The following is a 57,380-nucleotide window of genomic DNA, read 5'->3' as shown; positions in this document are numbered from 1 at the left end:
TGATCTACTTCTCGTTCGCGTTGTCGGCTCTCGGATTCGCTCGTGGTGCGGGGAAATCGAGTAGCGAGCAGAGCGCGGGCATCACCGGGCGGTTGATGCAGAACTCCGCGGGCAAGGCCGCCCTGGTGGTGGCCGGGTTGATCATCATCGGCGTCGGCGGATATCACCTCTACAAGGGCGTCAGCCAGAAGTTCGTCAAGGATCTCGAGGGCAATCCGAGCACTCTCGTGCGCCGGCTCGGCACGACCGGATACCTCGCGAAGGGGCTCGCGGTCGCGGCCATCGGGCTGCTGGTCATCCTCGCGGTGGGCAAGGCCGAGCCGGGCAAGGCCACCGGGCTCGACGGGGCGCTGAAAACCCTTGGTGCGCAACCGTATGGCGTGATCCTGCTCGTCGTGGCTGGCCTGGGCATCATCACCTACGGTCTCTACAGCTTCGTCATGGCCCGCTACGCCAAGATGTAGCGCCCGGCCCGTGGGGCAAGATCGAGGCATGAGCTCCACCACCGGACCGCTGGTACCCGCGACCGTGGACGAATTCCGCGACCTCGCGCGCACCAGGTTGCGCGAATTCCCGCATACCGAAGTCCCGGACGCGCCGGACCTTCGCCGGGCCGCGGTGCTGCTGTGCGTCGTCGCGGGGGACGACGGCACGCCGTCGGTCGTGGTCATCCGGCGGGCCTACCGTGGCCGCAATGCCGGCCAGTGGGGATTGCCCGGCGGCAGGCTGGACCCGGGCGAGACCGCGGAACAGGCCGTAGTACGCGAACTACACGAGGAACTCGGCCTGACCGCCGCGCCCGCCGACCTGCTCGGCCGGCTCGACGACTTCCCGGCCGCATCGGGTTTCGTGATCACCCCGTTCGTGGCGGCGCTCCCCGACACCGCCGAGCTGACGCCGAGCCCCGCCGAAGTGCACTCCGTGCACCTGGTGCCGCTCGCCCGGCTGGCCGCCGACGAGGTGCCGCACTGGGTCGCCCCGCAGGCGGCCGTCAAACAACCCGAGCTACGCGGCCAGGCGGCGTCCGTGCCGGAAAGCGTTGGCCTGCTTCAGATGCGCCTCGGCGAGGGGATGACCATCCACGCCCCCACCGGCGCGCTGCTCTGGCAGTTCCGCGCGGTCGTGCTCCTCGGGCGAGACCACGCGGACGCTCGGGTGGCCCACTTCACCCAGCCCGACTGGACTCAACACTAGGGCAGGGGCTTTCAGCGGATCAATCCTCCAGGAAAGTCGCCGGGATCCGGCGACGACGGTCCACGGTCACCGTGAACACGTCCGGGCGAGCGTAATGCCCCGTCGGGTCGAAATTCTGCCGCTCCCTTGCCACTTCGCCCGGATCGATATCGGCGATGACGAGCCGCTCCTCGCCGGCGACGGGTTCGATCAGCCAATCACCGTTGGGGCCCGCGAGTGCGGAGCCGCCGTCATAGCCCGCCGGCTTACCGACCGCGAGGAGTTCCGCGCGCAGCGGAAAGTCGGTGGGCACGTCCGCGTAGTCGAGCACGGCCCCGGCCGCGAGGGAATACACCCGCCCCTCCATGGCCACGAAACGCGTTATGTCCCTGGTGTTTCGGACCGAACCCGGCCAGGTGGACACGTGCAGCGTCGCGCCGTCCGCGTACAGCGCGTGCCGCGCCTGCGGCATCCAGTTCTCCCAGCAGGACAGACCGCCGACGCGGAACTCGCCGACGTCGTGGGCCCGCAGCCCGTTCCCGTCCCCGATCCCCCAGACCATCCGTTCCTCGTGTGTGGGCATCAACTTGCGATGCGCGCTCACCACGCCGCGCACCGGATCGATCGCGACCAGCGTGCAGTACACGGTGCCGCGAACCCGCTCGGTGATGCCGAGATAACAGAACACCCCCAGATCGGCGACCGCCTCCCGCACCGTGGCGATGTGCGGACCGTCGAGCGTGACCGCCGCGTCCAGATAGTAAGCGTAAGCGGCCTTTTGGATCGGATTGTCGAACCGCGCCCCACCGGTGCGCGCCAGCCAGATCGGATAGCCGGACAGAAACGTCTCCGGAAAGGCGACGAGTTCCACCCCCGCCGCCGCGGCCTGGGTCAGGTAATCGACAACAATCTTGGTCCCCGCCGTTGGGTCGAGCCAGGCAGGCCGTGCCTGCGCCGCAGCAATCCGCATGCCCGACCCTAACGCCGTCCTCAATGGGCCTGCCCGATTTGGCCGTTCATCCAGTCGCCGAGCCACTGGATGGCGTTGCGACCGGAATCGTCCACAATGAGGGCACCGTAGTTGATGTGCGCGTTGGAGGAGAAAAACGTTGCGGCGCTGAGGCCGTCGCGAATGAGCGCGAGCAGATTGATGCCCACCTTGGGCGGCGCGGTTTTGGCGAGGGCGTCGCTCAGCTCGTCGAGGTCGAGGTGCTGGCTGTTGTTGCTGGTGAGCAGGCCGCCGGCGACGGTGGCCAGCTCGAGGCCGACCGGCAGCAGGCCGGACAGCACGGCGGCCGCGCCGGCCGGGTCCGGCGCCTGGCCGGGTGGCGGGACCAGCTTCTCCACCACCGACCAGGCTATTTCCTGGATCTGGCCGACCAGGGTGGCCATCCGGATGACATCGACGTTCGACAGGATCGCGGTCATGGACGCGGCGATCTGCACGTAACCCTGTGCGTTCGGGACGGCGGAGAGCACCTGCGCGACCGATTTCAGATCCGCGCTCGCGACCAGGTCGACCAGCGGTTTGAACTGATTGTTCAGCGCGCCGGCGACCTGATGGGCGCCCTGGGCGTCCATCGCCGCGACCTTCTGCGGCAAGAGCGCGAGGTTGGCCATGATCGCGCCGAAGTCGAGCGCGGTGACATTGGCGACCACATCGAGGGTCTGATCGACCAGCATGGTGGGCTTCAGCATCGCGAGGATCTTCGTGGCCGAGCCAAGGATGGCCGCGGGCAGATCGGCCAGCGGCGCGATCTGATCGACCATGGCCTCGACCTTGACGGTCAGCGTGGCCGCGTCGGGCGAATTCACCTGGAGGGTGCGCACACCCCGGTTCAACAGGCCGGTCGCGGTGTCGGTGATCGTGCTGACCGCAGTGGTCGCGCCGGTCAGGTCGGACTCGCCCGCCTTGATCAGCACCTGTCCCGCACTGTGCTCGGCCGACCCGGCGGGGGCATCGGCGAGCCGGGCGGCGGTGGTGGAATCTTGGAGTCCGGCAAGCACTTTGAGGCTGCCCTCCAGCTTCGCGGCGGTGTCGCGGAGGTGGGTGAGGTTGATCCCGCCCGGCGCGCTGAGGCTCCCGGACAGCTCGTCGACGGCGCCGGCCAGACCAGGGAGGTCGGCCTTGGCGGCGTTCGCGGTCAGGGTCTTGGCCAGGGTGGAGTTGCTGAGCACCTTGCTCAGCAGCGAGCCGAGTTTCCCGAGTAATGGGTTGTCGCCCTTCTTGATCGAGCAGTACAGGTCCCCTGGATCGCAGATCGAGCTGACCCGCCCGGTGAGCTTGCCCATGCCGAGCGGGCGCGGATCGGCGATCCCGGAACCCACGGTGTGCGGGCCGACGGCGGTCTCGCCCTTGGTGCCCGCGGCCGGGTCGGCGATCAGTCCGACCGCGATCACCCGCTCGGCGGGCACCGGACCGCGGTCGTTGCCGATCTCGGCGGCGACGTCACCCGCGGCGTCCGCGCCCTGGCTGTAGCCGGCAATGGTGAATTTCGCTCCGGGACAACGGTTGTCGTAGTCACGCAGCGCCTTGCGCGCGTTGACCAGCGCGGTGTTCTTGCTGTCGGCATAGGTGTAGCCGTTGTCGAAGGCGCGGGCCATATACGGCGTGAAGTAGATATCGGAACTCGGGCCGTGCTGGCGCTGGATGGCCTCGGCGATCGGCCGGAGCATGCCGATCGGCTGCGCGGGATCGGCCTTCTCGTTGGTCTCCCAGGTGCCGGGAATGAACAGGTTGAAGGTCTCCGCGCAGTCGGCGGGCGCCGCGTGTACGACGGCCGGGGCGGCGACGGTTGCGGAGGCGACGGCCATCCCGAGCGCCACCATCGTCGCCACCACGTAGCGATTGGACGAATGCGTGACTGACATCTGAACCTCACTGCGCGCGAAGTGCCGATACGATGCGCATGCGTATTCAGCGCGGCAGCCGAATGCGCCGCGCTGAATATCGGGTTCCGGGTCAGGACAAATGACCGACCAGCAAGCTGAGCAGTTTCAAGGCCACCTTGGCCAAATCCAATCCGGTACCGAGCGATCCGGTCGACGATCCGCCGCCGCTGAGGGAATCGCCGGCGTCACTGGAGCCGGCGTCACTGGACCCGGAGCTCGCGGCGATGTAGTGAACGGTATCCATAACGCTGAGGAAGGTCGACATGTCTCAAACCGCCTGTCTGGTAACGGTATTGAACCGAGCAGCACCTGAGCGCAGGTGCTTGGATCATTGGGTGTTGGCAGCAACCAGATTCCACTGGGATCCACGTCGCGTCCAGACACTCAACTGGGGAAGTTGTGCCGCGGTTGCCCATTCGAGGCGAATGCCGGTGGCAGACCGGCAGGTTTTCTGATCTCCCCAGTCCCACTGGGGATCTGCGCCCAAGGAAATTCTCAGATGCGTGCGACATTCTGACCCGCACGCGGAGAGATCTGCCGCGGGACGGAAGGAGAAATCGGTGCGCAATGGTGAGCTCGGACGGCGAGGATTCCTCGGAGTACTGGGTGGCGCGATGGGCATCGCGGTCACGGCCGCGGCGGTGCGGCCCGCGGTCGCGGACCCGGCGATCGGAACTCGCGCATTCCTCGGTTCCTATACCTCCGGTGGCGCAGGCGGTTTCGGCATCGGTGTCGCCGCGGTCGACCCCGGTGACGGCAGGCTCACCGTGAAAAGCACCGTGCAGGTGGCCGATCCGTCGTTCCTGGCATTGTCTCCCGATCGGCGCTACCTGTACGCGGTGAACGAAGGGTCCGGCCCGGGTACGGCCACCGCGCTCGAGCTCCGGGGGCAACAGCCAACCGTATTGAATACTGTTGCGGTACAGGGCGATGCGCCCACCCACCTGTGCGTCACCCCGGACGGGCGGTACGTGCTGACCGCGAACTACACCTCCGGCAGCGTCAGCGTGCTCGCCGTGGGCAAGGACGGACGCCTCGGCGCGGTGCTCGACGTGGCCGAGCACACCGGCCGCGGACCGGATCCGGACCGGCAGACCGGACCGCACGCCCATCAGGTCTCGATCGATCCGTCCGGCCGCTGGGTGCTGGCGGTGGACCTGGGCGTCGACTCGATCTACGTCTATCGACTGGCCGGCGGCAAGCTGAACCAGCACGCGCGGGTCGCGCTGGCGCCGGGCAGCGGACCACGACACCTGACCTTCCATCCCGACGGTCGTACCGCCTTTCTGGCCAACGAGCTGAATTCCACGGTGACCGTGCTGGATTGGCGGGCCGACCGCGGGGAACTACGGGCCGGGCAGTCGCTGCCCGCGGACCTGAACGCCGGCGGCGACCGGAACTACCCGTCCGCGCCGGTGGTCGCGAAAGACGGCCGATTCCTCTACCTCGCCAACCGGGGCCACGACAATGTCGCGACCTTCGCGGTGGTCGGCGCGATGCTGATGCCGATGGGCAGCACACCCTGCGGCGGAAAGTTCCCCCGCCATCTGACCCTGAGCCCCGACGGCAGGCGCCTGTACGCGGCCAATCAGAAGTCGAATTCGGTGGCCCTGCTCGACCTCGATCCGGTCACCGGGCGGCCCGCCGCACCGTCGGCGGTGCTGGCCGCGCCCGCGGCCACCTGCGTGCTGTTCGAGTAGCGAGTCAGGTTCTCGCACAACAGATTCCGGGCCGCCGCCGCAGGTGGACCGGTCCCCAGTTGCGCGCCAGTCGAGATGGCGGGCCAGGTGCGGTTCTACTTGGTTCTAGATCATCCATGCTCGTTCACGCGTGAAAGGGTTTCTGAATGCGCAGAATCACGCATATCACGCTAGGTCTGCTGGTGGTAGCCGGCAGCCTGGTGGCCACGCCCGACGCCTGGGCCGACGCGGACAACGGCCGGCTCGGCAATCTCGGTCGCATCGTCGACGACGGCACGACGACCACCATGTACTCCGGCTCGGCCGCGGTCCGGGTCACCTTCCCCACCGCCGGTGCGGTGCGGGTGCAGCTGGCACCGGACGGCAAGTTCACCGATCCGGCCCGCGACAAGATCGTCCTGCCGACCAAGGTCCCACCGGCCAGGACGAAGAAGACGGACAAGGGCGACTACTGGGCGATCACCAGCACCGATCTCACCCTGCGCGCCTACAAGTCTCCCCTGCGCTTCGCCCTGTACGACGGCACCAACCGGCGGCAGATCTGGGCCGAGTCGGCGCCGCTGTCCTGGACCAAGAACGCCACCACGCAGAGCCTCGGCCGGGGCAAGGACGAGCAGTTCTTCGGCGGCGGCGAGCAGAACGGCCGGTTCAGCCACCGCGATCAGACGATCAAGATCTTCGCCGACGACAACTGGAACGACGGCGGCGCGCCGAACTCCCAGCCGTTCTACCTGTCCAGCAACGGATACGGGGTGCTGCGCAACACCTTCGCGCCGGGCAATTACGCCTTCACCGATCCGGCCCGCACCACCCACGAGGAACGCCGCTTCGACGCGATCTACGTCGTCGGCGACGGCCCCAAGGGGGTGATCTCCGCCTACACCGCGCTGGTCGGCAGGCCGTTCCTGCCGCCGATCTACGGCCTGGAGATGGGCGACTCCGATTGCTACCTGCACAATGCCAACCGCGGTGAGCGGCACACCCTCGACGCGGTGGGCATCGCCGACGGGTACGTGCGCAATCAGATGCCCAACGGCTGGATGCTGGTGAACGACGGCTACGGCTGCGGTTATGAGAATCTGCCGCAGGTCGGCGAGGGGCTGCGCGAGCACAACATGCAGCTCGGCTTGTGGACCGAGAACGGGCTGCCGAATCAGGCCGAGGAGGTCAAAGCCGGTGTGCGCGTGCGCAAGCTGGACGTGGCGTGGGTGGGTCCCGGCTATCAATTCGCCCTGGACGCCTGCGACAGCGCGCACCGCGGCATCGAAGACAACAGCGACGCACGGGGTTTCGTCTGGACGCCGGTGAGCTGGGCCGGGGCGCAACGATGTGCGGTGCTGTGGAGCGGGGACCAATCCGGCACCTACGACTACATCCGCTGGCAGATTCCCACCTACGCGGGCTCGACCATGTCCGGCATCGCCTACAACACCGGTGACGTCGACGGCATCTTCGGCGGCAGTCCCCGGACCTACACCCGCGACCTGCAGTGGAAGGCGTTCCTGCCCACCATCATGTCGATGGACGGCTGGGCGCCCAACGACAAGCAGCCGTGGCGCTACGGCGAGCCCTACACCTCGATCAACCGAAAGTACCTGCAGCTCAAGGAGAGACTGCTGCCGTACACCTATTCGCACGCGGTCGAGGCGAATCGCACCGGGGTCGGCCAGGTCCGGCCACTCGCCCTGGAGTACCCGCACGACAAGGCGACCTGGGGCGAGCAGGCCCGTTACGAATTCCTGTCCGGGAAGGACTTTCTCGTCGCACCGGTCTACACCGACGCCGAAACGCGGGACGGCATCTACCTGCCCGAAGGCACCTGGATCGACTACTGGAGCGGCCGCACCTGGACCGGTCCGACCACGGTGAACGGCTACCACGCGCCGCTGGACACGCTGCCGCTGTTCGTGCGGGCGGGCGCGGTGGTGCCGATGTGGGCCGAGGGCACCCAGTCCTGGCGGACCCGCGATCAGAGCGTGCTCGATCTGGATGTCTACCCGCAGGCCGCGGGCAACTTCACCCTGGTCGAGGACGACGGGGTGACCCGGGGCTATCAGCGCGGCGAACAGGCGTCGCAGAAATTCGCCGTGCGCTCGCCGGAGGCCGGTGCGATCGAGGTGAGCATCGGCGCCAGTTCGGGATCGTATCCGGGCAAACCGGCCGCGCGCCGCTACGAAATCGCGGTGCACACCGCCGCGGCGCCGAAGCTGGTGCAGACCGCCGCGGGTCCGTTGACCCAGCGGGCCGATCGGGCGGATTTCGACCGCGCGCCCAACGGCTGGTGGTTCGATCCGAACGATCGCGGCGGCATCGTGCACGTCAAAACCGATCCGGTCGACGCGGCACAGGGTCAGTCGGTGGTTCTGCGGTGAGGATTTCCCGGTCCCGGGCCGAGGTGGCAGATTGGGAGGGTGCGGGTTATGGGTGAGGGTGGTTAACTCCTCTCGGATTGTCAGCTCGGAGGGAGTAGGGGTAGACGTGGTGCAGCTCGGAGTGAACGAGTCGTTCGCGGACTACCTCATCGAGGGCGTGCTCGGTCGCGGCGGGATGGGCACCGTGTATTCGGCGCAGCATCCGCGGTTGCCGCGCCGAGTCGCGCTCAAGCTGCTGAACCGCGAGGTCTCCGCGGATCCGGAGTTGCGGCGGCGGTTCGAGCAGGAGGCCAATGTCGTTGCCCGGCTGGATCATCCGGGCATCGTCGGCATCCACGACCGCGGCACCCAGGACGGGCACCTGTGGATCGCCATGCAGTACATCCACGGCACCGACGCCTCCCGGTTGAATCCGCGGGACGTGCCGGTCGATCGCGCGTTGCGCATCGTCACCGAGACCGGGGCCGCGCTCGATCACGCGCACAGCCGTGGCGTGCTGCACCGCGATATCAAACCGGCGAACATTCTGTTGTCCTCGCCGGACACCGGTCGCGCGGAGCGAGCGGTGCTGACCGATTTCGGGATCGCCCGGCTGCTCGACTCGAATACCCAGCTGACCTCGAGCGGGACGTTCAACGCCACGCTCGCCTATGCCTCGCCGGAGCAGCTCTCCGGCGAGCGGGTCGATCACCGTTCGGATCAGTACTCGCTGGCCTGCACGCTGTTCACGCTGCTGGCGGGGCATCCGCCGTTCGCGGCGACCAACCCGGGACAGGTCGTCGCCGGGCACATCAGCAAACCGGTGCCGCGGCTCAGTTCCGTTCGCCCCGACGCACCGCAGGCGCTGGACGAGGTCATCGCCCGGGCGATGGCGAAGCGGCCGGACGAACGATTCGACAGCTGCCGCGAGTTCACCACGGCCGCCTGGGCGTCGCTGCACGGTCGTCCACCCGCACCGTCGACCACAGCGCCGGGCCGGATCGCCCCGACCGCGGTCAATCGCACGGCCCAAGGCCGGTCGGCGACACCGGCGCCGACTCCGGTCGCTCAGCCGACACGCACGCCCCAGCCGACACCGGCGCCCACCCCCGTCAGCGAGCCGGCGCCGTCGAGCGGTTTCCGCGACGCGCTCGGCGCCTGCGTACTCGCCGTTCTGCTCGGTTGCCTGGTCGCCTACGCGGTGGTTTCGCCCAGGGAACACGTCATCCGCGCTTTCCTCGCCGAGGGCGACCCGGGCCTGGCCCCCTACGCCGCCTCCGGTGTCGCCGGCGGCGGTGCGGTGGTGGCGCTCCTCTGCGGTGCGGTCCTGCTGCTGGCCCGCAAGCGCCTGGGTCGCGCACTGGTGATCCTGGGGTGCGCGGGCTACCTGGCGAGCCTGGCACCGGTCCGGTTCGGCTACGACAGTCCGGTCGGCACCACCGGGTGGACGATGGCCGCGGGAGTCGGATTGCTCTTGCTGACTGTGGTATTCGCCATGTCCAAGCCGACGGCTCGCTGGCTGCGGGGCGCAGGCCGGGCACGGCGATAGCGCCAATTCCGCCAGCCGGTCGGCCAATTCGAGCCGCCGATATATTTCGTCGCTTCCAGGTAAAATTATCCGCGTGTCTAAAATCAGTCGCCGCAACTCGCTCATTTCGATGGCCGCATGGGGACTTATCGCGGCGCTTACCGCAACCGCCTGCGACTCAGCGGGCTCGAAGAACGATTCGAGTCCGCCGCCGAGCTCGTCGAGCGCGCAGGCCGAGGACAATACGAAACTTTTCCACGATATCTACAAGCAATTGGTGGAAACCGATACCTCGCATTCGACCGGCAGCACCACGGTCGCCGCGAACGCGGTCAGGCAGCGCCTGCTCGACGCGGGGTTCGCCGAAGCCGATATCCAGATCTTCGAGCCGGTGCAGCGCAAGGGCGATCTGGTGCTCCGGTTCACCGGGTCCGGGCAGCGTAAACCGTTGCTGCTCTTGGGCCATCTCGATGTGGTCGAGGCCAAACGCGAGGACGGGTGGAACACCGACCCGTACAAGCTGACCGAAACCGACGGCTTCTATGCCGCCCGTGGTTCGATCGATGACAAGGCCATGGTGTCCGCGCTGGTTTCCGGCCTGATCCAATTGAAGCGCGAGGGATTCAAGCCGAACCGCGACATCGTGCTCGCCCTGACCGCCGACGAGGAGGCCGGGCCGGACAACGGGGCGAAATGGTTGATGGACAACAAAGCCGACCTGATGAGCGCCGAGTACGGCCTCAACGAGGGCGGCAGGGCGCTGCTGGTCGACGGGAAGCCCTCGCTGCAGGGCGTGCAGGTGGCCGAGAAGACCTACACCACCTACCAGGTGGAGGCCAAGGCGAGCGGCGGGCACAGCTCGGTGCCGACGCCGGACAATGCCATCTATACCCTCACGGCCGCGCTCAATCGGCTTGCCGCGTACCGCTTCCCGACCTCACTCAGCGATCCGGCCAGGGACAACTTCGCCGCGCTGGCCGCGACGCGCACCGGCCAGGAGGCCGATGACATGCGGGCGGTGGCGGCGGGCAACCCGAGCCAGGAAGCGCTGGAACGGCTTTCGGCGACACCCGAGTACAACGCCCAGCTCCGGACCACCTGTGTGAGCACCATGCTCAAAGCCGGCGAGGCCGAGAACGCGCTACCGCAAACGGCGACGGCGACGGTGAACTGCCGAATCCTCCCGCAGGACAACCCCGACGACATCGACAAGCAGTTCAAGGCCGCGCTCGCCGACAGCAAGCTGACCGTCACCCGCAAGCTCGATCCGGCCGGCGGGATCTCGCCGACCAACGGCGATGTCATGGCGGCGGTCACCGCGCTGACCAAGGAGCTGTTCCCCACCGCCGCGGTGAGCTCGTTCATGTCCACCGGCGCCACGGACAGCAAATACGCGCGCAGCAAAGGGATTCCGATGTACGGGGTGAGCGGATTGTTCATGGTGTCCGCCGACGCGGGCCGCATTCACGGCGTGAACGAACGCGCGCCGATCGCGGGTCTCGATGCCAGCCGCGAATTCCTCTACCGGCTGATCAAGCAACTGTCCCAATAGCTTTCGGCCCGCCGCGACTCGCCGCACCCCGGGTGCGGCGAGTCACTTTGCCTGGTCGAGGGATTCGAGTTCAGTGCGCAGCTGTATCACCTCGCTGGCGAGTTCGTCGCGCAGCTGTTCGCGTTCCAGCAGGCTGGCGCGCATGCTGTCGATGGTGTCGTTCATCGCGGCCAGTTTCTGGTCGGCGCCGCTGAGGCGCCATTCGATGACGCCGCGGCGATCCACATCCTCGCTCGCGTTGCGCACCCACTCCACGACGTAGTCCAGCCACTCCGGCTGCTTGGGCATCTCCTCGTCGGCGTCCCAGCCGCGCCGGGTCGCGGTCTTCGGCGAGAGCACCCGCTCGCCCGCAGGCCCGGCGACCGGCGCGTTCAGCTGCACGTGGCTGAGCTTGCCCGCCGTCGTCACGATGGCGGTGATCCGGTAGCGCCCGGCCAGGTGCATCTTCAACTCCGCCGCGCCACGCCCGTCGGCATCCATCGCGCCGAGCCACGGGCCGTCGGCCGCGCTGATGATCGACTCGAGCACGCCTAGCTGGCCGGCCGCGCGCCGAACCCGGTTCGCGCGCTCGCGTAGTTCGTCCGGTGTGGCGGTCATCTGGTCCCAGTGCATCGCACCTACCTCCTCGTCGACCGGCTCCCAGGGATTAGGAACTGCTACGAACGTACATTCGCCGCGAGCTCGAGCGTCGCAGACGTGCGGCGGCGAAGATACTTGACTTGGAGTGCACTCCAGGTCGTAGCGTGAACGAATCTGGGTTACCGACACATAAGGGGAAGCTCGATGGAGCTCGGTTTTCACGTTCCGATTTTCGACATCGCCGGTGGTACCACCGCTATCGCGGGTGAACTGGCCAGGGTGGGCGCCGCGGCCGAGGCGGCCGGCGCGACCTGGCTGTCGTTCATGGACCACTACTTTCAGATCGAGCCGACCGGGCTGCCCGCCGAGGCGAACATGCTCGAGGGCTACACCACGCTCGGCTTCCTGGCCGCGCACACCTCGACCATCGAACTCGGCCTGCTCGTCACCGGCGTGACCTACCGGCACCCCGGCCTGCTCGCCAAGATCGTCACCACGCTCGACGTGCTCTCCGGCGGGCGGGCCACGCTCGGCATCGGCGCCGCGTGGTTCGAGCGCGAACACCTCGGACTCGGCGTGCCGTACCCGCCGATCGCGGAGCGGTTCGAGCGGCTGGAAGAGGCGTTGCGGATCTGCGGGCAGATGTGGGATCCGGCGAACAACGGGCCGTTCGAGGGCAAGCACTATCAGCTCGCCGAGACGCTCTGCTCGCCGCAACCGATCAACCGGCCGAAGATCCTCATCGGCGGCAGCGGCGAGCGCAAGACGCTGCGCCTGGTCGCGCAGTACGGCGACGCGTGCAACCTGTTCGGCAGCTCGCCCGCGGAGGTCGAGCACAAGCTGGATGTGCTGCGCAGGCATTGCGACGACGTCGGGCGGAATTACGCCGACATCCGGGTGACCATCATGGCCAACAATCCCCGGCCGAGCCCGGAGACCCGCGACGAATTCGTCCGGACGATGGCCGATTACGCCAAGCTCGGCGTGCACACGGTGATCATCACGCCGACCACCGGGACACCGGCCGCGTGGATCGACGAGATGGCGCCTGCGGTTGCGCAGCTGGCCGAACTCGGCTGACCGGCTCGACGTCTACGACGTAGATGATCGCCGAACAAGGTGGGAGTCAACCTTGTTCGGCGATCGCTACCGCCAGCGTTCACAGCCCGCCGGCCAGGGCGCCGAGGCCTTCGCCCAGGCCCCCGAGTCCACCCAGGGCATCTCCGGCTTCGCCGAGCCCGCCCAACGCATCGCCGGCACCGCCGAGTCCGCCCAGCAGGTCGCCGAGGCCGCCGAAGTCGTCACCGCCGCCGGTGAGCGCGCCTAGGCCGTCATCGGAGGGCGCGTTGAACCAATCGAAGGCGTCGGCGGACGCGTCGCCCGCGTCACCGTAGGCGGATGAATCGCCGGCCTCGTCGGAGAAGAGGTCGCTCCAGGAGTCCTCGAGCGAACCGCCGGTGTCGTCGGCAGATTCGTCCGCACCGTCGCCCGCGTCCTCGGACCAATCCCCGCCGTCGGACCAATCCCCGTCGGACGACTCGTCACCCGACGATTCCTCGGGCGCATCGCCTCCGTCTTCCGCGGAATCGCCGGCACCCTCATCCCCGGGGTCCTCGGACGAATCATCCTCGCCTGCCGAGGATTCGTCCGCATCGTCGCCCGCCGTGTCCTCCGCCGGATCGCCTGCGCCATCGGAGGATTCGTCGGAACCGTCCCCCGACGGATCCTCGGCCGAGTCGTCGCCATCCGAAGGCTTGTCGCCACCGGGCTTGTCCTTGTCACCGCCGGAAGGCTTGTCGCCGCCGGGCTTGTCCTTGTCACCGCCCGAGGGCTTGTCGCCACCGGGCTTGTCCTTGTCGCCACCCGAGGGCTTGTCGCCACCGGGCTTGTCCTTGTCACCACCAGAGGGCTTGTCCTTGTCTCCCCCGGACGGCTTGTCTTTGTCCTTCTCCTTGCCCTTGTCTTTGTCTTTGTCCTTATCCTTGTCGGAGCCGCTGGTCGCGCCGAAATCCTGGGTCCAGTAGGGGGTTCCGTCACCGGCCTTGGCATAGCCGACGCCGATGTCCTTCAGCCCGCAGTTCAGGATGTTCGCGCGGTGGCCTTCGCTGTTCATCCACGCGTCGACCACCTCGGACGCACTGGTCTGACCCTGGGCGATGTTCTCGGCCCAGGTCTGGGCCTTGTAGCCCGCCGCGCTGATCCGGTCGCCCGGGTCGCCCTTCGACGAGTTGTGGTCCAGGTTGCCGGTCGCGGCCATATCTTTGGTGTGGGCCTGCGCGGCCTGGGTGAGATGCTCGTCGGACTTCAACGCGGAGCAGCCCGCTTTGGTGCGCGCGGCGTTGGTGAGGCTGATCACCTCATCGGCGGGAGAATCGGGACCCGCCGCGGCCGTGGGAGTTCCAGCAAAAGTGACAGCGAGCGCGGATACTCCGAAAGCGGTGGACAATGTGCGCATTGTTGCCGGCGAAACTTTTCGCGGTGCACTGTGCTTACCCATGACATGCCTTCTGGTTGCTGGTCGGCGGCCTCGAATCGCTCGAATCAGGCGCTGCCGGTGAGCAATCCGAGCAGCGGCGCGAGTCCGCCCGCGGCCTTGCTGCCGGTCGCGGCGCTGCCGGAGACCGCCGTGCTGCCGGTGCTGAACGCCTTGGCCAGCGGGGTGATCGCGGCGCTGCCGGTGTTCAGGCTCTTCGCCAATCCGCCGAGCGCGGCACTGCCGCTGTTCAGCAGCTCGAACGGGTCGGCGGGCTTGTCCGCGGCCGGCTTGGCCTTCGGCTTGGCGCCGGGCTTCTTCTTCTTGGGCTGCACCGCGTTTCGGCTGTGGTGGCCCTGCCCGTTCGCGGCCAGTACCCGCTTCGCCTTGGCCGGCGCCGGTGCGACCTGGTCGCCCGCCGCGGTGCTGGTGGTCGTCGTTTCCGCGACGGCCTGGCCCGCGCCGCTGTGCGCGGAGACGCCGAGGCCGATCAATGTGGCCGTCGACAGAATTGCCAATCGGGCCGGAATCTGACTTTTACTAGGTGCGCTGTGCTTACCCATTAGACGCTTCTTTCGCCAGTGGTCGATCACGTGCCGGATCGCCTGTCCGCCAAAGGCACAGGCGCTGCTTCGAGGTTAGGACTCGGCGGGCGAACCCACGACCTGGGCGCCGAATTCTAAAATCGAGTTGAGAGCTGATTAACAGCGACACAGGCGATCACGAGCAGATCACGTACCGATCACATCCGATCACGAGCGACCCACCGCCGCCGACCTGGGCAGCGGACCAAGCCGCGCGCGGAGCCGGTGTGCATCCTGCCGCGCGGCGCACCCCACGCGGCCGGATCCCGGACCCCGCCGCTACCGGAACGGCGGCTCGTTGAACGTGCGCAGCTTGCGCGAGTGCAGCCGATCCCCTTCGGCGCGAAGCAACTCCACGGCTCGGATACCGATCTGCAGATGCTCGGAAATCGCGCCCTCGTAGAAGCGATTCGCCTGGCCCGGCAGTTTGATCTCGCCGTGCAATGGCTTATCCGAGACGCACAGCAAAGTGCCGTAGGGCACCCGGAAGCGATACCCCTGCGCCGCGATGGTGGCGCTCTCCATATCGATGGCCACCGCGCGGCTCAGATTGAACCGCAACGCCGACGCGGAATAGCGCAGTTCCCAGTTCCGGTCATCGGTGGTGACCACGGTGCCGGTGCGCAGCCGCTGCTTGACCGCCTCGCCCGGCATTCCGCTGACGATCTTGGTGGCGTCGTAGAGCGCGCGCTGCACCTCGGCGATGCTGGGAATCGGAATGTCCGGCGGCAGTACCGAATCCAGCACGTGGTCGTCGCGCAGGTAGGCGTGGGCGAGCACGTAGTCGCCGATCGCCTGGCTCTCCCGCAGGCCGCCGCAGTGACCGATCATCAGCCAGGCGTGCGGGCGCAGCACGGCCAGGTGGTCGCAGATGGTCTTCGCGTTCGACGGGCCGACGCCGATGTTCACCAGGGTGATGCCGCGCCGATCGGCGGAGGTCAGGTGCCAGGCCGGCATCTGATGCTTCTTCCACGCGAGATCGGAAGTGGTTGCCGCACCGATGGTTTCGGCGGTGATCAGGGCTCCGCCCGGACAGGAGAGGCCGTCGTAGGGGCTGTCCGGGTCGGCGATCCGCTCGCACGCCCAGCGCACGAATTCGTCGACATAGCGGGTGTAGTTGGTGAACAGCACGAACGGCTGGAAATGATCGACCGGCGTGCCGGTGTAATGCTGCAATCGGGCCAGCGAGAAATCGGTGCGCAGCGCGTCGAAATGGCTGAGCGGGAAGGTGTCGATGGCGTTGAAGATGCCGTCGGCGGTTTCGTCGCCGATGCTGGCCAGGTCGGTGGTCGGGAAGTACCTGGCCATCACCGCGGCCATCGAGCTGTCCAGGGCGAGGTCGGCGCGATCGATCACATAGGGGAACGGGATCTCCTGGCGCGACGGCGACACCTCGATGCGCACCTCGTAGTCGCGCTCGATCATCTCCAGCTGTTCGGCCAGATAGTGGCGCAGCAGGTCCGGGCGGGTGATGGTGGTGGCGTAGCTGCCCGGCCGGGTGAACCGGCCCCACGAGCGGGAGCGATCCTTCGACGGGGCGGCGCCGTTCCAGCTGATCCGGAGTTCGGGATAAACGAACAGGCCCGCCGCGCGGGTGGCCTCGTCGGGCACCGATCCGTTCTCGACGAAGGCCCGGATCGCGTCGCGCAAGGCGGCGACGGACTGCTCGTACAGCTTCTCCAGCTGGTCCAGGGCCTCGGCACTGGTCAACGAATTCGCTGGTGACCGATTCGGCATGTGTCTCCCTGCGTCGCGTGCGTACGTTCCCAGCACACCGTATTTCACGCGGGCTACGGGCCGGCGAACCGGCAGTGACCACCGTCTCGCCCGGCCGTGGGGATCGACCGGAACTCAGCCCGGCGCATGCAGTCGCCGAGCCGCCGAGCGCACCAATTCCAGCATCCGAGGCCATTTCTCGGACTCGGGATCGATCAGGTCGAAGTGATGGGCGTGCGGTAGCACCAGCGCCTCGGCTGGGCTGTCCTGGCTGAGGGCGACCGGGACCGTCTGGTCGTCGGCGCCGTGCACCAGGAGGACATCGGGTCGATCGGGCGGCAACTGGAGCTGCGGGTCCAGGTCCGCGTATCGGCTCGGGTGCTGCTCGGGAGTTCCGCCCATCCACGCGGTCACCGCGCCGGCGCCGAGGCCCAACCGGGAGGCGCGGGCGAGGTCGGCCACCGGCGCGAGGGCGATGACCGCGGCCTGCCGGTGGTGCGCCCTGGTCAGTGCCAGCATCCCGCCTGCGGAGTGGCCGGCCCAGAGGACCGGCTCGGTCAGCTGCTTTTCGAACAGGTCCAGGTCGTCGATCGTCGCCTGGGGCGCACCCGGTATCCGCCGGTATTCGAGCAGCACGACCCGCACCCCTTCGCGGGCCAGCGCGCGGGCGAGGGGCCGGGCATGGGTCCGGTCGGTGGCGGGCCGGAAGTAGCCGCCGTGGATGAAGACCACCGTCGGCCCGGCGTCGCCGAAGGCCTCGAGCACCTGGTCCGGGTGCGGACCGTAGGACGTGACGGCGCCCGGGTCCGCACCTTGGCGAAGCAAACGCTCGACCACCGCGCGTTCCTCGCGCTCGATGCGCCGCTGATCTCGATCGGTCACCGGATACTCCCTTCCCGTCCAGGCAAATTAGCAAAGTTCCGGTGTTCGTCGTCGCGGACCGCGTGCGGTGCGGCGACCTCGAAGAACGGCACCGGCTCGAGCGCGCTCGTGTCCTGCCGGTTGGCCGATGAAGCAGAGGTACGCAGGCGCATCGAGGGTCGCGCCGCATGTCCAGAGCGCCGTGGCGGGCCCGGAGCATCGGCACTTCGGTTGCGAAGCAGGCGAATTCGCTTCGCTGAACCCGCCGGTCCCCCGCTGGGTCAGATCGAGCGGGCCGACTTCGTCAGCCGGTCGGCGAAGGCGAGGACGAGGGGACGGAGTTCGGCTGGTTGTTCGATGACGAAAGGTAGGTCGAGGGAGGCGAGTACGGCGGGGAGCCAGTCGAGGCGTTCGGCGCGGAGTTCGACGCGTGACCACGGCTGTGCGTCGCTCGCGGACGGCGACTCGGTGACGATCGCGAGGCCGGCCGGGAGGCGTGTGCGGATCTGCTCGGCAGTTCCTTGGACTCGAAGGGCCACCTCGTATCGGTAGCGGGCGGTGGCGAGGCCGGTGAGGAGGCTTTGCGCCGGATCGAATCCGGTTGGTGCGTCGAAGGAACCGGGCAGGGTCCGCGCCTCGGTGATGCGGTCCACTCGCAAAGTGCGATCCTCGCCGATCGCCGGGTCCGCACCCGTCACATACCACCTGCCGGAGTGAGCGACGAGACCGTACGGGTGCAGGGTGCGTTCGCTGCGGCGACCGTCGGCGGCGGTGTATCGGACGGAGATCGGCCAGTGCCTGCGCACGGCGTCGGCGATCGTGAGCAGGACCGTCGTCTCCGGCGCCGCCGACGCAGCGGGCGGCGCGGTGAAGGCGAGCGTGCCGAGGACCGCGTCGAGCTTGCGGCCGAGCCGGTCCGGCAGCACCCGGCGAATCTTCGCGGCCGCGGTCTCGCTCGCCGCGTCCGTGGCGGTGAGCAACCCGGCTCGCCGGCCCGCGACCAAGCCGAGCAGAACGGCCAGCGCTTCGTCATCGCTCAGCATGAGCGGCGGCATCCGGTAACCGGGGGCGAGCCGGTAGCCGCCGTAGCGTCCGCGCACCGATTCGACGGGCACGTCGAGGTCGAGCAGGTGATCGACGTATCGGCGCACGGTGCGCTCGTCGACCTCGAGCCGGCCGGCCAGCTCGGCGACGGTTCGGGTGCCGCCGGCCTGAAGGAGTTCCAGCAGGGTGAGCACGCGGGCGATCGGTCGGGGCATGGGAAAAGTCTCGCGCGAATACCGGGCGGTTTCTGTCCGGTATCAACCGTAGCGTGCGGTCAGTAACCCCAGACCGACCAGGAGAGAATCATGAACTTCGTCTCGATCCGCATCATCACCGCCGATGTCGCCCGCCTCACCGGCTTCTACGAGCGCGTCACCGGACTGCGGGCGACGTGGGCAACCGAGGACTTCGCCGAGCTCGAAACCGACTCGGGCACCCTCGCGATCGCGGGCACCCGCACGCTCGCGCTGTTCGCGCCCGACCTGGCGCACCCGGCCGAGAACCGCAGCGTCATCATCGAATTCCTGGTCGACAACGTGGACCGCGTGCACCGAAACCTGACCGACCTCGTGGCGGACGTCGTCCAGGAACCCACCACGATGCCCTGGGGCAACCGCTCACTCCTGTTCCGCGACCCGGACAACAACCTGGTGAACTTCTTCACCCCGGTCACCGCCGCGGCGATCGAGAAATTCGCTCGCTGAACGGCGCCGGGGCGGCAGGATCACACTTGCCGGACCTGTTCGTCCGTGGCCGGATGCTTCGTCGGCGCTGCGTCCGGCTTCGAGCTCGATCGGAGGGCTATGGTTGCGGCCGCGAGCAGCACAATGGTCAGCCAGAGGTAGGCATTGCGGTAGAGCACGCTCGGCCAGGCTCGGTCGGCGTAGTCGAAGATGCTGACCACTGCCGGATCGTAGAAGGTCAGCAGGCCGCTGGAGACGACGAGCGCGGTCAGCAGGAAACCCAGCGGCGCGATGAGGCCGCGGCGGCGCAGCGCGAGATCACCCAGGTAAATGAGCAACGGCGCGAGCCACACCCAGTGATGCACCCAGCTGAACGGCGATACCGCGGTCATGGTGACGCCCACGCAGACCACCGCGGCGAGTTCGCGTCCGGTCTGCGCGAACCGCCGCGCCAGGTACAGGCACAGTGCCGCCATCGCGGCCGCGCCGACCAACCAGAGCAGCTGATGCGCGCCCTCGACCCCGATCCGGCGCGCGATCAGGCCGCGCAACGATTCGTTGGACAGGTTTCCCGGCACGCCGACCCGCTGCGGGTCCAGGAACGCGCCACCCCAGAAGGTCAGCGAATCCTTCGGCAGCACAGCGAATCCGACGACCATCGTCGCGACGAACGCGCCCGCGGCCGTCGCCGCGGCCCGGTAACGCCGCGTGACCAGCAGGTAGAGCACGAAGAACGCCGGAGTCAGCTTGATGCCGGCGGCGATACCCGTCAGCGCGCCCTTCCACCGCGAGGTATCCGGCAGCGCCATATCCACGATGACGATCAGCAGCAGCAGGATATTCACCTGCCCGAATGCCATGGTCATCCGGATCGGCTCGCACCACATCAGCAGTCCGGCGATCGCGACGGCCGCGACGGCCAGCCGCCGGTCCCGCCGGTAGCCGAGCATGGACAGCGCCACCCAGCACGACGCGGCCAGCATGACGAAATTGCCGAGACCGCCGACCCACGTGTACAGATCACCGTGCAGCCAGCGCAGCGGCACGAACAGCAGCGCGGCGAACGGGGTGTAGACGAACTCCCAGACGCCGCGGGTGTTGCCGAGCAGCGGACTGTCGTAGACCGAAACATGATGGCTCACGCGGTCTCCGGCGATCTGATAAACGCTCAGGTCGATCAGGTGCATCATGATCTGCCGATGTTCGAGCACCTGGACCAGGTAATACGCACCCGCGACGACTCCGGCCAGGACGATCGTCCACCAGACCGCCGGCGCGATGGTGCGCGGCGGATCGTTGGGCGCGGCGGAGGATGCTTCGATGTTCTCGATGGTCGAACTCGACAAACTAACTCCCAGATATCGGACTCCGTTCGCGGCACCCCACGCTAGCGGCGCTCGGGCGCTCTTTCCAGCGCGACCGCAACTAGGCATACCCAGCGACGCGCCCGGTACACGAGCGCCTGCGCCGTCGTCCGGCGCCGGAAACAGGTGATCAGGAATCGAGAAGCGCTGGTCGCGGCCCAGCGCATAGCGTTGCTCCCATGAACATCAGCACTGATCAGACCGCTATCGAGTCCGTCACCCTCGAGGTGCCCGACACCGCGGCCGCCACGGCTTTCTACGCCGCCGCGTTCGGCCTCGGCGACCAGTTGCGCGTTCGTCCCGCCGAGGCCCCGACCGCCGGATTCCGCGGCTACATCCTCTCCCTCGTGGTGTCGCAGCCGAGCACCGTCGACAGCCTGATCGGCACCGCGCTCGACGCCGGCGCGACGACCGTGAAACCGGCCAAGAAGAGCTTCTGGGGCTACGGCGGCGTGGTCCAGGCGCCGGACGGGGCGATCTGGAAGATCGCGACGTCGGCGAAGAAGGACACCGGACCTGCCACCAGGACGATCGATGATTTCGTGGTGCTGCTCGGCGTCGACAAGGTCAAGGCGACCAAGCAGTTCTACGTCGAGCGCGGCCTGACCGTGGGCAAGAGCTTCGGCAGCAAGTACGTCGAGTTCGAGTCGCCGGCCGGGTCGGTCAAGCTGGCGTTGTACGGACGCAAGGCGGCCGCCAAGGACGCCGGGGTTGACCCCGAGGGCAGCGGGTCGCATCGGATCGCCCTCGCCGGCGGTATCGGCCCGGTCACCGATCCGGACGGATTCGTCTGGGAAGCCGGGCATTAGCCGAGGCGGGCTCGGGGTGCGTCGGTGGTCAGGCGTTGGGGACGACGCCCGCGCGGCGTAGTGCGTCGACGGTGGTCTCCGGTGATGTGTTGAAGCACAGCACCGCATCGCCGAGCAGGTTGACGATGCGTTCGAACAGCAGGGTGTGCTCCGGCATCATCCGGATCGCTCCCCCGATCATCGCCACCGCGATCGGCCCCTCGGCGAGCTGCGCGCGGATCTCGCGTTCGGCCTCGTCGGGTTCGGTGCCGATCAGGCAGGACACCGCATCGAAGCCGGCCGCCCGCATGGCCGCGTGGCCGGTTTCGATGCGGGCCAGTAGTTTTCGCTCGTCCAGGCCCGGGAATCGGCTGTAGTCAAGGGATTTCGGGTGCAGGCCGATGGTCAGGACGCGGCCTGTCGCGGATTGTGCTTCGTGGGCCATGCCGGTGCTCCCGCCTTCGATTTACCTTTGATTGCAAAGCTAATTTGCGGTCAAAGGTATGTCAAGAACGCTACGGCACCAGCACGTACCACTCCGCGAATGTGCCCTTGATCGGCCACGACACCGCCATCACCTTGGCCGGGCCCGAGCCGACCCACAGATCCGCCGTCACGGTGGCACCCGGCGTCGCGTCCGCGCCGACCCAGACGTCCTGGGTGCGCGGCCCCGCCGAACCCACCCAGCCCAGCTTCACCTGATTCCCGCACGGGCCGCCCAGATAACCCCGCGGGGTCACCCGCGCCAGCACGTGACCCGGCCGGCGCGGAGCCGCCTCGAGTGCCACGTCGATCAGGCCCGCGCAGACCCTCGCGTCGCCGAACGCGAACAGCGTGGTGCCGACCGTCGTCACCTGCGGCAGCGGGTCCGCCTGCGCCGGCGTCGCCGCCATGCACACCGCAGCGCCAACCGCTGACACCATCCCCGCAACCATCCTCCGCGCCCACATCAGTTGAAACCCTTCTCACCGAACGACATTCGCGGCCGCGCCACACGCGTCGGCCACCAGACCCAGCACCCTCGGCGGCCGCGCACCATTGCGCGGCGGCGGGTGTTTGCGGGCCAGCGTAGCGAGAAAATGCGGCGATGTCGGCAAGTTAAGACCTGCCTAATCGCTTCTGAAGTTCAGCTGCGCCAACCGAATTCGGCGATCACGGGCTCATCCGGATCGCCGCGCTCGGCGGCGAATGGTCGCGGGTATCAGGGCGCGAGGGCGGTTACCTCCACCTCGATCTGCCAGTCGGGCTGGGCGAGCGAGGACACCTCGAGCAAGGTGTCGGCCGGATAGGGCTCGGCGAGGAACTCCGCGCGGAGCTGAATGACCTTGTCGAGGTTGGCCGCCATGTCGGTGACGAAGATGCCGACCTTCACCACGTCTCCGAAGTCCACCCCGGCCTCGACCAGAACCCGGCGGATGTTGGCGAACGCCTGCCTGCCCTGGGTCAGGAAGTCGTCGGAGACCGTTCGCCCGCGCTCATCGATGCCGGCCTGGCCGGACACGTAGAGCACGCCGTTCGCCTTGATCGCCTGCGAGATCTTGTACGGCTCGTACCAGTCAGGCGTGGTGGCGATCTTCTCGATGCGCTGTGTGGTCATCGCCGTTCCTCTCGAACATTGCATGTACATGCAATAAATGTAGGTGCATGCAGATATTGCCACTGCATGTATTCTGATGTCAACACAGGAAGGCGGTGATCATGGACGCGACCGACTGGGATCAGCTGGTGACGCTGCACGGCATGGTGACCAACCGGCTGGCCAAGGAGATGCAGCGCCGCCACAACATCGGACTGTCCGAGTACCAGGCCCTGTGCCGGCTCGCCAAGGCCGACGACGGCGAGCTGCGCATGCAGGAGCTGGCCGAACTCATCGGCCTCAACCAGAGTTCGGTCAGCCGCCTGGTCGCCCGCCTGGAGACCAGCGGCCTCTCCCGCCGCGACCTGTGCCCGAAAGACCGCCGAGGCGTGTACACCGTGATCACCGAGGAAGGACGCGCCCTCCAGGAGAAGGCCGAACCGACCTACCAGACCGCCCTGAACGAGGCCATGAACGAGGCCGCCACAGACACCCGAGTCAGCGAATTAGCCGCCAAGCTCCGCGGATGAGTACCCACGCGGCGGCCAATCCGCATGCGCAGCTTAGTCATTTGGCCTGCCGAGCAGCGGCCTTCCGATCTCGGATCACCGGCAGACTTGATGCCCTCAATACTAGACAAGGACGTATGCCACTCGGCGGAACCAAACGGAGTTACGGCGACCAAATCATTTACGATGGACTACCACCAGCGAACCACATCAACACCCCATGCCTCGAATTCGCCCTGGATTGCACTGCGGCATAGACAAGTACCTGTTGCCTGAAACCATAATGACGTCGTGCCATCACCCCAAATTGCGAACGCGAAGACATGTCCATAGCGCAGTCCTGAGTCGGATACCGCACGCCCGATCACGCCGAGCGTAGGCCCGAATGCCATCCGGGCTTCGGCGGGGAACACTCCTACACTCGAGAATCCTGCTCCCGTGTGGATCAGCCCCGAATCACCCGCCGACACGCGTGCATACGCGATCCTGCTCCGCTGCCTGAGGTCCGGCAGGTCCGTATATCGGCCGCGCTGTGCATCGAGATCTACTGTCGCAATGGCCATTACGTTGGATGATTCCATATCGTTCTGTCCGCGAAGACTAACGGGCACAGCAATGGAAAGGGCGTCGACCTCACCGCTAGCGCGCCGCGCCACGTTCGCGGTGATTGCGAGCATCAGGCCAGTCGCTGTGCCACCGTGTTTCGTCGCAATCCGCTCGATTGACTCGGTACCAACCTGCACCGCGACCGTTGTGCGCATCAGGTCCGGCGCAATCCTTCGGCCTGGCGGCATAGTTGCAAGATCGTTGTAGCCTGCACTGCGCGCCGCGCGATTCGCCTTGGCTTGCATTCTGACCAACCGCGCGTGCTCCCGAATCCCACCCCGCATGGCATCGGCCACATCCGCCGCGATCGATGGGCGACCCGTTACCCCGAGCCCGGCTCGGTGCTCGTTGCGCGCGGCAAGAACCAGCGCCGCCATCAACCCCTGCCCGTCGGTAAGTGCATGCGAGCAAATCAGCGACACCACTGAGGTACCGCCGTTCACCTCGGCCGCGGCCAGTTCCCAACCATGTCCCCCGGCCACATCGAGATCAACAGCACACGCCGCATCTACCCAGCCCATGACCTCGGTCTCCTGTAACGAATATGTCGAAACCCGGACCGGGTTCCCCCCGGTCGCCCGAGACCAGACCGGACGCGCGAACGGAACTCGACCGAACTGGACGCGCCGATTGAGCGGGCCAGCAAGAAGACCGCGGTGAAACTTCGCCAACATGTCGTGATCAACAGGCCCATTGACTCGCCAAACCAATTGCATTGGCATCCGCAGACCGAGCCGAACTATCCGCAGATCGAGCCCGCTGAGCCGAGTAAAAACGCCGCTTCTCGCCATCACATTTCGCTATCCAAGCTTCGAAATACATTGCTGCACATCATATGACCTGGCGTTAGACCTTGCCGCATGACAAGTACGATTGCGCGCGCCACATGGCAGCAGGCAAGGCACCGGGTTCAGCTCTCGGCCAACTCCTCCGCCGAGGCCTGGCCTGCGGTGCTGGTGCGGCGGAGGAAGTCGGCGATCACCTCGAGTTCGGCCTCGGAGTAGTGCTCGCAGACGGCGTCCATTCGGCCGTTCATTCCGGCGAATAGCTCGAACAGTGTCGAATTGCGTTCGCGGACAGCGCTTATGGTGACCGCGCGGCGATCCGCCGATTCCGGGTCGCGCTCGCGCACGACCCAGCCGCCCTTCTGCAATCGGTCGAGGATGCCGGTCAGGGTCGCCGGATGCAGGCCGGCTCGGCGCGCCAAGGCGGTGGGGGTCATCGGTCCATATCGGTTGACCAGGTCGAGGCAGGTCCAGTCGATGTCCCTGAGTTCGACCCGGCCGCCGAACCTGCGGTTGAGCAGCGACAGCTGAATATTCAGGTCGCGCACCGCTTCCTTGACGGCGACCGTGAGCTGCCTGCGCTGCCGCGCCCCGGCCCGATCTGCTCCTGAACTCACCCGGCACTACTCTCACGTCAGGTTGTATGGATTCCATACTGTATCGCGACGCCGGATCGTTCGACGCCACCGCAGACCGGGTCGGCGCGTGCCCGCCCGGTCAGGCCGGTTCGACGCGGAAAACCGCGATCTTATGCGCGGCCTCGGCGATTCCGTCCGGCGTGGCGGTCGCGGCCAATCCGGTGGTCACGAAGCGGTTGCCGACGCTCGCCGGGCTGGCGGTCACCAGTTCGCGCAGCAGCGGACGGCGTTGCTCCACCGGCACCTCGACCAGCCGGGCGGTCGAGGACTTGCGCCCCCTGGTCAACGTGACGGTGTCCGCGTCCCGCGCGTTCGCCACCCATGCCGCCTTCGGAAACGCCTGGAAGATGTAGCGGCCGTCGCCCAGCTCGTTCACCGCGATCGGGAACGTGCGCAACTGCCCCGTCCGCCGCCCCTTGACCGTGAGCAGCTGCATCGGCCCGAAAGCTATACCCCTGCGCTGCAATCCGACGATGACCTTGTTGATCGTGTTGGTCATCCGACGGTGACTGTCTGCGTTCATGGCACGCAACCCTTCTCAGAAGATGCCGTATCGAAAACTACGATTCTCATATAATATCAGAACCATACTATATGAGATCCGGCTGGAGGTTGGCATGCAACAGGATTCGAGACGAACGAAGCTACGGTTCGCCAGCGGCGACACAGAGTGCGCGGCTTGGCATTACCCCGGCGACAACGGAGCCTGCGTGGTCATGTCAGCGGGCGGCGCGGTGACCAAAGAGCCTGGGACAGACCGATTCGCGCACCGATTCCAGGCGGCCGGATTCACCGTGTTCGCCTTCGACTACCGCCACCTCGGCGAGAGCGGCGGCAACCCCCGCCAAATCGTCCGGATGAACGAGCAGCTCGCCGACCTGGAAGCCGCGATCGCGTTCGCCGCCACCCTCCCCCACGTGGATCCGTCCCGCATCGCCCTCTGGGGCTTCTCCCTGTCCGGCGGCCACGTACTGCGCGCCGCCGCCCGGAATCCCCGACTCGGTGCCGTCATCGCACAAACACCGCTCACCGACGGACCGCTCGCCGCCGCGCTCGCCGGTCGTCACCAAACGCCCCTCGCCACACTACGTTTCGTGACCCGAGCCCTGATCGATGGTCTCGGTTCCCTGATCGCCCGACCACCACTGCTGATCCCCCTCGCCGGCCCACCCGGCACCCTAGCCATGCTCGCCACCCCCGACGGCCGCGACGGCGACCGAGCCCTCAACCCGGGCAACAGCTACCCACGATGGCAGCAAGAAGTCGCCGCCCGCACCGTCCTGCGAATCTCCCTCTACCGCCCCGGCCGCTACACCCCCCGCATCACCAGCCCACTGCTGGTATTGGTCGGCAACGAGGATCGAACAGCACCCCCCTCCCCCGCTATACGAGCCGCACAACGAGCACCTCGAGGCGAACTGGTCCGGCTACCAGGCGGCCATTACACCCCATTCCTCGACGCCCACGAACAAGCCGTCGATGCCGAACTGTCCTTCCTGCACCACCATCTACTGACCCCCACCCGCGGGCCAGACCCCCACAACCCCGATGAAACACATCCGATCCCTCCAGGCAGGTAGGCATGGAACTGCCACTACCACTGACCGCCCAGCGGATATCGGAGGTAACTACGGGTTTCACCGCAACACCGGACCGTGCGCGAGGAATGCGGGCAGTTGGTCGGTGCGAAAGGGTGATTACGGCAGTACCACGCAGGCGGGGCCGACGTTGATGCCGGTGCCGATGGTCAGCGGGGTGTCGGTGGAGTAGCCTTCGCCCTTTTCGTCCGAGACCCGCTCGACCACCCAGAGGTAGTGCTGGCCCTTCTTGGTCGGGGTCCAGGTGGTGCTTGCCGCGCCGGAGGGGTCGGCGACCACGAACGCTGGTCCGAATGAGGTGGGCGACAGGTCGTTGTCGATCTCGTCGAGGAAGGCGACCTCTCGGCCCGGCTCCGTTTGCGCGATGACCCGGTAGGCGCAGCCGGTGCCGCGGGCGGATTCCGAGCTGCCGAATCCTTGGCCGCGCTCGATGCGGACACTGGTCACGGTTGCCCCCGCCTGGGGTGCGGCGAGGGCGATCGCGGCGGCGATCACGCTGAGCGTCGCCGCGGTGGCGGCGATCCTGTTCGAACTGGACACGATGAATTCCCTTTTCTAGCAACGGATTCCCCGGAAACTGCGGAATGAGGCGAACTTTTGCACAGCCGGAGTTCACCTTTCAATGCCCCACACCGGATCTCCACGAATACGCCACCGCATGTCCACCGCCGACCCGCTTTTCACCCGCGCGCGGTATGGGGCGCACTCCGCGCAGGTGAGGACCGGAACCGGAAGGGCGCCCGTTGAGCCCGTCGAGCCGTGAGCCTGGCGAACGGACTCGATCCGCGAAGGCGTATCCCGCCGCGGAAGCCCGTCGCAGATGCGCCACTCCGTACCGCGCAAGTGATTCCATGCGGTAGCTTTTCAGAGTCGAGGCAGACGTGCTGGCACGCCGCCATCGAAGGGGCCGCAGAGGGGCGCGGCCAGGAGAAAGGGGGCCGCGAGACGGCGCGATGACCCGTCCGCGCCACGGTGCGATACCCCCCGGTCGGGGGGAGCCGGGCCGATGGTGTCGCTGGTTAGGCTGAGGTGGGACTCGATCCCGGATTGCCTGCGCCGTGGCCGTCAGTGCACTTGGCTGCGCGGCGTATCGGAAGCATACGGACCCGGGAGGGGAATCCATGACCAGTGGGGGTAATGCCGGTTCGTCCCGAGCAGGGACCCTATCCGTACCGAATTTCCCTGGCTCACATACGCACTGCTCGCAGATCGTCGAACTGCCGATCAGCGAGCTCCGGCCGGCGGCGGCGCCACCACGCACGGTCGCCGAGAACACGGCGCACACGCGCGCCCTCGCCGAATCGACGACCGCACCCGCGCCGATCGTGGTCCGCCGCGCCACCATGCAGGTCGTCGACGGCTGGCATCGACTGTGCGCGGCCCGGCTACGCGGCGAAACGACCATCACCGCAGTGTTTTTCGACGGCGGGCCGGAGGAAGCGTTCGTGCTGGCGGTCAAACTGAACACCGCGCACGGACTGCCGCTGTCGCTGGCCGAACGCAAGGCCGCCGCCCTGCGCATCCTGGTGTCCTATCCGGACTGGTCGGACCGAGCGATCGCCGCCATCGCCGGGGTCTCGCCCAAGACCGTCTCGGCGATCCGCAGGCGGTCGCCTGTGGAAGTTCCACAGGCGACCGGCCGGATCGCGCGTAATGGCGTGCGGCACCGGTTCGGACCGCAGGGCAGGCAACGCGCCGCCGAGCTGTTCGCCGCCGATCCCACCGCGTCTACCCGGAAAGTCGCTGTGGCGGCGGGCATTTCGGTCACCACGGCAAAGGATGTGCGTAACCGACTACTCAGCGGCAAGAGCCCGGTGCCGCTGCGCCGCTCCGCACGCCCGGCCGCCGCGTCCGCCGCCGAGAACTCCGATTCGACGCCGATCCCGCTCGCGCAGCGGATGATCACCGCGGAGATGCTGCATCAGCTGCGCAAGGACCCGTCGCTACGGTTCTCCGAGACCGGACGAAAACTGCTGCGCTGGTTGGAGTTTCCATTCGATGACGATGTGAAGTGGGACGATGTCATCGGCAATGTCCCGAGCCACTGCGCTCCGCGCATCGCCGAGCTGGCTCGACGGCGATCGCAGGATCTACATCGACTGGCGCAGCTGCTCGACCCGCCCACCCGCGGAGCGTTCTCCGCGTAAGCGCCCCTGGCGATTCGCGCAAATAGCTGAACACACTGCCAGACAAGCTTTTTCGCCGCACAGGCGGCCGCAGGCCACCAGCACGAGAGGGGCGCCCGGCCCCGATAGCCGCCCGCCTGCCAGGTTACGCCTTTCGGTGTCGCATCCCAAACACCCTCCGCGCTAACACTTCCCGCGTCGCGTGTCCCAGATCGTCAGCGCCGCAGAACACCTCGTCAAAAACTTTCACTTTTCTTGTGCGCGCCTCCCCCGCCCGCTACCGTTGATTTCAAGGATATTACCGCGGGTTCCGAAGTGGTAAACAGGGCTCCAGCCGATCGACGGGGGTTCTATTCATTGCAGGCAAATCTGCCCGGGCGGGCGAGTATTGCGGATCAGCAACCGATGATCATCTCGGTATTCACCCCGGGGGCCGGTGGCCTCGAGGGGCAGGAGGCGTAATGAGCCAGGGATCGCTCACCGACAATTCTGAACATTACCGGTGCGTGGGCATCGGTATCGGACCAGCAAATCTGAGCCTGGCGTCGCTGCTGTACGAGCAGCCGGACGTCTCGAACCGGTTCTTCGAGAAGCGCCACGACTTCCGGTGGCACGACGGCCAACTCCTGCCCAACACCTCGCTCCAGGTCTCGATGCTCAAGGACCTGGTCAGCCTGTCCGACCCGACGAACCGTTTCACCTTCCTGTCCTATCTGCATGCCAAGGGCCGGATCTACCACTATTTGAACGCGCAGTTCGACGCGGTGCCGCGCAGCGAGTTCCGGAACTATCTCGAATGGGTCAGTTCCATGAACGAGAATCTCGTCTTCGGTGAACAAGTGCGCTCTATCGAATTCGACGGCGTCTTCCGGTTACGCACCGGCAACCACACCGTGACGGCCGACAACGTCGTAATCGGTGTCGGCCGGAAGCCTTATGTTCCTCCGGTCGCGGAAAACCTGCTCGGCCCGACGCAATTCCACATCAGCGAATTCGCCGACAAGGCAGGCGGACTCGCCGGAAAGCGAGTCTGGGTGATCGGCGGCGGCCAGTCGGGAGCGGAGGCCTTCCTCGAGCTGATCTGCCGTCCGCGCGGCGAGCTGCCGCGCCGGGTCGGCTGGATATCCCGGCGGCGCAACTACTTTCCGCTGGACGACTCGCCGTTCACCAACGACTACTACATGCCTGGCTATTCGGAATACTTCTCCGGCCTGCCCGGCGCCGCCAGGGAGGCGCTCAACTTCGCCCACGTGCTCACCAGCGACGGCATCTCCGAGGCCACGCTGCGCGAGATCTACCAGCGCATCTATCTGCACCACTTCGTCGACGGCGCAACCGATCTGGTCGCCCTGTATCCGAACCGGGAGGTGCTGCGGGTCACCGGCGATCCCGGCGCGGGCTGGGACATCACCTTCACGCACAACGACCAGCCCGGTGTGGACGAGCACGCCGAGGCGGACGTGATCGTGTGGGCGACCGGTTTCCGCGCCGACGACATGGAGTTTCTGGCCCCGGTCGCGGACCGCCTGGAGCGCGACCACGACGAATACAAAATCGACTCGGACTTCGCCGTGTGCTGGGATGGTCCGGCCGACCGAAACATCTTCCTCCAGAACGGCGCCCGCCGACAGCGTGGTCTGGCCGACACCAATCTGAGCCTGCTCGCCTGGCGCAGCAAACGCATTGCCGATCGCCTGCGTGGGATCCGCTCGGACGATCCGCACGATTCCTTCCTCGAATGGTCGGCCAAGGCCCCCGACGAACGGAGCGTAGAGCGATGAGCAGCCGGACCGTCGCCATAGTGGGCGGCGGGATCATCGGCTGCCTGATCGCGCGCGAGGTGATTTCGCGCTCCCCCGATACTCCCGTCGTGGTGTTCGACCGGGATGGGATCGGCACCGGGGCGAGCAGGCGGTCGGCCGGGCTGCATTTTCCGCGCGGCGCGACCGACCGGGTGCGGCGGATGACCGCGTACAGCCACGACTACTACCTGGACCTCGTGGCGAGACATCCTGCGCTGCCTATTCATTCGCTCGGCATGACCGTGGTGGCGAAGCAGACCGCGGCGAGCCTCGACGAGGTCTATCTCGACCATACGGCGCTGACCCCGACGGTCGCGGTGCCGGGCGGTCTGGTCCGGGTGCCCAGGGAGGCCGGGGTCTGGCGCGGTCAGGGCTGTCACTACGCCGACGTGCCCGCGGTGGCCCAGGCGATCGCCCACGATCTGCGCGGGCGCGTCACCTTCCGGGAAGGCTTGCGGGTCAACGCGATCGACGACGCCGGGGCCGAGGTGCTGGTCCGGCTCAGCACCGGCGAGACCTACCCGGCCGCGCGCGTGGTGCTCGCCCCCGGACCGTGGCTGGCCGATCGCGCCTGGCGCGACCTGGTCGCCCCGCTGAACGCACGGGTCAAGAAGGTGGTCGCGCTGCACATCGAACAGCGGCCGGGGCCCGACGACGGCGTCATCGTGTTCCAGGACGAGGACGCCTTCCTGCTGCCGCTGCGGCACCGCGGGCACTGGCTGTTCAGCTACACCCACGACGAGTGGGACGTCGACCCCGACACCGTGTCCGGCGGGCTCGACGACGGCATCCTCGCGGCGGCAATGCCGCTGCTGCAACAGTATTCACCCGCACTGGCCGAGCACGCCGTGGGCGGCCGGGTGTTCTGCGACGCCTACAGCGCCGATCGGCAGCCACAGGTGCGGGCGCTCGACCCGGCCGGGCGGGTGATCTTTGCGGGCGCCGCGAACGGTTCGGGTTACCGGCTGGCCCCCGCGATCGCGGCCGAGGCCGCCGGCCTGCTGCACCTGGACGGGCAGCCAAGTCAGCCACCGAAGGAGATGAGTCCCGCGTGATCATCAATCGTTTCGACACGGCCGAACTGCACGCCGCGTTCGGCATCGACATGAGTTCGATCGACGGATTCGGATTCGGCGCGGGCTGGGCGCGGGTGGCACCCGGCAGGCAGTCCGATCCACACCAGCACGACGAGACCGAGCTGTTCCTGGTCGTCAGCGGTCACGGCGACGTCATCGTGGACGGCGCGCGGCATCCCGTCTCCCCCGGTATGGCGGTGCTGTTCGATCCGTTCGAGACCCACGTCGTGGAGAACACCGGGCAGGCCGAGCTGGTGTTCTTCGACCTGTACTGGCGCGATCCGAGCCGGGCCGCCCGCGCGGCCACCGGCCGCAGCGACCGGCGGCGGTTCGGCGAGCGGCCGATCTTCGTGTTCTCCACGCCGCCGACGCCCAACGGCGATCTGCACCTCGGGCACCTGTCGGGCCCGTATCTGGGTGCCGACGTGTTCGTCCGGTTCCAGCGGATGAACGGCGCCGAGGCCTGGCATCTCACCGGCAGCGACGACTACCAGAGCTACGTGGTCGACCGGGCCCGCCGGGAGGGCCGCGAACCCGCGGCGACGGCGGCGCACTACAGCGCCGAGATCGCCGAAACCCTGCGGCTGATGGACATCGAACCCGATCAGTACACGGTGACCGGCACCGATCCCGCCTACCGGACCGGATTGCAGGCCTACTTCGCTCGTCTCGTGGCGTCGGGATCGGTTGCGCCGCAGGTGGGTCCGGCCCTGTTCGACGGCTCGACCGGCGAATACCTCTACGAGGTCGACGTATCGGGCGGTTGCCCGGCGTGCGGCGCGACGACCGGCGGCAACATCTGTGAGGGTTGCGGCGAGCCCAATTCCTGTGTCGACCTGACCGATCCGCGATCCACCCGGTCACCGGCGGCCCCGCGAACCGATTCGCTCACCCGGTTCACCCTGCCGCTGCACGAGTTCGCGGCCGAGCTCGCCGCGCATCACCGCCTGGGCCGGGTCCCGGCGCGGCTGCGCGAGCTGGCCGGGCGGGTGTTCGCCCGTCCCCGGCTCGACGTGGCGATCACCCATCCGGCGACCTGGGGCGTGCCGCCCGCCGAAGCCGGGGCGGACGGGCAGGTCATCTGGGTCTGGCCGGAGATGTCCTACGGGTTCCTGCACGGCATTTCGGCACTGGGCCGTCGGCTCGGCCGGGACTGGCGCGCGGACCAGCCGGAACAGGACTGGAAGATCGTGCACTTCTTCGGCTACGACAACAGCTTCTACCACTCGATCCTGTATCCGGTGCTCTACCGGCTGGCCTTCCCCGGCTGGCATCCGGATATCGACTACCACGTCAACGAGTTCTATCTGCTGAACGGCGGCAAGTTCTCCACCAGCCGGCGAAATGCCATCTGGGGCAAGGAGATCCTCACGCCGGACAGCGTGGACGGGGTGCGGTACTTCCTGTCCAGGACCCGGCCGGAGTCCCGCGGCACCAACTTCACCCTGGCGGGTTACGCGGCCACCGTGCGCGAGGAATTGATCGGCACCTGGCAGCGGTGGCTCAATGACCTAGGGCACCGCATCCAGACTCGGTACGGCGGCCGGGCACCGGACGCCGGTGTCTGGACCCCCGAGCACACGGCATTCCTCGGCCGCCTCGGCACCCGACTGTCCGCCGTCACCGCCGCCCTCGGCCCGGATGCGTTCTCGATCGGGGAAGCGACCGCGCAACTGCACGGAATCGTTACCGACACAGTTGGATTCGCCGAGCGGGAGAGCGCGGTGGCGACGGTGGCCGGCTGGCACGACGAGGCGCGCACCGCGGTCGCCCTGGAGCTCGCCGCGGCGCGGTTGCTCGCCCACTGCGCCACCCCCGTGCTGCCCCGGTTCGCCGGGCGGCTCGGCGAAGCGCTCGGCGGGCAGCGGCCGGCCGAGTGGCCGCACATCGTGCAACTCGTGCCCGCGGGCACCCGGATCGACCTGGTGCGGGAGTTCTTCGCCGAACCATCGGTCGGGGCGGCCGAGCCGGTCGGTGTGGGGAGCGCCTGATGGATTCGGTGATCAACCAGATCGTCACGACGCCACCGCCGGCCGGCTTTCACGCAACCTTCGCCCGGCTGGGCACGACGGAAACGATCGAACTGCGTGAATTGTCCGCGCTGGCCGACCGTTTGGCGGTTCGGCTGCGTGAGTTGGGAGTGACGCCCGGCGACCGCATCGGGATTCTCGCCGCGAACTGCCTGGAGTGGGTGCTGCTGGATCTCGCCGCGCTGCGCTGCAAGGCGGTGACCGCCGGGCTGGAACCCGGCAAGTTCGAGCCCGACGCGGCGCTGCTCGACCGCTACGACTTGACATTGCTGTTCACCGATCAGCCGTCCGCCACCGCCGGTGTCCGACCGATCAGCGACGCGCGCACCCTCGCCGAACAACCGGCGGACCCGCTGCCCGCGGTCCGGTACGACAGTGACGAGGCGACGACGCTCAAGTTCACCTCGGGCAGCACCGGTGTGCCGAAGGGGCTCGCGGCCAGCGTGGGCAGCATCGACAGCTCGCTGCGCGCCGTCCAGGAGATGTTCGCGCACGGTCCCGGCGATCACCTGTTCGTCTTCCTGCCGCTGGCGCTGTTGCAGCAACGGTATTGGATCTATTCGGCGCTGTGCTTCGGCCACGACGTCACGGTCTGCACCTACGAGGCGGCGTTCACCGCGATGCGGCAGGTGCGGCCCACCGTGGTGATGGGCGTGCCCGGCTTCTACGAGACGGTGAAACGGCATCTGGAGTCCCGGGGCGATCCGCAGGTCGCGGCCAAGGAGCTGCTCGGCGACCGAATCCGCTACCTGTGGACCGGTTCCGCGCCGGCCGGTGCGGACATGCTGCGCTTCTTCACCCGCCTCGGCGTGCCCATCTACGAGGGCTACGGGATGAACGAGACCTGCATCGTGGCCAAGAACCATCCGGGTGCCAGCCGGGAGGGCAGCGTCGGGCGGGTCGTGCCCGGCAAGGAGGTGCTGTTCGACGCCGACGGAGTGATCAGTGTCCGCAGCGACTACCCGGTGGCGCGGCGGTACGAGTACGGTGCCGCGGGCAATTCGATGGGGGTGTTCGCCCCGGACGGCACGGTCCGCACCGGCGATATCGGCTACCTCGACGACGACGGCTTCCTCTACATCCGTGGTCGCGCCGACGACGTGATCGTGCTGGCGAACGGCAAGAAGGTCATCGTCCGGCCGATCGAGGAGCGCATGGCGGCGAGCCCGGCGATCGAGCACTGCGTGGTGTTCTGCCCTGCGCAGACCCGGCTCGTCGCGGTCGTCTCCCCCGCGGCCGAACCCGCCGACGAGGCCGCCATCGCCGAGCACGTCGAGCGCACCAACACCGAGCTGGAGCGCGACGAGCGCATCGGCAGGGTGGTGATCGCCCGCCCGCGGTTCAGCATCGACAACGGACTGCTCAGCGCGCAGTACAAACCGAAGCGGCGGCAGATCCTCGAACAGTTCGGACGGGAAATCGGTGAGAAAGGAAGAACCCATGCCTGATGTGGAAAAGGCTGTGCACGACAACTTCCGGAAGGTGATCGCGTCGAACAGCGCGCAGGGTGAGCTCGATCCGGACCTCGACATGGTCGACGACTACGGGCTCACCTCACTGAACAAGGTCCTGTTCCTGACCGCGGTCTGCGATGACACCGGCGTCTCACTGGCGAACTTCACCGAGGAGAACGTGGCCGCGATGCGCACCCTGCGCGACGTGACCGCCGAGCTGTCCCGGCACGCGGAAAGTGCGGTCTGACATGGGATGGGCTGAGCTTGCGCCGGCACGGCTGGAGAACGACCACGTCCTGCTCCGGCCGATCGAGCCGGCCGACCGGGCGGCGCTGTGCGAGATCGCGCTGGATCCGGATATCTGGCGGTACTTCGTCTCGCTGGTGGAGACCGAGGCCGACTTCGACGCGTTCTTCGATGCGGCACTGGAGGATCAGCGCGCCGGGCGCCGGGTGGTCTTCTACATCATGGACAAGGCCAGCGGCCGGGCCGCGGGCAGCATGAGCTACGGAAACCTGGCCGAGCGCGACGGCAGGCTGGAGATCGGCTGGTCCTGGCTCGGGCGCGACTTCCGCGGGCGCGGGCTCAACCGGTGGGCGAAATACCTTCTGCTGGAACACGCCTTCGAACGGCTCGGCGCGGAACGGGTGGAGTTCAAGACCGACGTGCTCAACGAGCAGGCGCGGCGCGGTCTGCGCAATATCGGGGCGACCGAGGAGGGGGTGCTGCGCAGTTTCAACCCGATGCCGGGTGGCCGGCGCCGGGACGCCATCTTCTACAGCGTGCTGCGGGGCGAATGGGCCGGTGTCAAAAGCAAATTGGCGGCCTACCCGAAGGTGCAGTTGGCGGGCGCCGTCGAATGAGCGCGGTCCTGCGGACTCCGTTCCTTCGCGTCGAGGGTGGGTGTTTCGCCCTCGGCTATCAGCACGGGCAGGCCAGAGCCGCCGAGCTGCGCGCCTTTCTGGACGACGGGCTGTGCCGGTTGAACCGGCTCCTGCCCGAGCCGGTCTCGCTGACCGGGCTGGGGCCGGTGATCGACGCCTACCTGGCCGAGATAACCGCTGCCACACCGGAGTTGGCCGAGGAGATCCGCGGCCTCGCCGCCGGAGCGGATCTCCGCCTCCGGGAGGCCGTGTTACTCCAGGTGCGCCGCGAAATCCTTGGCTACCAGAAGATTCCGACCGCCGGGGACTGCACCACCTTCGCGTCGGCCGGGCCGGACCCGGTGCTGGCGCAGACCGTGGATCTCAACGGCAATCTCGACGATCAGATCAGTGTGCTGGAGATCGTGCGGAGCGGGACGGCGCGGCGCGCGCTGGTGCTCAGTTTCGGCGGGCTGCTCGGCTACCTCGGCTTGAACAGCGACGGTCTTGCCGTGGGATTGAACCTCGTGCTCGGCGGGGAGTGGGGGCCGGGCGTGCCGCCCTACCTGGCTATCCGGCATCTGCTCGACCATGCGGGTTCGGTCGGGGAAGCGGTGGACCGGTTGCGGGAGTTGCCGCTGGCGAGTTCGCGCAACATCGTGCTGTGTGACCGGGACGGCGCCGCCTACGTCGAGGTGCTCGACCGGGAACTCAGGGTCGAATACGGCTCACATCTGTCCCACACCAATCATTTCCTGCATCCCGACTTCGTGCCCAGGGATGAGATCAACGTGTTCGCCCGCAATTCCTCGGTCCGCAGGCTCGAGGTGTGCCGCGACAGGCTCGCGACCGCGGGCACCGAGCCGGAAGACCGGTTCGGCGTGCTGTCCGCGCCGCCGATCAACGTCGCGGACAACGGGGACATCCGCCGCGAACGGACGGTGGCGGCCGTGGTCCTGTGCCCCGGTCGCGGCCAATTGCACCTGCGGCCAGGCGATCCCGCGGTGCACCCCACCGAAATCTTCACGCTGTCCCAGGAGTAACCATGAGCTTCGACGCGGGCATTCTCGCCCTGCCGTTCTACGAGCCGCGACATGTGCAGCGCGCCGAGCAGATCGAGAGCTGGTGCGCGGAACACGCTGAGCTGTGGGCGGACTCGGACGCCGAGCCGGATGCGACCGGGCTGCGGATCCTGCGCGCGCTCGGTGAGCACGGCTGGCTGGCCGCGCTGGATCCGGCGGCCGGGCCCGACGCCGTGGCGGCCGCCGACTGCCGCTCGCTGTGCCTGCTGCGCGAGGGACTGGCCTACGCCGACGATCTCGCCGATTTCGCGTTCTCCATCCAGGCACTCGCCGCGACGCCGATCGTGCGCCACGGCAACGAGGAACAGCGGCGACAGTATCTCGCGCCGATGGCGAAGGGCACGCTGTGCGGCGCGTTCGCCCTCTCCGAGCCGGAGGTGGGCTCCGACGTCGCGGCGATCGGCCTGCGGGCCGACAAGGTCGACGGCAACTATGTGCTCAACGGAGCCAAGGCGTGGATCGCCAACGGCGGGATCGCGGACCTGTTCTGCGTCATCGCGCGGACCGGCGAGGGGCCCGGCGCGCTGGGCCTGACCGCGTTCCTGGTGCCCGCGAACACACCGGGACTGACAGTGGGGCAACGGGTTCCGCTGATCGCGCCGCGCTCGTTCGCCGATCTCGAGTTCGCCGACTGCCGGCTACCGCCGGACAGCGTGCTCGGCAGGCCCGGCACCGGCTTCGTGATCGCAATGGAGGTGCTCGAACGGTTCCGGATGACCGTGGGCGCCGCGGCGATCGGGTTCGCCCGCCGGGCCACCGACGCCGCGCTGACCCACGCGAAGAGCCGGAAGATGTACGGTGCCAAGCAATTCGACCTGCAGCTGGTGAAGGCCACGTTCGCGGAGATCGAGGTCGAGTTGAATGCGGCGGCGCTGCTGGTGGCCCGCGCCGCCTGGGCGGCCGACCGCGGGGATCCGGCCGCGGCGAAGCACTCCAGCATCGCCAAGCTGTACGCCACCGAGCGGGCCCAGCACATTGTCGATGCCTGCGTGCAGGTCTTCGGCGCGGCGGGGTTGGTCGCGGACAGCGTGGCGGAGCGGCTGTACCGGCAGATCCGCTCGCTGCGCATCTATGAGGGCAGCTCCGAGGTGCAGAAGATGATCATCGCGGGCTCGCTCGGCGGCCGGGGGCGGGCGAAATGAGCGCCTTCCTGGCCCGGCCGCCCCGGCGCTCGGCGCGCGTGCGGTTGTTCTGCTTGCCGCATTCCGGCGGCGGCGCTTCGGTTTTCCGTGGCTGGGCGGAGGAACTGCCGGGCTGGGTGGATGTGCTGCCGGTGCTGCTCCCCGGCCGGGAAGAACGCGCCGACGAACCGCCGCTGACCGAGCTGGACGACCTGGCCGACGCGATCGCCGACGCGATCGGTCCGCATCTCGACGTGCCCTTCGCGTTGTTCGGGCACAGCCTGGGCGGCCTGCTCGCGTATCAGGTGACGCTGCGGCTGCATCGGGCGCCGGTGGCGCTGCTGGTGGCGGGACTGGCGGCGCCGCACCGGCTCACACCGGAGCCCATGCACGAGCTATCCGACGACGAACTGCTCGATCGGATCTTCGACCTGGGCGGCACCCCGGCCGCATTGCGTGACGAGCGGGATCTGCTGCGCTCGGTGTTGCCCGCGCTGCGCGCCGACGTGACCATGTTCTGCACCTACCGGCATCGGCCCGCCGCGCCGGTGCCATGCCCGATCGTGGTCTTCAGCGGCCGCGACGACGCGCTTGCCGCGCCGGACGACGCCGTCGCATGGGGTGCGCTCACCGCCGCGACCGTGCGGACGCGCGAACTGCCGGGCGGCCATTTCTTCGTCAGCACCCATCGCCGCGAGCTGACCCGGATGATCACCGCCGAGCTGCGCCGCTGTCTGCCACCGAGCGCCCCGCCCCGGAACCCGGCCCCGGAACCCGGCCGCCGCGGACGCGTCGAACCGATCGCCGTCGTCGGTATCGGCTGCCGTTTGCCGGGTGCCGATGGGCCGCAGGCGCTGTGGCGACTGCTCGTCGACGGGGTGGACGCGGTGACCGAGGTACCCGCGGAACGCTCCGACCATCCGGCCGTGTTCGGCCGGCTGCCCGCGGTGCCGTCCGGGTTTCGCCGCTTCGGCGGATTCCTCGACGATGTCGAGGGTTTCGACGCGGCGTTCTTCGGCATCTCCCCCCGCGAGGCCGACCGGATGGATCCGCAGCAGCGGTTGCTGCTCGAGGTGGCCTGGGAGGCGTTGGAGGACGCGGGGATCGCGCCCACCGCGCTGGCGGGCACGCGCACCGGTGTCTTCGTCGGGCAGATGGGCCGGGACTACTGGGAATTGCAGGCCCGGCAGAGTTCGCTCGACCTGCACGCGCTGACCGGGGGTGGGTTGTCCTCGTTCCTGTCCGGGCGAATCTCGTTCGCGCTGGACCTGCGTGGGCCGAGCGTCTCGGTCGACACGGCGTGCTCCTCGTCCCTGACCGCGGTCCATTTGGCGTGGCAGAGCCTGCAACTCGGCGATTCGGACGTCGCGCTGGCCGCCGGGGCGAACCTGGTGCTGCTGCCCGAACTGGCCGCCATCTACGAGCAGGTCGGGCTGATGTCACGGCGGGGGCGCTGCCGGTTCGGCGATGCCACCGGCGACGGGTTCGTCCGGTCCGAGGGTGTGGGCGTGGTGGTGCTCAAACCGCTGGCCCGGGCGCGGGCCGACGGCAATCGGGTATACGCGGTGATCGCGGGTAGCGCGAGCAACAATGACGGCAGCGGCGGCGGTTCCCTGGTCGCTCCGGCCCAGGACGCGCAGGAGCGGTTGCTGCGCGACGCGCTGGAGCGGGCGGGGGTCGACGCCGGTGCGGTGGATTACGTGGAAGCCCATGGCACGGGGACGAATACGGGTGACGCGATCGAACTGCGCGCACTGTCCCAGGTATTCGGCGGGACGCGCCCGGAAGGGCGGCCGTGTCTGATCGGTTCGGTGAAGACCAACATCGGCCATCCCGAGGGGGCCGCGGGCATCTCGGGGTTCATCAAAACGGTACTGAGCGTGCATCATCGGTTGATTCCGGGGAATCCACTGCTGACCGAGCCGCATCCGGTCCTGCTGGAGCCGGGCACGCCGCTGAGTGTGCCGACCGAACCGGTTGCGTGGCCGGAGGGTTCGCCGCCGGTCGCCGGCGTGACGTCCTTCGGTTTGTCCGGAACCAACGTGCACGTCGTGCTGACCGCCGCCCCGTCGGCCGCCGAGACCGACGACGATGCGCCACAGCCGCTGGTGCTGCCGCTCTCCGCGCGCGATCCCGGTGCGGCACAGGAACTCATGGCCGCCTACGCCGACCGGCTGGACGGCGCGGATCCGGTCACCGCGCGGCGGGTGTGCGCCGTCGCGGCGCGCGGCCGGGCGCACCACGAATGGCGTTCGGCGGTAACCGCTTTCGACGGTGACGGACTCGCCGCCGCGCTACGCGATCGGCTGCTCGACGAGGTGACCCAGCGACCCACCGGCGGAAGCCGCGTCGCGTTCGTCTTCCCCGGGCACGGCAGCCAGTGGGTCGGCATGGGGCGCGAGCTGCTGAACAGCTCGGCCGCGTTCCGGGACGCGATCGACAACTGCGACGCGGCAATTCGATCCGCGGCCGGTTGGTCGCTGCGGAAGATCCTCGCCGACGACGACGGGACAGAGCTGGCCAAGACCGCGGTCATCCAACCGGCCGTCTGGGCCATGCAGGTGGCGTTGGCAGAGCACCTGCGGTCCTGGGGAATACGGCCCGATGTCGTCATCGGGCACAGCTTCGGCGAGGTGGCCGCCGCCACGGTCGCCGAAGCCATCGATCTCGCCACCGCCGCCGAACTCATCTGCCGCCGAGGCGAACTCACCGCGCAGGCGGACGGGCTGGGCGGAATGGTCGCGGTGGCGATGCCGGCCGCGGAGGCGGCGGCGGCGGCCGCCCGCTACGGCGATCGGATCGTGGTGGCCGCGCGCAACAGTCCACGCCTGACCGTGCTGTCCGGTGAAACCGACGCGCTGGACGAGTTGCTCGCCGGGCTGCGCGACGCCGGGGCGCGGGGCGGGCGGGTGCGGATCAACTTCGCCTCGCACAGCCGGTTCATGGATCCGCTGCAACCGCAACTGATCTCCGCGCTCGCCGACATGCGAGCGGACCCGGTCGCCGTGCCGTTCCGGTCCACGGTCACCGGCGAGCGCATGGCCGGTCCGGATCTCGACGCCCGGTACTGGGCCGCGAATCTGCGATCGCCCGTTCGGTTCGCCGACGCGATCGATACCGAAAATGTTTTAGGTTCAACGGTTTTCCTTGAGATCAGCCCGCATTCGGTGCTCGCACAGGCCATCGAGCAGTGCCTCGCCGACAGCGACAGCGGTTCGGCGGTGGCCGGGCTGCGCCGGGGCGAGTCCGAAACCGCGCGCTTGGCGGAGGTTCTCGCCCGTCTGTACACCGCCGGTGTCGACCCGGAGTGGACCGCGCTCTACCCGACACTCACCGTGCCGGACGAGATGCCGACCTACCCGTGGCAGCGACGGCGCACGTGGTTCACCCCGGTCGCGACGGAACCGGTCGGCACACCCGCCCCGGCGGACCCCGCCCCGGCGCCGGTCCCGGCCGGGGGCGGCCTGCTGGACACCCTGACCGCCGAGCTCGGCGCGGTGCTCGGCCTTCCCGCGCAACGGATTCCGCGTCGGCGTCCGTTGCGCGACGTGGGCTGCGACTCACTGGCCGCGGTCGAGATCCGGGCCCGGCTCGAGCAGCGGTGGGGAACCGAGATCTCGTCGAGCGCGGTACTCGCGGCGAGCGTCGAGGAACTCGCCGAGGCGATCGCCACTAGCCGCCCGGGCTCGGGTGGCCGGAAAGAAATGGAGGGATAGCCGTGACTGTGCCGCAATATCCCGGAGGCGGTACCGCCGTGCCGTCGCTACCGGAGCACAACCCCGACGACCCGGTCGAGAACGCGGTGATCAGCAGGCTCACCGCGAACTGGCACCGGCGCGCGATGGTGAAGCGCCCCGAGCCCGATCTGGACGAACTGTTCGAACCCGAACGGCCCGACTATCCGGAGGGCCTCATCCCGTTCCGGGACCATCCGACCTACCAGGCCATGGATCCCGATCTCCGGGCACGCTTGCTCGGCTGGGGCTGGGTGGCGTTCAACAAGCACATCATGGACACCGAACAGCACGTGGTGAATCCGACCTTCGCGCTGGTCATCGACGACACCTTCGACACCGGCCTGGAGCTGGAGACGCTGACCACCAGCATGACCCAGGCGATGCTCGACGAGCAGTACCACACCCTGATGCACCTCAACGCCAGCTCGGTGATGCGCCGCCGGCGCGGCTGGCGAATGCCAGAGACCGCACTCCCGCTCGGGCACAAGGCCTCCCGGCTCCGGCAGCGGATGGCACGCAGCGAGCACCGCTGGCAGCGCGATCTCAGCGCGCTCGCCTTCACCACGGTCGCCGAGATCTCGATCAACTCCTACCTCGATCTGATCGCCGAGGACGACGAGATCCAGCCGATCAACAAGGTCACCGCGACCATGCACAACCGCGACGAGTACTGCCACTCCTCGATCGCCGACGAGATCGCCAAGGCGGTGTATCACCGGTTAGGTCCGGCTGAACGCGCCCTGTTCCGGGAGGCTATGGTCGACGGGCTGGAAGCGTTCGCCGCGAACAACTTTCCGACCTGGCACCGGATCGTCGATCTGGTCGGGTTCGACGGCGGACACGAGATGCTGCGCGAGGTCGAACACGACCCGTCGGCGAAGCGGTTGCTGTCCAATTTCAGTGGGCTGCACAAGTTCTGCAGCGAGCTGGACATACTCGAGGAGCTCACGTTCGATTGGTCGACGGTGACGATCGAGGGCCAGTGAGGGCCGACTCGACAACGAACACCGCGCAGGTCCCGGCGACATCCGCGGTGGCGGTGCCGATCTGGCTGGTAGCCGTCGGCGTATCGCTGGTCGCGCTGAACCTGCGGCCACCGATCACGGCCATCTCGACGTTGATGCCGCAGGTGCAACAGCAGGAAGGCTTCAACAGCACCGTCGCCAGCCTGCTGGTGGCGGTGCCGATCGCCTGCTGGGTGGGTTTCTCCGGGCTGACGCCGCGCATCGGACGCGCACTCGGGCTCAACCGCACCATCGGCTTCGCGCTGCTGGTGTTGCTGGCCGGCTTCGGTATTCGGCTGCTGCCCGGCGTGCCCGCGCTGTTCGCGGGGACGGCGATCATCGGTCTGGCCATCACCGTCGGCAACGTCCTGGTGCCCGCCGCGATCAAGCGCGATCACCCCGCGCACGTCGGGCTGCTGACCGGGCTCTACACCATGTCGCTGTACACCGGCGCGGCCGCGGCGTCCGGAATCACGCTGCCGCTGCAGGATGCCACCGGGTTCGGCTGGCGGGCGACGCTGGGCCTGTGGGCCGTCCCCGTGGTGATCGCGTGGCTGGTCTGGTTGCCGCAGTTGCGCGTTCGCGGCGACGCGGACGCCGGATCCGCGACGGAGGCCACCCCGCGCAGCCTGTGGCGGCAGCCGCTGGCCTGGGCGGTGACCATCTTCTTCGCCATGCCGGCGCTGCTGTTCTATACCGTTTCCGCGTGGCTGCCAACGATTCTCGTGGATGCCGGAATGAACGCCTCGGTGGCGGGCGGCATGCTCTCGGTGGCCAATCTGGTCGCGGTTCCCTCCGCGCTGGCCATGTCCATCCTGGTGAACCGGAGCGAACGGCAGGTCTGGGCCGCGACCTCGACCGGAGCCGTGCTGGCCATTGCCTTTGCCGGCCTGCTGATTTCGCCGACCGGCGGCGCGGTCGCCTGGATGATCCTGCTCGGCGTGGGGCTGGGCGCGGGCACCGCGATCGGCTACTCGCTGCCCATCCTCCGGTCGCACGACGCCCAGACAACGGCGAAACTGACCGCGATGAGCCAGATCGCCGGGTTCGCCCTCTGCGCGGTCGGCCCGGTCCTGGCCGGCGCGCTGCACGACCTCACCCACGCCTGGACCTCCGTATTGATCCTGCTGGTGGCGCTTTCCCTGGTGCAGATCGGGGCGGGCGCACGCGCAGGCACCCCACGCTTCGTCTCCTGAGCGGTCATCCGGATCGAGCAGTGATCATCCGCGCCCGGCAACGTGGATCTCGCTGCCTCCTAGGCCTTTTCGCCGTTCGGACCGTAAAGGCGGGCGACCTCGGGCGAGTCGAGCCACTTGGAGTAGGTGGGCGCCTTCGGCCAGCCGTCGGGGGAATCCTGCCATTCCTCCTGGCGGCCCCACGGCAGGATGTCGATCAAGGCGAAGGTGTAGCTGAGCTGCTCGGTGCCGCGGCCGTTGGTGTGCCAGGTGCGATAGACGGTGTCGCCGTCGCGGAGGAAGACGTTCACGCCGAAGCCGGCACCGGGCGGCGCATCCACGTCCGCGCCGAACGAGCTTTGCGCCGAGGAGTACCAGTCCATCTTGTTGCCGACCTTGGTCTTGTAGGCCAGCGCTTCCTCGATCGGGCCGTTGGTGACGATGACGAAACGCGCGTCGTAGTTCGCCAGCAGATCCAGACGGACGTACTGCGAGGTGAGCCCGGTGCAGCCGCCGCACTGCCACTCCGCGCCGTCGGACCACATGTGGTTGTAGACGATGAGCTGGGACCGCCCGTCGAACACGTCGACCAGCCGGACCGGGCCGTCCGCGCCGATCAGCGTGTAGTCCGGCAGTTCGACCATCGGCAGCCTGCGGCGCTGGGCGGCGATGGCGTCGAGTTCGCGGGTGGCGGCCTTCTCCCGCACCCGCAATTCGTCGAGCGCGGCCTGCCAGGTTTGCCGGTCGACGACGGGTGGCAGTGGGCTGGTGGTCTTCTCGGTCACGGTTCCTCCCGGGTTTCGGATCGATCTGCTGTGTAGACCCGGGACGGCCGCGAAAATCATCGGTCTCGGGGCGGGCAGTGCTCGCGGGGCGCCGCGATCGTGGCCGAGACCCTCGGGCAGGTCCGGCGCGGCGTCGGACCGCCGCCGGACTTCGACTGACGCTAGCGGGACGGTTCGAGGAGCTTGGCCAGTGCGAGGGTGTCCTGCAGGTAGCGGTCGTAGGGGAAGCCGGCGGCGAGCAGGGCGGTGCGCAGTTCGTCGAGCAGGGGCTTGTCGGTGGTGTGGAAGGCGGTGCGGCCGGCCTCGGTGAGGCGGACCAGGCGCCGCCGTTTGTGCTCGGGGTCGATGTCGACCTTGACGAATCCGGCTTCTTCCAGGGGGCGAAGTGCGCGGCTGACGGCCGGGTCGGAGACCGCCAGCGCCTGGGCCAGTCGGTGCTGGGTTACCGGTTCGATGTCTTCCAGCGTCCCCAGCAGCCGTGTCTGGCTGTAGCTCAGCCCGGAGGTGTCGTCCATCCGCCGCCGGGCCGCTTCGCCGAGTAGGTACACCACGCGATGCAGCAAGTCTCCGAGTCCATCGTCCACGCGTTCGAGCATAACCGGGTCTTGTCCGGTTAAGACTGAACCGCGGCGGTAGCCCGGGGCTGCTCGGTGGCGGCCAGGTGTTGCGCGCGGCGGGCGAGGACGATCATGACCGCAGGCAAGAGGAGGTCGCAGACCAGGACTCCCCCGGTGTTGCCCGGCTCGTGGTCGCCATTGGCGAACCACTGGTAGACGTGGCCGATCAGCGCGCCCCACAGGAACATTCCGGCGCCGAGGCCGATGGTGATGCGTTCGCGGGCCGTGGCCGAGACGGCACGGAAGCCCATGACGGCGAGGCCGAGGTTGGCGAAGGCGATCTCGAACTGGAACGGGGTCGAGTCGAAGCCGATCGCGGTGGCCATGACGTCCGGCACCGCGAGGAACGTGATCGTCATCCACAGGCTGCCGAAACCGAGTGCGACGACGGCCCACCACCGCTGCCAGGTTTCCAGCGCCGCCTGCCGGGAGGCGCTGTGTCGGGTGGCGACGAGGCCGCCGACGACCGCGACCAGCGGCCAGATCAGCGGGACGGCGGTTTGGGCGAGGTAAGAAGGTGTGCTCATGACTTCAGTCTTGCATGGTTAATATTAACTACGCAAGACTCAATTCACTCCGATCGGTTCAGCCCGGGGTCGAGGGTCAGGCGTGCACAACGTCAAAGAGCGCGTTGGTACTGGTCGGGCCAGGCTGTTCTATCGGTCGGCGGCGTGCGCAGCGCGAAGTACGGGTCGCGGAGCAGCGAGCGGCCCAGCATCGCGGCGTCCACCTCGCCGTTCGCCACCAGTCGGCCGATCAGCGACACGTCCTCGATCTGCCCGACCGTGGTGACCGCGAGTCCCGTTGCGCCCCTGAGCATTCCCGCGAACTCGACGTGGACCCCGGACCGCACCGGCGGCCGCGCTCGCTGATCCCGCACCACCAGCCCGGAGGTGACGTCGAGGAGATCGATCCCCACCGCCGCGAGTTCCTTGGCGAACAGCACCGCGTCGTCGATCGTGAGACCGCCGTCGAGCCAATCGGTGGCGGTGATCCGGACGGAGACCGGGTTGCCGGCCGGGAAGGCATCGCGGACGGCACGGGCGACCCGCAACGCGAGGCGCATCCGGTTCTGCGGACTGCCGCCGTATTCGTCGGTCCGGCGGTTGGACAGCGGGGAAAGGAACTCGTGCAGGAGGTATCCGTGCGCGGCCTGGATCTCCACCACCCGATACCCGGCCAGATCGGCCATCCTGGCCGCCCGGGCGAAGGCTTCGACCACCTCATCGATGTCGGCGTGGTCGGCTTCCCTGGGTACGGCCAAGTCGCCGAACGGAATTGCGGAGGGACCGAACGTCGGCCAGCCACCGTCGGCCGCACCCACCGAACCGTTCTGCCCCGCACCCACCCAGGGCAGTTGATGCGACCCTTTCCGGCCCGCGGCCTGCAACTGAATCCCGGGAACCGTGCCGCGCTCGCGGATGAACGCGGTCAGGCGACGGTGTGCGGCGGCTTGATCCTCGTTCCAGATGCCGAGGTCCGCGGTGGTGGTCCGGTGCAGTGGGCCCACCGCACTCGCCTCGACCATGATCAGACCGACCGCACCGACGGCGCGGGCGCCGTAGTGCACGAGGTGCCAGTCGGTCGGTTTTCCGTCCGGGCCCGCGGCGTACTGAGCCATCGGGGACATCCACACGCGATTGGGAAAAGTGACCTCCCGCAAGCGCAGCGGGCTCAACTCGGGTCTGGTGAAGTCCGAGCCGGTCACAGCCGCACTCGTTCTTGCACGCCGGCCAGCAGCTTCGCCGTTCCTTCGGGGTCCTCCACCTGGAAGTGATGGCTGCCCAGGTCGATGAGCACGATGTCGAGGCGGTCCGCGTAGCGGTCGATCGCCTCCTGGGTCACCAGCTCACGGATCGCGAAAACGGTGATCGGCGGCGTGGTTTCGCGCAGCGCGGCGTCCATGTCCCAGTGGATCAGGCCCTCGATGGCCCGCAGCCCGGCGGGTTGCCGCACCGCGACCATTTTCTCGAAGTACGCATCCCGCAGTGCCCGGTCCGTTCCGGCGGGCGAACCCCCCTCGACGAGACCACGCACCGAACCGGCGAAGTCCGTGCGGAACATGCGCACCATCGCCTCGGTCTGCTCGTCGCCCAACGCGGGGAACAGCGACAGATAGTGCAGCGCGTCGAGCGCGACCACCTGCGAAACCAGGTCGGGGAACAACCGGCCGACCTCGACGGCGACCGCGCCGCCATGCGAGTGCCCGGCCACGATCACCGCGTGCGCCGACTCGGCTCGCAGCACCGCGGCCACATCATGAGCGAACTCCTCGATCGTCCAGACGTCCCTGGTCGACCGCGATTCGCCGTGCTCGGCGAGGTCGATCGCGAGCACCCGGTAGCGGTCGGGCAGATGGTCGGTCACCGCGTCGAAATCGCTACGGTCGCAACCCCAGCCGTGGATGAGCACCAGGATCGGACCCGTTGCCGGACCGCTGGCTGTGTATCGGATCGTCGTGTGGCCGGATCGCTGAACCTCACGGTTCCGCTTGGTCCTACCTGGAGTCGTCATGCAAACCTCGCAGTGATCGTTGCGTTAGTGGCCCCAGCCTAGCTAAACGCATCGATCATTGCAATAAAAAAGCAATGATCAGTGCAATAATGGACACATGTCGGCGAACCCCGCTCCGTCCCACGCAGGAAGCAGACCTGGTGGGCGGTCCGCCCGCGTCCGCGCGGCCGTGCATCGGGCGGCCGAGGAGTTGATCACCAGCGAGGTCGCCGAACAACTGACCATCCCCGCCGTAGCCGCCCGCGCGGGCGTCCACGCCACGACCGTCTACCGCCGCTGGGGCTCGGTGGGCGAATTGCTCGCCGACGTCGCGACCAGCCGCTTCTCCGGCGACATCGTGGTGCCGGACACCGGAAGCCTGCGCGGCGACCTGGAGCGCTACGCGTGCGACCTGGCCAGGGACCTGTGCGACCCCGACACCCTCGCCCTGGTCCGCGCCACCATCGGCATCGGCGGCGAACAGGGCTCCGCCGCCTGCCGCGGCGAACGCCAGCAGCAACTCGAGGCCATCCTCGACCGCGAACAGGCCCGGGGAAACCCGGCCCCCACCCTCGAACGCACCACGGACGCCGTGCTCGCTCCCCTCTACTACCGCGCCGTCTTCACCAACGACCCCCTGACCCCCGAGTGGGCACGCACCCTCGTGACACACCTGCTGCCGGACTGATACCGCACCAGGTAGATCAACTTCATCGAACCCCCGATGTCCTTCTCCCACAACGGCTGTTGCCCCCTGAACTCCGGCACAACGCACGCCACAATCCGCAGCCCCGCACGAAAAGCGTTACGCCACTGAGTCAAACGCCGCGCAGAACACGATCGAGGGCGGCTCGGCCCGCTGGTCCCCAATGCGGCTTGCCGCCGGGGAGGCCTCGATCTCCGTTCTGTCCCATGAGCATCAGGAAGAGGCTCTTCATGGCGGCCAGCCCACGGGCGCGCCGAATCGACGCGTCGTCTGCTTGCGCGTAGCTGTCGAAGAATCGGGCGGCATTGCCCGCGGGCAGCAGCACCCAGGCGGCGGCGAGATCCCACGCCGGATCGCCGGCGAACAGGTCACCGAAATCGATTACGCCGGAGAGTGTTCCGGCCGAAACGACGACGTTCGCGGGATGGAGGTCGCCGTGCACCCACACCGACGGCCCCGCCCACGCGTCGGCCGCGACGGCGGCCGCCCAGACTGCCCGGACGGCCGCCGGGTCGTCCGGAGCGACGGCCAGGAGGAGGTTCTCGAAGCCGTCGGTGCAGTTCTCCGGATGGGCTCCACGGTCTCTGCCGACCGGCGCGTCGGCGGGCGCCTCCAGGTGCAATGCCCGGAGAAAGCTCGCCAGCGCGTCCGCCGCATGCGCACCGCGGGTGATCGTGCCGTGGTCCAGCGGCTCGCCGGGAACCCACGTCACCACCGTCCAGTGCATGGGGAAGCGCTCGGACGGCGCACCGAACCGCACCGGCGTCGGCACGGGCAGCGGCAGGCGCGGGGCCAGCACGGGTAGCCATCGCCGCTCTTTGAGCTGGAGCTCCGGGGTCGGGTCCATGCGCTGCATGCGCACGGCGAACTCGTCTCCGAGGCGCCACATCTGGTTGCCCCAGCCGCCCGCCACCTCGCGAATGGCCAGGCCGGCCAGGTCGGGGTGTTGCTCCCGCAGCAGGTCCCGGACCAGGTCCGCGGTGATCTCGATCCCGTTGGCGGTCATGCGAATTCAGTGTACCGAGGCAGACCGGCTGTCGATCGGCGTCAGCGGCGAATTGCGGGTCTGCCTGGCGAGTTACGCGATGGCGGGTCGCCACTTCACCACGATCGTCCGGGAATTCACCGGCCGGTTTCCCGACTGCCGGCTCACGGTGACCGAGGAGTTTCCCGGCGAGTTCGCTCGCCTGCGCACCGGCGTCTATCACCTGATGTGCCATCGGCAGCCGATCATGGAACCCGATCTGACCATCGGCCCCATCATGAGCCGTGAACCGAGCATTCTGCTGGTGCACGCCGGGCACCGACTCGCCGTGCGCGGATACGCGACGCTCGAGGATCTCGGCGACTACGCGGTCATACCACGGGGCGATATCCCGAAAGCCTTGTACGAGAAGTACTTTCCACTTACCACTCCGGCGGGGCGGCCGATCCGGCGCGGCTCGCCGATCGCGACCACCAGCGACATCCTGCATCGCATCGCGGGAGGCGAAGTGGTCCATCCGACTTCGGCGTCCTTCGTGAACTACTACCACCATCCGGACGTGACTCATGTTCCGCTGCAAGGGAATCCGGCGGTGGAAAGCGCCCTCGTCTGGGTCACCAGTATGGAGAACGCCGCGGTCCGCGCCTTCGCCGAGGTGGCCGCGGAAGTGCTCGCCCGAGCCGAGTCAGCCGACGGCAGATCCGGGGAGATCGGTTCCGCGCGAACCGATCCGGGTTAGACCACGGTCGATGAACGTGCCCGGGTGTGCAGCATCGGCCGAGCCCTTCCGCCGCAACATGCCTCAGTGGTGGCGCGAGCTGGTGAGCAGAGCAACGAATGGCAGGGCCAGGGCGGCCAGGCCGAGCAGGACCGGTCGCGGGCCGGCGAGGTCGATCAGCGCGCCCGTGACGGCCAGGGCGAGCATGCGGGTGGCGGCGGTCGCGGCGGTGCTGGCGGCGATTACCCGGCCCCGCAGCGCATCCGGGGTAATGCGTTGCCGGATCGTCGCGACCACGATGAAGCCGAGCGCGGAGGCGCCGTCGACGATCAGCACCGCCACCGCCAGCCCCAGCGGTGCGTCGAAGAGCGCGAGCGCGCCGACCGCAGCGCCATTGACCGACAGCACCGCTGCCAGCAGCCGTGGCCAGCGGGCGGTGTCGCAACGCCGGGCGAGGACGAAGCTGCTGATGAGGCCGCCGACACCCGAGGCCGAAAGGACGAGTCCGGTCGTGAGCGGGGTGAGGTGCAGTTCCTCGTTGCCGCGGAACAGAAAGGGCAGCAACGCCGCTGCCGCGAGCAGGTTCAGGTAGCACGCGCTCGCCATCAGTACCGTCTGCTTCCGGTCGCGCCGTACCAACCGCAGCCCGGCCAGCACGGACTCGTCGCTACCGGACTCCCCCTGTGCTGGAATACTTTTCGGCAACCGGGCCAACAGTAGTGCCGAAGCCAGGAAACTCGCCGCATTAGCCGTGAACGCCGCCATCGGCCCCAGCGCCTGCAGCAGCCAACCCCCGACGCCCGGACCGGCCAGCGTCGCGGCGGCGTCCGCGCCTTCCACTGAACCGTTGGCGCGCATGAGGTCTCGGTACGCGACCAGGCTCGGCAGGTAGCTGCCCGCCGCCGCGTGGAACACCGCGTCGCCGACGCCGACGATCAGGGCGAGCAGCACCAGCGGAATCAGCCGCGCCCCGCCGAGCAGCACCTCCGCGCCGATCGCGACGTAGACGGCCGCGCGGACGATGTCGGCGGTCACCATCAGGCCCTTACGTTCGCGGCGATCCACCATGCCGCCGACCTGCAGCGCTGCCAGGACCTGCGGCAATTGCGCCACCGCCCCGACAACGCCTGCCGTCACCGCGGACCCGGAAGCGGCAAGGACGGCCAACGGAAGGACGATGTCGGTGACGCGATCGCCGAGGATGCTCAGCGCGCGAGCGGCGAGGAAGTACGGCAACGGGCTTCGCACGGTCGAAGCCTAGAAAGCGTCGGCGGGCGCTGTGCGCCGCGCGACACGCTATGACACAGCCCACACTCACTCCGCGCACACGGCGATACCAACCCTCGTAGCATCGACCGTTAGTTCAGTAACCACGGGACGCTTGCCGACCCGAACCGTTCGAAGTGTCGACGTCGGAGGAGGAGATGAGGCAGGCGACCGCAGCGTAGGCGAAGTTGTATCGGTAGGTCCCATCCTCGGCCGATGAACACCAGCCGCCGGGGGCGGGCATTGCGTGTTACTCGGGGAGTGTCGTTGTCCAAGACTCGTATTTTTGGCGCTATCGGCGTCGTGGTGGTCATCATCCTGGCGGGCTCGCTGTATTTCGGCTTGCGCACCAAGTCCGATGAAACCCGGGCGAATCAGAAAGCCATCTCGGTGGCGGTCGATATGACCAATCTGCCGCAGCGCGTGATTCAGGTGAAACAGAAGATCCCCGTTCAGTCGGGCAACCTGGATTTGCTTTTTCCGCAGTGGCTGCCCGGCAGCCACTCGCCCTCCGGTCCGATCGACAAGATCGGCGGCATCACCTTCACCGGCAACGGGAACAAACTGGAGTGGAAGCGTGATCCGCTGAACGTGTACGCGTTCAAGGTCACTGTGCCCGACGGTGTGGAGTCGGTCGACGCGAGCTTCCAATACCTCACCCCCACCGATTCCAGCCAGGGTCGCGTGGTGATGACGCCGAATATGCTGAATTTGCAGTGGAATGCCGTCGTCCTCTATCCGGCCGGTGTGCCCGCCAGTGAGATTCCGTTCAACCCGAGCGTCACCTACCCGCCGGGATTCGAGGCCGGAACGGCGCTGGAGGTCGCGGGCAAGGACGGCGACACCGTCAATTACAAGTCGGTTCCGTTGGACATCCTCGTCGATTCGCCCGTGTACGCGGGGCGCTATCACAAGGAGTTCGATCTGGCTCCCGGTGCGAAAACCCCTGTGCGACTGCAAGTATTCGCCGACGCACCGGAACAGCTCGCGGCCAAGCCGGAGCACATCGAGCTGCACAAGGCGCTGGTGCAACAGGCAGTGAAACTCTACGGCTCGCAGCACTACGACCACTACGACTTCCTGCTCTCGTTGTCGGATCAGCTCAGTTCCAACGGACTGGAACACCAGCGATCCAGCGAGAACGGCCAGCCCCCGGACTATTTCACCGCGTGGAACCCCGAGGTCGGCAGCGCCGATCTGCTCGGGCACGAGTACACCCATTCCTGGAACGGCAAGTTCCGGCGCCCGGCCGACCTGTGGACGCCCAACTACAACGTCCCGATGCAGGACAGCCTGTTGTGGGTCTACGAGGGACAGACACAGTATTGGGGCAACGTGCTCACCGGCCGCTCCGGCTTGCGCCCCGCGGAAATCTCTCGTGACGCATTGGCATCGGTGGTCGCCGCATACACCGACAACCGGCCCGGACTCGGCTGGCGCACCCTGCAGGACACCACCAACGACCCGATCATCGCGCAGCGGCGGACGAAACCGTATCGGTCGTGGCAGCTCAGCGAGGATTACTACCAGGGCGGGCAATTGGTGTGGCTGGGGGTGGACGCGCGAATCCGCGAATTGTCGGGGAACACGAAGTCACTCGATGATTTCGCGCGCGCGTTCTTCGGCGTCGACGACGGTAAGTGGGAAGCACAGAACACCTACGACTTCGACGATGTCGTCTCGACGCTGAACGGCGTGGTCACCGACGATTGGGCGAAGTACCTGCGCGATCGCCTCGACGGAAAGGAGTCCTTCGCGTCGAGTGTCGAGAAGACCGGGTGGAAGTTGGTCTACGACAACAACCCGGGTGCCCTGCTCACGGCTCAGCTGAAACAGGCCGAGGGCGCCGTCAACTACACCTACTCGATCGGCCTCAACGTGTCCGGTGCGGGCAAGGTCACCGACGTGCGCTGGGACGGACCCGCGTTCAAGGCGAAGGTCGGCACCGGGATGACGGTGGTTTCGGTCAACGACGCCCCCTACTCCCAAGCCACGATGGAGGCCGCGATCGAGGCGGCCAAGACCAACCCGGCACCGATCCGATTGCAGGTGAAGGACTTCGATCAGACGCGGACCGTCGAAGTGAACTATCACGACGGCCTCCGTTTCCCGCACCTGCAACGCATCGACGGCACCCCGGACTACCTCACCCAGATCCTGGCCGCGCGGAACTAGGTCGAGTCTCGGGACGGCGCGGCGGTTTCCGGCCGCCGCGCCGGCTCGGGCAGCGCTGGATGGCACCACCTACCGACGCTCCGTGGCGTGTTCCGTGGTCGGCACGGATGTGACCGGGGCGGGCCGAATCTAGCGTTATCGGCATGGAAAACAACACGAAGACCAGCACCGACATCACCATTCAGCTCGAGGTGGCCGACCCCGCGGCCGCGGCCGCGATCTACGACGCCGCGTTCGGTCTGGGTGACCGGCTCGGGTTCCGGGCCGCACAGACGCCGAGCGCCGGCTTCCGCGGATTCATTCTGTCCCTGGTGGTTTCGCAGCCCTCCACCGTCGACAGCCTGGTTGGCACCGCGGTGGACGCCGGATTCACTGTCCGCAAGCCCGCGAAGAAGAGCCTGTGGGGTTACAGCGCGGTGGTGCAGGCGCCGGAGGGGACGATCTGGAAGATCGCCACCTCGAAGAAGAAGGACGTGGGCCCGTTCACCCGCGAGATCGACGACATGGTGCTGCTGATGGGCGTGACGGACGTGAAGGCCAGCAAGCAGGTGTACGCCGATCGCGGACTGACCGTGTCGAAGAGCTTCGGCGGCAAGTACGCCGAGTTCGAGAATCAGGGCTCGCCGGTCACTTTGGCGCTGTACCCGCGCAAGGCCGCCGCCAAGGAGGCGGGGGTCGACCTGGACGGCAGCGGTTCGCACGGCATCGTGATGGACAGCGGCATCGGCTCGTTCACCGACCCGGACGGCTACCTGTGGGAGGCGACGGCCTGAGTCGGGGGGTCAGATTCCGCCGTCGGCTTCGAGCAGGGCGGCGGCCCGCTCGACGATCGCACCGGCCATCGGGTTGCCGGACACTGTAGTCCGCGCCGCGGCAACGAAGCCGCGGGCATCCGGATGGCCGGCCGAGACGGCGGCTTCGGCGCGCAGGGCGACATACCAGTGCCGCCAGATCCAGAGGGCGCGCTCGTCCAATGCGTCCGGCTCGCTGGCCAATTCGGCCAATGCCCGCTCGGGTTGGCGGCGGTCGAGCAGCACGATGGCATCGAAAACAGCACGGTAGGCGAAACGATGGCCGGACGCGCCGTCCAGGGTGTCCGCGATGGCCAGCCACTCGGCGCGCGCGGCGTCGTCGCCGCGCAGTCCGTGGGCCATCGCGACGGCCGCGGCGGCCGGCGCGAGACTGGGCGCATAGGGCCGGCCGGAGAGCTCCCACGCATCGATGAATCGTCCACTCGCCGTGAGCACTTCATCGATATGGCCGGCCAGCGCGGCCACCACCAGGAGCGCGGAGGTGGCGAAATCGCCACGCTCGGCCAGCAACGGCAGGTCACGCAACTGTTCGGCCCAGCGATGAGAACCCCGAAGATCACCGACGCCGATCCCGATCTCGGCCGCCTCGGACAACGCGTTGACGTGTTCGAGCGCGCTGGCCGGCGTGTGCGGCATGGCGGCCAGCAGGGCGACTCGCCGCTGGGTGGTCTCGGCGGCGGCGAAGATGTCCCCGACCCAGCATTGCGCTGCGGCGAGGGCGTCGAGGGCCGCGCTGCGCGCGAACGGGTCGCCGGTGCGATCGGCCAGGTCCACCGCCCGCCGCGCGCGCGAGATCGCCACCGGGACAGTCGTTTCCGATTCGGGCAGAGTGGCAGCGGCGGTATCGGCAGAGGTGATCGCCGCGGGCGTGTCCGGCCGATCGCCGGGATCGGCGAGCACCCCGCATTCGGCCAGTGCCACCGCGGCCAGCGCCGCAGGGTCCGCACCGGCCAGTTCGCGCGCCGCCGACAGCAACGCCGCGGCCTCGCCCGCCGCGACCGGCTGCGCGAAGGTGTCGGACATGCGGTAGGCGGTGATCGCCGCGGTGGCCAGATCCCGCGCGGCTGACGCGGAATCGCCGGCACTGCTGGCGATTTCGCCGGCGGCGCGATACCGGCGATACATGTCCTCGCCACGCATCCGGCACCCCGCCACCTCAGCGGCGCTCCGTAACGCCGCAGCGGCCGCGGCCGGGTCATCGGTGAGCGCCGCCGCCTCATCATAGCGACGTTGCGACTCACCGATCAGATTGCGGGCAAAAGCCAACCGCGCCAAGGAAATCGCCAGATCGTATGCGTCGGCCCGACGCTCCGGCAGCGCCGCCACCCAGGCCAGTGCCGCGCGCATGTCGTCGGCGACGGCATCGAACGCGCGTTGCCAGTCGCGGGTCGCCGAGGCCGGATCGGTGATCAGTTGGTCGGCGATCGTCGAACACCAATGCAGATGCCGCGCAAGGACTTCGTCGAGTTCACCCGCGGCGGCAAGTGCCTCGCGTTCGTATTGGCGGATGGTCTCCAACGCCCGGTACCGGGTGCCGCGCGGGGAGGGCACCATGGTGAGCAGGCTTTGCTCGGTGAGCCGGGCCAACCCGTCGGCGACCGCAATCGGATCCAGTTCCGCCGACCCCGCCACCGCCATGGCGTCGGCGGCGGTGAACGGCGCGGCGAACACCGCGACCCGCCGCAGCACGCACCGGTCCTCGGCGGTCAGCAGCGCCTGACTCCAATCCAGCATGGCGCGCACGGATCGATGCCGTTCGTCGGCCCGGCGGCCACCGACGAGAAGCCGTAACGGATCCGCGAGGCTCGCGCTGAGCCCGTCGAGACCGAGCGTGGGCAGCCGCGCGGCCGCGAGTTCGATGGCCAGCGCCAGCCCGTCGAGCCGGCCGCAGATCTCGTGCACCCGCGCCGACTGCTCGGCGTCCACGGGCCAGCCCAGCGCCGCGGCCCGATCCAGAAACAACGCCACGGCGTCCTCGCCGAGCGACAGCGGCGGCACCGTGAAGACCTGCTCGAACGGCACCATGAGCCGCGCACGGCTGGTGGCCAGCACCGTCACGTTGGGACACTGCGCGAGCAGGTGTTCGATGAACGGCGCCACCCCGTCGCGCAGATGCTCGCAATTGTCGAGCAGCAAAAGCACCCGCCGCTCCCCCAGTGCGGCCGACACCGACTCGTCGAGACCGCGGCCCTGCTGCTCGCCGAGCCGCAGCGCCCGCGCCACCGCGGCGCCGGCCATTGCCGGATCGGTCACCGGCACCAGGTCGACAAACCATGCGCCGCCGGTGAATTCAGTGGCCAGGTCCGCGGCGACCGCAAGCGCCAGTCGTGTCTTGCCGACGCCGCCGGGCCCA

Annotated in this window: 52 protein-coding genes (2 of these 52 running past the window's edge); 27 read left to right on the top strand and 25 right to left on the bottom strand. The window is 68.1% G+C overall.

Annotated elements, in window-relative coordinates; all coding sequences use genetic code 11:
* Together ACFQ9K_RS03645 and ACFQ9K_RS03640 are read left to right on the top strand one after the other, a co-directional pair.
* On the top strand, nt 1-464 hold the 3' portion of the coding sequence (locus ACFQ9K_RS03645) for a DUF1206 domain-containing protein (RefSeq protein ID WP_378720311.1). The gene continues 388 nt to the left of window position 1, outside the view; only the last 464 of its 852 coding nucleotides appear in the window; its start codon lies off the left edge, out of view; the stop codon is at nt 462-464.
* Nucleotides 465-492: 28 nt separating this feature from the next.
* A complete protein-coding gene (locus ACFQ9K_RS03640; protein WP_378720312.1) occupies nt 493-1,194 on the top strand; it encodes an NUDIX hydrolase in 702 nt (233 codons plus the stop codon).
* 19 nt (nt 1,195-1,213) lie between these two features.
* Here the strand turns inward: ACFQ9K_RS03640 and ACFQ9K_RS03635 are convergent, their stop codons facing one another.
* The 3 genes from ACFQ9K_RS03635 to ACFQ9K_RS03625 form a co-directional block, all read right to left on the bottom strand.
* Entirely contained in the window at nt 1,214-2,143 is a 930-nt protein-coding gene (locus ACFQ9K_RS03635) for a carbon-nitrogen hydrolase family protein (RefSeq protein WP_378720313.1), read from the bottom strand.
* 20 nt (nt 2,144-2,163) lie between these two features.
* Complete coding sequence (locus tag ACFQ9K_RS03630; protein ID WP_378720314.1) at nt 2,164-4,044, bottom strand: cutinase family protein; 1,881 nt, start codon at nt 4,042-4,044, stop codon at nt 2,164-2,166.
* 91 nt (nt 4,045-4,135) lie between these two features.
* Nucleotides 4,136-4,330 carry a hypothetical protein gene (locus ACFQ9K_RS03625; RefSeq protein ID WP_378720315.1) on the bottom strand — a complete coding sequence of 65 codons (195 nt, stop codon included), beginning with the start codon at nt 4,328-4,330 and terminating at the stop codon, nt 4,136-4,138.
* A gap of 295 nt (nt 4,331-4,625) precedes the next feature.
* Between ACFQ9K_RS03625 and ACFQ9K_RS03620 the strand changes: the two genes are divergently transcribed.
* From ACFQ9K_RS03620 to ACFQ9K_RS03605, 4 genes are all read left to right on the top strand, one after another.
* Complete coding sequence (locus ACFQ9K_RS03620) at nt 4,626-5,765, top strand: lactonase family protein (protein ID WP_378720316.1); 1,140 nt, start codon at nt 4,626-4,628, stop codon at nt 5,763-5,765.
* 146 nt (nt 5,766-5,911) lie between these two features.
* Entirely contained in the window at nt 5,912-8,137 is a 2,226-nt protein-coding gene (locus ACFQ9K_RS03615; RefSeq protein WP_378720317.1) for a TIM-barrel domain-containing protein, read from the top strand.
* Between the two features lie 106 nt (nt 8,138-8,243).
* Nucleotides 8,244-9,665: a serine/threonine-protein kinase gene (locus tag ACFQ9K_RS03610; protein WP_378720318.1), complete on the top strand. Its 1,422-nt coding sequence runs from the start codon at nt 8,244-8,246 to the stop codon at nt 9,663-9,665.
* A gap of 73 nt (nt 9,666-9,738) precedes the next feature.
* On the top strand, nt 9,739-11,196 hold the full coding sequence (locus ACFQ9K_RS03605; protein WP_378720319.1) for a M20/M25/M40 family metallo-hydrolase: 1,458 nt from the start codon (nt 9,739-9,741) through the stop codon (nt 11,194-11,196).
* A gap of 42 nt (nt 11,197-11,238) precedes the next feature.
* Here ACFQ9K_RS03605 and ACFQ9K_RS03600 read toward each other — a convergent pair whose 3' ends face one another.
* A complete protein-coding gene (locus ACFQ9K_RS03600; protein ID WP_378982760.1) occupies nt 11,239-11,793 on the bottom strand; it encodes a hypothetical protein in 555 nt (184 codons plus the stop codon).
* 186 nt (nt 11,794-11,979) lie between these two features.
* On the opposite strand from ACFQ9K_RS03600, the gene ACFQ9K_RS03595 reads away from it, so the two are divergent.
* The gene (locus tag ACFQ9K_RS03595) at nt 11,980-12,855 is read left to right on the top strand and encodes an LLM class F420-dependent oxidoreductase (protein WP_378718436.1); all 876 of its coding nucleotides are present in this window, start codon (nt 11,980-11,982) and stop codon (nt 12,853-12,855) included.
* 79 nt (nt 12,856-12,934) lie between these two features.
* Here the strand turns inward: ACFQ9K_RS03595 and ACFQ9K_RS03590 are convergent, their stop codons facing one another.
* The 5 genes from ACFQ9K_RS03590 to ACFQ9K_RS03570 all read right to left on the bottom strand — a co-directional run bounded on the left by ACFQ9K_RS03590 (nt 12,935) and on the right by ACFQ9K_RS03570 (nt 18,668).
* Entirely contained in the window at nt 12,935-14,230 is a 1,296-nt protein-coding gene (locus ACFQ9K_RS03590) for a CAP domain-containing protein (protein WP_378982757.1), read from the bottom strand.
* An 86-nt stretch (nt 14,231-14,316) separates the two neighbouring features.
* Complete coding sequence (locus ACFQ9K_RS03585) at nt 14,317-14,766, bottom strand: hypothetical protein (protein ID WP_378718438.1); 450 nt, start codon at nt 14,764-14,766, stop codon at nt 14,317-14,319.
* Nucleotides 14,767-15,111: 345 nt separating this feature from the next.
* Nucleotides 15,112-16,569 carry an AMP nucleosidase gene (locus ACFQ9K_RS03580; protein ID WP_378718439.1) on the bottom strand — a complete coding sequence of 486 codons (1,458 nt, stop codon included), beginning with the start codon at nt 16,567-16,569 and terminating at the stop codon, nt 15,112-15,114.
* Between the two features lie 114 nt (nt 16,570-16,683).
* Nucleotides 16,684-17,430, bottom strand: a complete 747-nt coding sequence (locus ACFQ9K_RS03575; protein WP_378718440.1) for an alpha/beta hydrolase family protein — start codon at nt 17,428-17,430, stop codon at nt 16,684-16,686.
* A 260-nt stretch (nt 17,431-17,690) separates the two neighbouring features.
* The gene (locus ACFQ9K_RS03570) at nt 17,691-18,668 is read right to left on the bottom strand and encodes a helix-turn-helix transcriptional regulator (protein WP_378718442.1); all 978 of its coding nucleotides are present in this window, start codon (nt 18,666-18,668) and stop codon (nt 17,691-17,693) included.
* A gap of 90 nt (nt 18,669-18,758) precedes the next feature.
* Here ACFQ9K_RS03570 and ACFQ9K_RS03565 point away from each other — a divergent pair, with 90 nt between their 5' ends.
* Nucleotides 18,759-19,157: a VOC family protein gene (locus tag ACFQ9K_RS03565; protein ID WP_378718444.1), complete on the top strand. Its 399-nt coding sequence runs from the start codon at nt 18,759-18,761 to the stop codon at nt 19,155-19,157.
* A 20-nt stretch (nt 19,158-19,177) separates the two neighbouring features.
* On the opposite strand, the gene ACFQ9K_RS03560 is transcribed toward ACFQ9K_RS03565, so the two are convergent.
* Nucleotides 19,178-20,482 carry a glycosyltransferase 87 family protein gene (locus tag ACFQ9K_RS03560; RefSeq protein ID WP_378718446.1) on the bottom strand — a complete coding sequence of 435 codons (1,305 nt, stop codon included), beginning with the start codon at nt 20,480-20,482 and terminating at the stop codon, nt 19,178-19,180.
* A gap of 197 nt (nt 20,483-20,679) precedes the next feature.
* On the opposite strand from ACFQ9K_RS03560, the gene ACFQ9K_RS03555 reads away from it, so the two are divergent.
* Complete coding sequence (locus ACFQ9K_RS03555) at nt 20,680-21,309, top strand: glyoxalase (protein ID WP_378718447.1); 630 nt, start codon at nt 20,680-20,682, stop codon at nt 21,307-21,309.
* Between the two features lie 28 nt (nt 21,310-21,337).
* Here the strand turns inward: ACFQ9K_RS03555 and ACFQ9K_RS03550 are convergent, their stop codons facing one another.
* The 3 genes from ACFQ9K_RS03550 to ACFQ9K_RS03540 form a co-directional block, all read right to left on the bottom strand.
* A complete protein-coding gene (locus ACFQ9K_RS03550; RefSeq protein ID WP_378718448.1) occupies nt 21,338-21,733 on the bottom strand; it encodes a hypothetical protein in 396 nt (131 codons plus the stop codon).
* 70 nt (nt 21,734-21,803) lie between these two features.
* Nucleotides 21,804-22,211, bottom strand: coding sequence for a hypothetical protein (locus ACFQ9K_RS03545; RefSeq protein ID WP_378718450.1), 408 nt, complete (start codon nt 22,209-22,211; stop codon nt 21,804-21,806).
* 278 nt (nt 22,212-22,489) lie between these two features.
* Nucleotides 22,490-22,885 carry a RidA family protein gene (locus ACFQ9K_RS03540; RefSeq protein ID WP_378718451.1) on the bottom strand — a complete coding sequence of 132 codons (396 nt, stop codon included), beginning with the start codon at nt 22,883-22,885 and terminating at the stop codon, nt 22,490-22,492.
* Between the two features lie 101 nt (nt 22,886-22,986).
* Between ACFQ9K_RS03540 and ACFQ9K_RS03535 the strand changes: the two genes are divergently transcribed.
* On the top strand, nt 22,987-23,394 hold the full coding sequence (locus ACFQ9K_RS03535; RefSeq protein ID WP_378718453.1) for a MarR family winged helix-turn-helix transcriptional regulator: 408 nt from the start codon (nt 22,987-22,989) through the stop codon (nt 23,392-23,394).
* Between the two features lie 170 nt (nt 23,395-23,564).
* Here the strand turns inward: ACFQ9K_RS03535 and ACFQ9K_RS03530 are convergent, their stop codons facing one another.
* From ACFQ9K_RS03530 to ACFQ9K_RS03520, 3 genes are all read right to left on the bottom strand, one after another.
* A complete protein-coding gene (locus ACFQ9K_RS03530; protein ID WP_378718454.1) occupies nt 23,565-24,500 on the bottom strand; it encodes a hypothetical protein in 936 nt (311 codons plus the stop codon).
* Between the two features lie 389 nt (nt 24,501-24,889).
* Nucleotides 24,890-25,381 carry a MarR family transcriptional regulator gene (locus ACFQ9K_RS03525; protein ID WP_378718456.1) on the bottom strand — a complete coding sequence of 164 codons (492 nt, stop codon included), beginning with the start codon at nt 25,379-25,381 and terminating at the stop codon, nt 24,890-24,892.
* Between the two features lie 100 nt (nt 25,382-25,481).
* The gene (locus ACFQ9K_RS03520; RefSeq protein ID WP_378718459.1) at nt 25,482-25,925 is read right to left on the bottom strand and encodes a nitroreductase/quinone reductase family protein; all 444 of its coding nucleotides are present in this window, start codon (nt 25,923-25,925) and stop codon (nt 25,482-25,484) included.
* 193 nt (nt 25,926-26,118) lie between these two features.
* Between ACFQ9K_RS03520 and ACFQ9K_RS03515 the strand changes: the two genes are divergently transcribed.
* Nucleotides 26,119-26,982: an alpha/beta hydrolase gene (locus ACFQ9K_RS03515; RefSeq protein WP_378718512.1), complete on the top strand. Its 864-nt coding sequence runs from the start codon at nt 26,119-26,121 to the stop codon at nt 26,980-26,982.
* A gap of 117 nt (nt 26,983-27,099) precedes the next feature.
* Here ACFQ9K_RS03515 and ACFQ9K_RS03510 read toward each other — a convergent pair whose 3' ends face one another.
* The gene (locus ACFQ9K_RS03510; RefSeq protein ID WP_378718461.1) at nt 27,100-27,540 is read right to left on the bottom strand and encodes a hypothetical protein; all 441 of its coding nucleotides are present in this window, start codon (nt 27,538-27,540) and stop codon (nt 27,100-27,102) included.
* A gap of 581 nt (nt 27,541-28,121) precedes the next feature.
* Between ACFQ9K_RS03510 and ACFQ9K_RS03505 the strand changes: the two genes are divergently transcribed.
* The 12 genes from ACFQ9K_RS03505 to ACFQ9K_RS03450 all read left to right on the top strand — a co-directional run bounded on the left by ACFQ9K_RS03505 (nt 28,122) and on the right by ACFQ9K_RS03450 (nt 44,491).
* Nucleotides 28,122-29,147: a ParB/RepB/Spo0J family partition protein gene (locus ACFQ9K_RS03505; RefSeq protein WP_378982754.1), complete on the top strand. Its 1,026-nt coding sequence runs from the start codon at nt 28,122-28,124 to the stop codon at nt 29,145-29,147.
* Between the two features lie 485 nt (nt 29,148-29,632).
* Nucleotides 29,633-30,907 (top strand): lysine N(6)-hydroxylase/L-ornithine N(5)-oxygenase family protein, encoded by a 1,275-nt coding sequence (locus ACFQ9K_RS03500; protein WP_378718466.1) that lies wholly within the window; start codon nt 29,633-29,635, stop codon nt 30,905-30,907.
* On the top strand, nt 30,904-31,983 hold the full coding sequence (locus ACFQ9K_RS03495; RefSeq protein WP_378718468.1) for an NAD(P)/FAD-dependent oxidoreductase: 1,080 nt from the start codon (nt 30,904-30,906) through the stop codon (nt 31,981-31,983). Before ACFQ9K_RS03500 ends, ACFQ9K_RS03495 begins: the two co-directional genes overlap by 4 nt.
* Nucleotides 31,980-33,995: a class I tRNA ligase family protein gene (locus ACFQ9K_RS03490; protein WP_378718470.1), complete on the top strand. Its 2,016-nt coding sequence runs from the start codon at nt 31,980-31,982 to the stop codon at nt 33,993-33,995. The genes ACFQ9K_RS03495 and ACFQ9K_RS03490 overlap by 4 nt, the downstream gene beginning before the upstream one ends.
* Nucleotides 33,995-35,482, top strand: a complete 1,488-nt coding sequence (locus ACFQ9K_RS03485; protein WP_378718472.1) for an AMP-binding protein — start codon at nt 33,995-33,997, stop codon at nt 35,480-35,482. The genes ACFQ9K_RS03490 and ACFQ9K_RS03485 overlap by 1 nt, the downstream gene beginning before the upstream one ends.
* Nucleotides 35,475-35,735, top strand: coding sequence for a hypothetical protein (locus ACFQ9K_RS03480; protein ID WP_378718474.1), 261 nt, complete (start codon nt 35,475-35,477; stop codon nt 35,733-35,735). Before ACFQ9K_RS03485 ends, ACFQ9K_RS03480 begins: the two co-directional genes overlap by 8 nt.
* Before the next feature lies 1 nt (nt 35,736).
* A complete protein-coding gene (locus ACFQ9K_RS03475; RefSeq protein WP_378718476.1) occupies nt 35,737-36,351 on the top strand; it encodes a GNAT family N-acetyltransferase in 615 nt (204 codons plus the stop codon).
* Complete coding sequence (locus tag ACFQ9K_RS03470; protein WP_378718478.1) at nt 36,348-37,394, top strand: C45 family autoproteolytic acyltransferase/hydolase; 1,047 nt, start codon at nt 36,348-36,350, stop codon at nt 37,392-37,394. Before ACFQ9K_RS03475 ends, ACFQ9K_RS03470 begins: the two co-directional genes overlap by 4 nt.
* A gap of 2 nt (nt 37,395-37,396) precedes the next feature.
* Nucleotides 37,397-38,575: an acyl-CoA dehydrogenase family protein gene (locus ACFQ9K_RS03465; RefSeq protein WP_378718480.1), complete on the top strand. Its 1,179-nt coding sequence runs from the start codon at nt 37,397-37,399 to the stop codon at nt 38,573-38,575.
* Nucleotides 38,572-42,270 (top strand): acyltransferase domain-containing protein, encoded by a 3,699-nt coding sequence (locus ACFQ9K_RS03460; protein ID WP_378718483.1) that lies wholly within the window; start codon nt 38,572-38,574, stop codon nt 42,268-42,270. The genes ACFQ9K_RS03465 and ACFQ9K_RS03460 overlap by 4 nt, the downstream gene beginning before the upstream one ends.
* Before the next feature lie 2 nt (nt 42,271-42,272).
* The gene (locus ACFQ9K_RS03455) at nt 42,273-43,277 is read left to right on the top strand and encodes a diiron oxygenase (protein ID WP_378718485.1); all 1,005 of its coding nucleotides are present in this window, start codon (nt 42,273-42,275) and stop codon (nt 43,275-43,277) included.
* Nucleotides 43,274-44,491 carry a CynX/NimT family MFS transporter gene (locus tag ACFQ9K_RS03450; protein ID WP_378718487.1) on the top strand — a complete coding sequence of 406 codons (1,218 nt, stop codon included), beginning with the start codon at nt 43,274-43,276 and terminating at the stop codon, nt 44,489-44,491. The genes ACFQ9K_RS03455 and ACFQ9K_RS03450 overlap by 4 nt, the downstream gene beginning before the upstream one ends.
* 59 nt (nt 44,492-44,550) lie before the next feature.
* Here the strand turns inward: ACFQ9K_RS03450 and ACFQ9K_RS03445 are convergent, their stop codons facing one another.
* The 5 genes from ACFQ9K_RS03445 to ACFQ9K_RS03425 form a co-directional block, all read right to left on the bottom strand.
* Nucleotides 44,551-45,255: a DUF899 domain-containing protein gene (locus ACFQ9K_RS03445; RefSeq protein ID WP_378718489.1), complete on the bottom strand. Its 705-nt coding sequence runs from the start codon at nt 45,253-45,255 to the stop codon at nt 44,551-44,553.
* A gap of 161 nt (nt 45,256-45,416) precedes the next feature.
* Nucleotides 45,417-45,839 (bottom strand): MarR family winged helix-turn-helix transcriptional regulator, encoded by a 423-nt coding sequence (locus ACFQ9K_RS03440; protein WP_378718492.1) that lies wholly within the window; start codon nt 45,837-45,839, stop codon nt 45,417-45,419.
* Nucleotides 45,840-45,868: 29 nt separating this feature from the next.
* A complete protein-coding gene (locus ACFQ9K_RS03435; protein ID WP_378718494.1) occupies nt 45,869-46,399 on the bottom strand; it encodes a DUF6790 family protein in 531 nt (176 codons plus the stop codon).
* A 92-nt stretch (nt 46,400-46,491) separates the two neighbouring features.
* Nucleotides 46,492-47,580 (bottom strand): NADH:flavin oxidoreductase/NADH oxidase, encoded by a 1,089-nt coding sequence (locus tag ACFQ9K_RS03430; protein ID WP_378718496.1) that lies wholly within the window; start codon nt 47,578-47,580, stop codon nt 46,492-46,494.
* Complete coding sequence (locus ACFQ9K_RS03425; RefSeq protein ID WP_378718498.1) at nt 47,577-48,386, bottom strand: alpha/beta fold hydrolase; 810 nt, start codon at nt 48,384-48,386, stop codon at nt 47,577-47,579. The genes ACFQ9K_RS03430 and ACFQ9K_RS03425 overlap by 4 nt, the downstream gene beginning before the upstream one ends.
* A gap of 97 nt (nt 48,387-48,483) precedes the next feature.
* Between ACFQ9K_RS03425 and ACFQ9K_RS03420 the strand changes: the two genes are divergently transcribed.
* The gene (locus ACFQ9K_RS03420; protein WP_378718501.1) at nt 48,484-49,053 is read left to right on the top strand and encodes a TetR/AcrR family transcriptional regulator C-terminal ligand-binding domain-containing protein; all 570 of its coding nucleotides are present in this window, start codon (nt 48,484-48,486) and stop codon (nt 49,051-49,053) included.
* Nucleotides 49,054-49,183: 130 nt separating this feature from the next.
* Here ACFQ9K_RS03420 and ACFQ9K_RS03415 read toward each other — a convergent pair whose 3' ends face one another.
* Nucleotides 49,184-50,077, bottom strand: a complete 894-nt coding sequence (locus tag ACFQ9K_RS03415; RefSeq protein WP_378718503.1) for an aminoglycoside phosphotransferase family protein — start codon at nt 50,075-50,077, stop codon at nt 49,184-49,186.
* Here ACFQ9K_RS03415 and ACFQ9K_RS03410 point away from each other — a divergent pair.
* The gene (locus tag ACFQ9K_RS03410) at nt 50,076-50,795 is read left to right on the top strand and encodes a LysR substrate-binding domain-containing protein (protein WP_378718505.1); all 720 of its coding nucleotides are present in this window, start codon (nt 50,076-50,078) and stop codon (nt 50,793-50,795) included. The genes ACFQ9K_RS03415 and ACFQ9K_RS03410 overlap by 2 nt on opposite strands.
* A gap of 63 nt (nt 50,796-50,858) precedes the next feature.
* Here ACFQ9K_RS03410 and ACFQ9K_RS03405 read toward each other — a convergent pair whose 3' ends face one another.
* Nucleotides 50,859-52,022 carry an MFS transporter gene (locus tag ACFQ9K_RS03405; protein WP_378718507.1) on the bottom strand — a complete coding sequence of 388 codons (1,164 nt, stop codon included), beginning with the start codon at nt 52,020-52,022 and terminating at the stop codon, nt 50,859-50,861.
* Nucleotides 52,023-52,301: 279 nt separating this feature from the next.
* On the opposite strand from ACFQ9K_RS03405, the gene ACFQ9K_RS03400 reads away from it, so the two are divergent.
* The gene (locus tag ACFQ9K_RS03400) at nt 52,302-54,215 is read left to right on the top strand and encodes a M61 family metallopeptidase (RefSeq protein ID WP_378718514.1); all 1,914 of its coding nucleotides are present in this window, start codon (nt 52,302-52,304) and stop codon (nt 54,213-54,215) included.
* A 143-nt stretch (nt 54,216-54,358) separates the two neighbouring features.
* Nucleotides 54,359-54,988, top strand: a complete 630-nt coding sequence (locus ACFQ9K_RS03395) for a glyoxalase (protein ID WP_378718508.1) — start codon at nt 54,359-54,361, stop codon at nt 54,986-54,988.
* Nucleotides 54,989-54,997: 9 nt separating this feature from the next.
* Here ACFQ9K_RS03395 and ACFQ9K_RS03390 read toward each other — a convergent pair whose 3' ends face one another.
* Nucleotides 54,998-57,380: the 3' portion of an ATP-binding protein gene (locus ACFQ9K_RS03390; protein ID WP_378982750.1), read on the bottom strand. 323 nt of this gene lie beyond the right edge of the window; the window shows 2,383 of its 2,706 coding nt (coding positions 324-2,706); the start codon falls outside the window, past its right edge; its stop codon occupies nt 54,998-55,000.

Origin of the sequence: Nocardia sp. NPDC056564 (assembly GCF_042793755.1) — a bacterium.
Taxonomy (GTDB): domain Bacteria; phylum Actinomycetota; class Actinomycetes; order Mycobacteriales; family Mycobacteriaceae; genus Nocardia.
The sequence above is the reverse complement of the archived record's forward strand: the minus strand, read 5'-3'. Positions and strand labels throughout refer to the sequence as shown.

Coding starts and splice junctions, on each gene's coding strand:
- ACFQ9K_RS03640 (WP_378720312.1), top strand. CDS start 493: ATGAGCTCCACCACCGGACCGCTGGTACCCGCGACCGTGGACGAATTC.
- ACFQ9K_RS03635 (WP_378720313.1), bottom strand. CDS start 2,143: ATGCGGATTGCTGCGGCGCAGGCACGGCCTGCCTGGCTCGACCCAACG.
- ACFQ9K_RS03630 (WP_378720314.1), bottom strand. CDS start 4,044: ATGTCAGTCACGCATTCGTCCAATCGCTACGTGGTGGCGACGATGGTG.
- ACFQ9K_RS03625 (WP_378720315.1), bottom strand. CDS start 4,330: ATGTCGACCTTCCTCAGCGTTATGGATACCGTTCACTACATCGCCGCG.
- ACFQ9K_RS03615 (WP_378720317.1), top strand. CDS start 5,912: ATGCGCAGAATCACGCATATCACGCTAGGTCTGCTGGTGGTAGCCGGC.
- ACFQ9K_RS03600 (WP_378982760.1), bottom strand. CDS start 11,793: ATGACCGCCACACCGGACGAACTACGCGAGCGCGCGAACCGGGTTCGG.
- ACFQ9K_RS03595 (WP_378718436.1), top strand. CDS start 11,980: ATGGAGCTCGGTTTTCACGTTCCGATTTTCGACATCGCCGGTGGTACC.
- ACFQ9K_RS03590 (WP_378982757.1), bottom strand. CDS start 14,230: ATGCGCACATTGTCCACCGCTTTCGGAGTATCCGCGCTCGCTGTCACT.
- ACFQ9K_RS03580 (WP_378718439.1), bottom strand. CDS start 16,569: ATGCCGAATCGGTCACCAGCGAATTCGTTGACCAGTGCCGAGGCCCTG.
- ACFQ9K_RS03570 (WP_378718442.1), bottom strand. CDS start 18,668: ATGCCCCGACCGATCGCCCGCGTGCTCACCCTGCTGGAACTCCTTCAG.
- ACFQ9K_RS03565 (WP_378718444.1), top strand. CDS start 18,759: ATGAACTTCGTCTCGATCCGCATCATCACCGCCGATGTCGCCCGCCTC.
- ACFQ9K_RS03555 (WP_378718447.1), top strand. CDS start 20,680: ATGAACATCAGCACTGATCAGACCGCTATCGAGTCCGTCACCCTCGAG.
- ACFQ9K_RS03550 (WP_378718448.1), bottom strand. CDS start 21,733: ATGGCCCACGAAGCACAATCCGCGACAGGCCGCGTCCTGACCATCGGC.
- ACFQ9K_RS03545 (WP_378718450.1), bottom strand. CDS start 22,211: ATGGTGTCAGCGGTTGGCGCTGCGGTGTGCATGGCGGCGACGCCGGCG.
- ACFQ9K_RS03540 (WP_378718451.1), bottom strand. CDS start 22,885: ATGACCACACAGCGCATCGAGAAGATCGCCACCACGCCTGACTGGTAC.
- ACFQ9K_RS03535 (WP_378718453.1), top strand. CDS start 22,987: ATGGACGCGACCGACTGGGATCAGCTGGTGACGCTGCACGGCATGGTG.
- ACFQ9K_RS03530 (WP_378718454.1), bottom strand. CDS start 24,500: ATGGGCTGGGTAGATGCGGCGTGTGCTGTTGATCTCGATGTGGCCGGG.
- ACFQ9K_RS03520 (WP_378718459.1), bottom strand. CDS start 25,925: ATGAACGCAGACAGTCACCGTCGGATGACCAACACGATCAACAAGGTC.
- ACFQ9K_RS03515 (WP_378718512.1), top strand. CDS start 26,119: ATGTCAGCGGGCGGCGCGGTGACCAAAGAGCCTGGGACAGACCGATTC.
- ACFQ9K_RS03505 (WP_378982754.1), top strand. CDS start 28,122: ATGACCAGTGGGGGTAATGCCGGTTCGTCCCGAGCAGGGACCCTATCC.
- ACFQ9K_RS03495 (WP_378718468.1), top strand. CDS start 30,904: ATGAGCAGCCGGACCGTCGCCATAGTGGGCGGCGGGATCATCGGCTGC.
- ACFQ9K_RS03485 (WP_378718472.1), top strand. CDS start 33,995: ATGGATTCGGTGATCAACCAGATCGTCACGACGCCACCGCCGGCCGGC.
- ACFQ9K_RS03480 (WP_378718474.1), top strand. CDS start 35,475: ATGCCTGATGTGGAAAAGGCTGTGCACGACAACTTCCGGAAGGTGATC.
- ACFQ9K_RS03475 (WP_378718476.1), top strand. CDS start 35,737: ATGGGATGGGCTGAGCTTGCGCCGGCACGGCTGGAGAACGACCACGTC.
- ACFQ9K_RS03470 (WP_378718478.1), top strand. CDS start 36,348: ATGAGCGCGGTCCTGCGGACTCCGTTCCTTCGCGTCGAGGGTGGGTGT.
- ACFQ9K_RS03465 (WP_378718480.1), top strand. CDS start 37,397: ATGAGCTTCGACGCGGGCATTCTCGCCCTGCCGTTCTACGAGCCGCGA.
- ACFQ9K_RS03460 (WP_378718483.1), top strand. CDS start 38,572: ATGAGCGCCTTCCTGGCCCGGCCGCCCCGGCGCTCGGCGCGCGTGCGG.
- ACFQ9K_RS03435 (WP_378718494.1), bottom strand. CDS start 46,399: ATGAGCACACCTTCTTACCTCGCCCAAACCGCCGTCCCGCTGATCTGG.
- ACFQ9K_RS03425 (WP_378718498.1), bottom strand. CDS start 48,386: ATGACGACTCCAGGTAGGACCAAGCGGAACCGTGAGGTTCAGCGATCC.
- ACFQ9K_RS03420 (WP_378718501.1), top strand. CDS start 48,484: ATGTCGGCGAACCCCGCTCCGTCCCACGCAGGAAGCAGACCTGGTGGG.
- ACFQ9K_RS03410 (WP_378718505.1), top strand. CDS start 50,076: ATGCGAATTCAGTGTACCGAGGCAGACCGGCTGTCGATCGGCGTCAGC.
- ACFQ9K_RS03415 (WP_378718503.1), bottom strand. CDS start 50,077: ATGACCGCCAACGGGATCGAGATCACCGCGGACCTGGTCCGGGACCTG.
- ACFQ9K_RS03395 (WP_378718508.1), top strand. CDS start 54,359: ATGGAAAACAACACGAAGACCAGCACCGACATCACCATTCAGCTCGAG.